We start from the raw sequence: 57,671 nt of genomic DNA on the forward strand, positions 1-57,671 counted from the left end.
TCTCCACGGCGCGTGCGGAGCCGGCGTGCGTCGCCTCCTGGATACGGCGCCGGAGATCCGCCAGCTTCCCGGCGGTCGTATGGATGTCGATCTCGTGACGCTCTTCCGGCTCGGACATCGGGATGCGGCTCCCTGCCTGCTCAAAAAAGGGGGGACGGTTGCTGATCCGCAGCGTAGTCGCGGCCCTATCGGTCGACAGTGCGGTGTTTACCACACCTAGGGTGGCTTGCATGACGCCGCGAGATCCAGCAGACGCGAACGACGACCGGTGGTCCGACCTGGACCGCCCGCCCCTCAACGGCACGGCGCTGCGGCGCGGGCTGGTGCGCGAGGGCGGCCTGTGGACCGAGGTGGAGGTGGTGCGGCGCACCGGCTCCACCAACAACGACCTGGTGGCCCGGGCCGAGGCGGGCGACGTGCCGGAGGGCGCGGTGCTCGTCGCCGAGGAGCAGACCCAGGGGCGGGGCCGGCTGGACCGCCGCTGGACGGCGCCGGCCCGCTCCGGGCTCTTCTTCTCGGTGCTGCTGCGCCCCGCCGAGGTGCCGGTGTCCCGCTGGGGCTGGCTGCCGCTGCTCACGGGCGTCGCGGTGGCCACCGGGCTGGCCCGCGCCGCGGGCGTCGACACGGCGTTGAAATGGCCCAACGACCTGCTGGTCACCGTGCGCGGCGAGGAGCGCAAGGCCGGCGGCATCCTCGCGGAGCGGGCCGGGGCCGACGGCGTGGTCGTGGGCGTCGGCGTCAATGTCACCCTGCGCGCCGAGGAACTCCCCGTGCCGCAGGCCGGGTCGCTGGCGCTGGCCGGGGCCGTGAGCACGGACCGTGACCCGCTGCTGCGGGCGATGCTGCGTGCGCTGGAGGACTGGTACGGCCGCTGGCGCTCGGCCGGCGGCGATCCCTCCGTCAGCGGCCTTCAGGAGACCTACGCGGCGGGCTGCGCGACCCTGGGCCGCACCGTGCGGGCGGAGCTGCCGGGCGACCGGGCCGTCGTCGGCGAGGCCGTGGCGGTGGACGGCGACGGCCGCCTGGTGATCGCGACCCCGGAGGGCGTCCAACACCCGGTGGCAGCAGCCGACATCATCCACCTACGCCCCACCACCTGACCCCCCGCGCGCCCAGCCGGCCCCACGGCTGGACAGACGCTAGGCGGCGGGGGTCGGCTGTGTCGGCGGGGGGTGCGTGACAGGGGCGCGGGGAACTGCGCGATCGGCCACGGCGGGCCTGCGGCTGTGTACGGCGGGTGGGTGTTGCTGGGCGGTGGCGGGGTTTGGCTGTGTTGTGGGCGTTCACAGGGGTGTGCCCCGGTGGGGCGCGGGGAACTGCGTGATCGGCCACGGCGGGCCTGCGGCTGCGTACGGCGGCGAGGGGTTCCAGACTGGTTGCGGGGGTCGGGGGGCTGCAAGCCCCCGGGTGGGCGTCCGCCACAGCCAGGGGCACCCGTACCGACACCGACCCCCGCACCCTCGGCCGAACCTAACGGAGTGAGCTGGCGCACACCTGCCGTAGAGTTGAGGCCGGTCGATACGTGACCGCGGCAGATCGGAAGGGCAGCAGGCGTGACCGTCGACGACACGGGCTCCGGCGCGGACGCGGACGGCCGGGTGAACCCTCCCCCAGCCTCGGCTCCGTTCGACCAGGGGGACCCCCAAGCCGCCGACTCTGGCGAGGATCCGCTCACCCTGCGCCTGGAAACGCTCATCCTGGGCGCCGAGCGGCGCTACACCCCCTTTCAGGCGGCCCGCAGCGCCGGCGTCTCCATGGAATTGGCCTCACGCTTCTGGCGGGCCATGGGCTTCGCCGACATCGGCCAGGCCAAGGCCCTCACGGAGGCCGACGTACTCGCGCTGCGCCGTCTCGCCGGTCTCGTCGAGGCGGGCCTGCTGAGCGAGGCCATGGCCGTGCAGGTGGCCCGGTCCACCGGACAGACCACCGCCCGGCTGGCCGAGTGGCAGATCGACTCGTTCCTGGAGGGGCTGACCGAGCCGCCGGAGCCGGGCATGACCCGCACGGAAGTCACCTATCCGCTGATCGAACTGCTCCTGCCCGAGCTGGAGGAGTTCCTGGTCTACGTCTGGCGGCGCCAGTTGGCCGCGGCCACCGGCCGGGTCGTACAGGCCGGCGACGACGACGAGATGGTGGACCGGCGGCTGGCGGTCGCCTTCGCCGACCTCGTCGGGTTCACCCGGCTGACCCGTCGGATGGAGGAGGAGGAACTGGGCGAGCTGGTCGAGGCCTTCGAGACGACCGCCGCCGACCTGGTCGCCGCCCGCGGCGGCCGGCTCATCAAGACCCTCGGCGACGAGGTGCTGTACGCCGCCGACGACGCGGGCACCGCCGCCGAGATCGCGCTGCGCCTCATCGAGACGATGGCGCACGACGAGACGATGCCCGAACTGCGTGTCGGGATGGCGTTCGGCACCGTGACCACCCGGATGGGCGATGTCTTCGGTACGACCGTGAATCTCGCCTCCCGGCTGACGTCGATAGCGCCGCGTGACGCCGTGCTCGTGGACAGCGCGTTCGCCGAGGAGCTGATCCGCACCGGTGAGGCGCCCGCGTCCGAGGCGGAGGCGGCCGAGGCCGCGGCGGCCGCCGAGAAGGAGGGCGAGGAGCCGCCGACGTACCGCTTCGCGCTCCAGCCGATGTGGCAGCGTCCGGTCCGCGGGCTCGGCGTGGTCGAGCCCTGGCTGCTCACCCGGCGCGACGGCGCGTCCTGACGGGACCGGCCGGTCACGAACCGCCGGTCAGCGACAGGTCGATACACAGGCCGAGGATCGGCACGCACACGCCTCCCGGCCGGCTCGGCGTCGGGGACGGAGGCGGGGCGGGTGCCGGGGCGGCGGAGGTCCGGCCGGGTGCGGGGGTGGATGCGGGTGGTGGCGCGGCGCTCGCGGTGGCCGCCGGCGGCGCGGTGGCGCCGGGCACCGCCGGGACGGCCGTGGCGCCGGGCGCGTCCGCCCCTGGGGGCGTGGCGGTGGATGGGGAGCGTCCGGGATCGGGCGTGGCGGAGGGGTCCGAGGTATCGGTGCCCGGGACGCCGGTCCCGCTGCTCTGTGCGGGGGTCGCCGAGGGCGCGCCGGTCGGGGTGGTGCCGACCGTGGCGGCCGTGCGCGTCGACCGGTCGGCGGTGACGGCCGGGCCGGGCCTGGGTTCCGCCTCGGCGGTGCCGGGTCCCCCGACCTGCGACTCGGGGGAGACCCTGACGAGACTCAGCACGCCGACGGCCAGCACGAGGCCGACGGCGATCAGCAGCGCCCTGCGCGGCCGACGCCGACGATGCCGCCCCCGTCGCCCACGAGCCCCCACCCCCGCCGCCCCAGAGATGTCCACCGGGTCAGCTGAGCCCGGTGCCTCCGCCGACCCCACCGGGTCAGATACGTCCGCAATGCCTGCCGGGGTAGAAGCGGATGTGGCGGTAGAACTCGCTGCCTCCGCCGACCCTGATGGCTTTGGTGAGCCGCATGGCTCGCTGGACCGGTTCGAACCCCGTGCGTCCGTCGGGCGTGCTGGTTCAGCCGGGCCTGTCGACCCCGAGCTGCCCGACGCCGCCGACGCACCCGCCGTATCCACGGCTGCCGAAGCCGCCGAGCCCGGGGCGTCAGCCGTTCCCGGCGCATCTGCCGTTTCTGATGCGTCTGCCGTTCCCGACGTGTCTGCCGGAGCGACCGGTCCTGACGAGTCCGCCGCACCGGATGCGTCTGCCGCCCCTGACGCGCCTCCTGAGCCCGCCGCTCCAGAGGTGCCCCCCGAGCCCGCCGCTCCAGAGGTGCCTCCTGAGCCCGCCGCTCCAGAGGTGCCCCCCGAGCCCGCCGCTCCAGAGGTGCCCCCCGAGTCCGGCGTCCCAGGGGTAGCCGCCGGGCTTGCCGGTGCTGGTGGGTTTGTCGCGTCCTGTGGGCCGCTTGCGGTCCTGGTGGCTGAGGTGTCCTTTGTGTCTCGCGCGTCCGGTGTGTTCGGGCGCGCGCCCCTGTACGTCTGCGTCATCGCGATTCCTCCCCGCCCGCGCCCCCCGATGCGCCATGGCGCAGCGCACGCTATGCGTTCGCTCGGGTGCTCGACAGGGAGTCGGGGGATTGTCACTCGAACGTGGACTTCCGGGGCACCCCTTTCCCCGGCGGGACCCGGCTGCGATGATCGGGGCGTCGGTGAGTTAACCCGTGTTAACCGGAGGGTGTCATGAGCGAGGAGCGGTTCGGGGAGTTCGTACTGGTGCGGCGGCACGGCCATGTCGCGGAACTGGTGCTGGACCGGCCCAAGGCCATGAACGCCGTGTCGACGGACATGGCCCGCTCCATCGCGGCGGCCTGTGCCGGGCTCGCCGGCGACCGGGACGTGCGGGCGGTGGTGCTGACCTCGTCGCACGAGCGCGCGTTCTGTGTCGGGGCCGATCTCAAGGAGCGGAACTCCTTCAGCGACGCGGACCTGGTACGGCAGCGCCCCGTCGCGCGGGGCGCCTACACCGGTGTACTGGAGCTGCCCATGCCGACGATCGCCGCCGTGCACGGCTTCGCGCTGGGCGGCGGCTTCGAACTGGCGCTGTCCTGCGATCTGATCGTGGCCGACGGTACGGCCGTGGTCGGGCTGCCCGAGGTGTCCGTAGGGGTCATCCCGGGCGGGGGCGGCACCCAGTTGCTGCCCCGCCGGGTCGGTGCCGCGCGGGCGGCCGAGCTGATCTTCTCGGCGCGGCGGGTGGCGGCGGTCGAGGCGCGTGACCTGGGGCTGGTGGACCAGTTGGTGGACGAGGGCCGGGACCGTGAGGAGGCCCTGGCCCTGGCGGGCCGGATCGCCGGTCACTCGCCCGTCGGCCTGCGCGCGGCCAAGCGGGCGCTGCGGCTCGGGCACGGGCTGGACCTGAGGGCCGGACTGGAGGTCGAGGACGCGGCCTGGCGCTCGGTGGCGTTCTCCGGTGACCGGGCGGAGGGGGTCGCGGCGTTCAACGAAAAGCGGACGCCCCAGTGGCCGGGCGAGTGACCGAAGAGAACCACCCGGCCGCCGCCGTGCCTCTCCACCGGGGCACCACCGTTCCCGGAACCCATCTGCCGCTCCCGAGGAGCCCCGTCCGGCCTCGGGCGACATCCGCTGCCCTGCGGGTGACATCCGCTGGTCTGCGGGTGAGATCTGCCGGCCTCGGGTGAGATCCGCTGGTCTGCGGGTGAGATCTGCCGGCCTCGGGTGAGATCCGCTGGTCTGCGGGTGAGACCCGCTGGTGTCGGGACCCGCTGGTCTCGGGTGACATCTGCCGGTCCCCGGGGGCATCTGCCGGTCCCCGGGGGTGGGATGTGTTTCTCGGGGGTCTGTTGCCCCCGGGGGTGGGATCTGTCGGTCCCGGGGGTAGTCTGCCCGCCCCCGGAGACATCCGTCGCTCCCGGAGGCACCGTCCACCCCCCGAGGCATCCGTCGCTTCCCGGAGGTGTTCGTCGCCCATGGCAGGCGCCCGTCGCTCCCGGAGGCGCCCGTCGCCCATGGGAGACATCCGTCGCTCCTCCGAGGCACCTGTTCGGCATAACAATGTCCCCGTTCATACCAAACGTCCCTAACCTGGAGTGATGGGTGAGGACAAGCGGCTGGACGCCGTCGTGGCGCTGGCCCAGGGTATGGCGGCGGCCCACACGCCGGCGGAGTCCTGGCGGGCCGCGGCGAGCGGTGCCTGCCGGGCGCTGGACGGGAGCTTCGCCGCCCTGTCGGTGTGGGAGCGTGACCGGGGCCGGCTGCGGGTCCTCGTGAACGTGGGGGAGCGGGCCCCGGACGAGGAGGAGTTCCCGGAGAACGAGACCTACCCCGTGCACCAGTTCCCCGAGATCACCGAGTTCCTGCACGAGCGATGGGCGCTCGGCGGCGGCCCGCACGCCTGGGTGGAGACCGCCGAGGGGACCGCGGCCGGGCGCCCCGGCTACTTCCACCGGCGGGTCACCGCGCTGCGCCGCCGCGGGCGCGGCTGTTGCGTGGTCGCGCCCCTCGTGCTGCACGGCCGCGCCTGGGGCGAGCTGTATGTGGCCCGGGCCACGGGGGCGCCGGTCTTCGACCGGGCCGACGCCGGCTTCGCCACCGTGCTGGCGGCGGTCGTCGCCGCCGGGATCGCGCAGACCGAGCGGCTGGAGGAGGCCCGGCGGCTCGCGTTCACCGACGCGCTCACCGGGCTCGCCAACCGCCGGGCCGTCGACATGCGGCTCGACGAGGCCGTCGAGCGGCACCGCACGGAGGGTGTCGTGGTGAGCCTCGTGGTGTGCGATCTCAATGGGCTCAAGCGGGTCAACGACACCTGCGGGCACGCCGTCGGCGACCGTCTCCTCGAACGCTTCGGCTCGGTGCTCTCGCTCTGCGGGGCGATGGTGCCGGGCGCCCTGGTGGCCCGGCTGGGCGGCGACGAGTTCTGTCTGCTCGCGGTCGGGCCGCCCGCCGACGCTGTGGTGAAGGCCGCGGACGAACTGTGCCGTCGCGCCGCGGACTTGGAGCTGGGGGAGGGGGTGGCGTGCGGGGTTGCCTCGACCGCGGACGCCATCGGTCCGGTGCGTTCGGCGCGCCGGCTGTTCCGGCTCGCGGACGCGGCCCAGTACCGGGCCAAGGCGGAGCGCGCCGAGCGGCCGGTCGTCGCCGGGCGACAGGGCCCGGACGACCCGGTCGTGCGGCTCGCCGACGAGCCGTCGCCCGCGCGGGCCGAGCGGCGCCGCTTCCGCGGGCGCCGACCGTGAGGCGACGGCACCGACGGCTCCTCCGGAGGCCTCCCTCGCGGGTCCTCATGGGTAAGGGGCGAACCCGGTCCCCACTAGTGACAGTGTGACATTCAATGCGTACGCTCCTGAATATGGATATGCATACTGTGGTGGTGGGTACGTCCGGCGTCACCGCGTCCGACGTCCTCGCCGTGGCACGGGGCGACGCCCGGGTCGAGCTTGCGCCCCAGGCGGTGGCGGCCCTCGCGGCGGCCCGCGAGATCGTGGACGCGCTGGCGGCCGAGCCGGATCCGGTCTACGGCGTCAGCACCGGCTTCGGTGCCCTGGCGACCCGGCACATCGGCCCGCAACTCCGCGCCCGACTGCAGCGCAACATCGTCCGCTCGCACGCCGCCGGCATGGGCCCGCGGGTGGAGCGGGAGGTCGTACGGGCCCTGATGTTCCTGCGGCTGCGGACCCTGTGTTCGGGACACACGGGCGTGCGGCCCGAGGTGGCGCAGACCGTGGTCGACGTGCTGAACGCGCGGATCACCCCGGTCGTCCACGAGTACGGCTCGCTCGGCTGCTCCGGCGATCTGGCCCCGCTGTCGCACTGCGCGCTGACCCTCATGGGCGAGGGTGACGCCGAGGGACCCGACGGGACCGTACGGCCCGCGGGCGACCTGCTCGCCGAGCACGGCATCCGGCCCGTCGAACTGCGCGAGAAGGAGGGGCTCGCCCTTCTCAACGGCACCGACGGCATGCTCGGCATGCTGATCATGGCCCTCGCCGACCTCGACACCCTCTACAAGTCCGCCGATGTCACCGCGGCCCTGTCGCTGGAGGCCCTGCTCGGCACGGACAAGGTGCTCGCGCCCGAACTGCACGCCATCCGGCCGCACCCGGGCCAGGCCGCGAGCGCCGCCAACATGCTCGCCGTGCTCAAGGGCTCCCGGCTCACCGGTCTGCCCCGGGTGGCCGGCGCCGCCCACAGTGGGGCGACGGCCATCCCGTACGAGGAGCCCCGCGTCCAGGACGCCTACTCCGTGCGCTGCGCCCCGCAGGTCGCGGGCGCCGGGCGGGACACCGTCGCGCACGCGCGTCTCGTCGCCGAGCGGGAACTCGCCGCGGCCGTCGACAATCCGGTGGTGCTGCCCGACGGGCGCGTCGAGTCCAACGGCAACTTCCACGGCGCCCCGGTCGGCTACGTCCTCGACTTCCTCGCCATCGCCGCCGCCGACCTCGCGTCGATCGCCGAACGCCGCACCGACCGGCTGCTCGACAAGAACCGCAGCCACGGTCTGCCGCCGTTCCTCGCGGACGACGCCGGTCTCGACTCCGGGCTCATGATCGCCCAGTACACCCAGGCGGCTCTGGTCAGCGAGATGAAGCGGCTGGCCGCGCCCGCCTCGGCGGACTCCATCCCGTCCTCCGCCATGCAGGAGGACCATGTGTCCATGGGCTGGTCGGCCGCGCGCAAGCTGCGCACCGCCGTCGACAATCTGAGCCGGGTCATCGCCGTCGAACTGTACGCCGCGACAAGGGCCCTGGAGTTGCGCGAGGGAAGGGCACCGGCGCCCGCGTCGCAGGCGGCCGTCGAGGCGGTACGGGCGGCGGGGGTGCGCGGTCCCGGCCCTGACCGGTTCCTGGCGCCCGACCTGGCGGCGGCGGACGCGTTCGTACGCGGCGGGGGGCTCGTCGCCGCGGTGGAGGCGGTCACCGGGCCGCTGCGGTAGCGGGCCTGCGGGGGCCCGGCGGCCGTCCGGGCTCCCGGCGGCGGCCCGCGGCGCATCGGGCGCCGGTCGAGCAAGCGTCAAGCGCGCCTAGAAACCCAGCCGTTCACGGCGTACCGAGTAGCCCACGAAGCCGGCGCCGAGGGCGAGGAGCACGGTGCCGCCGACGACGTACGGCGTGGTGTCGAAGCTGCCGGTGTCGGCCAAGTCGACACCGTCCGCGGCGTCGTCCGCCGGGCCGTCCGCGGTCGGCGAGTCCGCCGGGTCCGTCGAGTCCGTCGAGTCCGCCGAGGACACGGTCCTGGCCTGCTGGGTGATCTGCGCCGCCGAGGACTGCGCTCTCGCCGGGGCGTCCGGTGTCGCCTTCGCGGACGGGACGAACCACAGGGCGCCCAGCAGGGTGCCCGCGGCGGTGGCGGTCAGCAGCGGACGGCGAGCGGATGACACGGAATATCGATCCCCTTGTGACGCTGGCGAATTGGCCGTGCGGAGCGATGTTAGTGAAAGTCGCGGGTCACAGGAAAGTCACAAGAGGGTTCGGCCGTACGCTCCCGCCATGAGCACTCCAGAGACATCACGTTTTGTACGCCTTCGGGTGGAGCTGGTCCTCGAAGTGGAGGACGCGGACGCCGTGACCAAGTCCGCCGTGCGCCGGGTCGCCGACGATCCGGAGATGCCGGAGGCGGAACGCGCGCACGCCGAGGGCGCTGTGACGGAAGACACCGCCGAGGCCCTTGCCTATCTGGTCGATCCGTTCGACCTGGTCAGCAAGGTGCCGGGGGTCGAACTCCAGCAGGCGTCCTGGTCGAGCGAGCGGATCGAGTACGACCCGGATTCGCCGGAGTGGGACCTCGGCGAGGATGATGGTGGGGGCGACGACGGGGACGACGAAGAAGACGACGGCATCGGCTGAGCGTTCCGGGGAATTCATGACCCCGGACGGCAACCGCCGTCCGGGGTTTTGTCGTCTCACAGGGCGCACGGACCGATGCTCGCACCACCCCGCTTCGGCGAACGTGGTGCGCCCCACACATCCGAAGGGTGTGGAACGGGACGAAACGGTCGTAGCGTTGAAGGCTCTTAACAGGGTTCTCGGGGTATTTGCGGATCGGCGACGATGGAGAAACGTGTGATTACGGACAGTAAGCGGCGCAAGGGTCTGCTGACCGCGTCCGCTCTGCTCGGTGGTGTGCTGGTGCTCACGGGGTGCTCCGGCGGCGATGCCAAGGCCGAGGGCGGCAAGGACACCTCGCAGGCGAAGGTCGACGAGGCGGCGGCCGAGAAGTCGTCCGTGGCCCAGATCACGATCACACCCAAGGACGGCTCGGACAACGCCTCCATCAACAACTCCGCCGCCGTCACGGTCGCCAAGGGCACCCTGACGAATGTGACGATGACCACGGCCGACGGCACGGACGTCCAGGGCAAGCTGTCCGCCGACCGGACGAGCTGGAAGCCCAGCGCCCAGCTGGAGCGCTCCACCACCTACAAGGTGGCCGCCGAGGCCAAGGACTCCGAGGGCCGCGTCGCCCATGAGAACGGGTCCTTCACCACGGTCTCCCCGGACAACAGCTTCATAGGCAGCTTCACTCCGGAGGACGGCTCCACCGTCGGCGTCGGCATGCCCGTGTCGATCAACTTCGACAAGGCGATCACCAACAAGGCCGCCGTCCAGAAGGGCATCACCGTCACCTCCAGCAGCGGCCAGGAGGTCGTCTGCCACTGGTTCAACGCCAACCGCATGGACTGCCGCCCGCAGGACTACTGGACCGAGAACTCCACCGTCACCCTGAAGCTCGCCCTCGACGGCGTCGAGGGCGCGAGCGGCGTCTACGGCGTGCAGCAGAAGACGGTCACCTTCCACATCGGCCGCAACCAGATCTCGTACGTCGACGCGCAGACCAAGCAGATGAAGGTCACGCAGGACGGCAAGACCGTCAAGACCATCCCGATCTCCGCCGGTTCGCCCGACAACAAGACCTACGAAGGCATCATGGTGATGTCCGAGAAGTTCAAGGAGACGCGCATGAACGGCGCGACCGTGGGCTTCACCGACGACGACGGCAAGGGCGAGTACGACATCAAGGACGTGCCGCACGCCATCCGCCTCACCAACTCCGGCACCTTCGTGCACGGCAACTACTGGGGTGCGAAGTCCATCTTCGGCGCGGTCAACACCAGCCACGGCTGCGTCGGCCTGTCCGACACCAAGGGAGCCAACGACCCGAACACGGCGGGCTCGTGGTTCTACAACAACTCGATCGTCGGTGACGTCGTGGTCGTCAAGAACACCGGTGACAAGACCGTCTCTCCGGACAACGGCCTCAACGGCTGGAACCTGGACTGGGCCCAGTGGAAGGCGGGTTCGGCCGTCTGAGCCGCAGCGCGCCGCCCCACCGCTCGACCGATGCCGCCCCCGGCCCCCGGGGGCGGCATCGCTCGTCCCCGGCCCCGGTCACGGCGCCGTCAGGACCCGCACAGCCTTCTCATGCGTCTCTTATCCGGGGCTTATGCAGTCATCAGGGTCCGTCCCTAGCTTGCGGCCATGTTCTTCACCTACCTGAGGCGCGAACTGCGCCGCCGCAGAAAGGCGGCCCTGGTCGTCGCCTCCGGACTCGCGCTGGGCATCGCGCTGGTCATCGTCGTCACCTCCGTGTCCAACGGCATGAGCAAGGCACAGGACAAGGTCCTCCAGTCGCTCTACGGCCTCGGCACGGACATGACCGTCACCAAGGCGTCGCAACCGAGCACCAGCAGCTCACAGCGCCCGCGCTTCCAGTTCGACGCCGGCGGCGACGACGACTCGACGCAGAGCAGCGACCGGGTCATGGTGCAGGGCTTCACCACGCTGGCCTCCTCGACCGTCTCCGAGGTCGCCGACCAGCAGGGCGTGTCGAGCGCCGTCGGCGGGCTCAGCCTCAGCGTGTTCAAGGTCAGCGGCCAGTTCACCCGCGGCCAGTTCCAGCAGAACCAGCAGGGCGGCGGCATGCCCGGCGGAGAGCAGGGCGGCGGCAGCGGCCAGCCGCAGGGCGAGGTCCGCGGCGGCGGCGCCGACTTCGACATCAACCAGTACACGGTCTACGGCACCGACGTCACCCGGACCGGGCTCGGCCCGCTGACCTCCTCGAAGATCACCAGCGGCCGCACCTTCAAGACCACCGAGACCGACGCCAAGGTGGCGGTGGCCGACTCCGCGTACGCCAAGGAGAAGAAGTACAAGGTCGGCAGCACCGTCACCGTCAAGGACGTCAAGTACAAGGTGATCGGCATCGCCACCGCCGACAGCGGTGACTCGGCGGCCAACCTGTACATCCCGCTCAAGCAGGCGCAGACGCTGGCGGACCAGAAGAACAAGGTCACCACCATCTACGTGAAGGCGACCGACTCGCAGCAGATCGACGCCGTCAAGAGCGTCATCCAGAAGAACGTCTCGGGCACCACCGTCACCACCTCCGCCGACCTGGCCAAGACCGTCTCCGGTTCGCTGTCCACCGCCTCCAGCCTCGCCACCAGCGTCGGCAAGTGGCTGTCGATCGCGGTGCTCGTGGCCGCGTTCCTGGTGGCCGGACTGCTCACCTCCTCCGCCGTCTCGCGGCGCGTGCGCGAGTTCGGCACGCTCAAGGCGCTGGGCTGGAAGTCGGGCCGGGTGACCCGGCAGGTGGTCGGCGAGGCCGTCGTCAACGGACTGGTCGGCGGCGCCCTCGGTATCGCGGTCGGCCTCGTGGGCGCCTACGTCGTCACCGCGATCAGCCCGACCCTTGAGGCGCAACTGGGCAGCGCCACCGGCCAGGGGGGCGGCCCGGGCGGCGGCGCTGCCGGCGGCGGGGCCCTCATGGGCGGTCCCGGCCGGCAGGCCGCGAAGTCCCTGGAGGTCGCGCTCACCGCGCCGGTCAGCGTCACCACCATCGCCGTTGCGGTCGCCCTGGCCGTCGCCGGCGGACTGATCGCGGGCGCGTTCGGCGGATGGCGGGCGTCGCGGCTGCGTCCCGCGGACGCGTTGCGGCGGGTCGAGTAGGCGCAGCGCCGGCCGGCGGCCCGGCCCATCGACCCAACCCTCACCCGTATTCCAGGAGTTGTCCCACCCATGTACGAACTCAGAGGCGTCACCAAGCGCTACACGCGCGGCAAGGACACCGTTCACGCCCTCGACGGCGTCGACTTGACCATCGGGGACGGTGACCGGCTGGTCATCCAGGGCCCCACCGGCGGCGGCAAGTCGACGCTGCTGCAGATGCTCGGCGGCCTGGACCGGCCCAGTTCCGGAGAGGTGGTCCTCGACGGCGTCGACCTGGCCAAGCTGCCCGAGGCGCGGCTGACCCGGGTACGCAGCGAGAACATAGGCTTCGTCTTCCAGTCCTTCAACCTGATCCCGACGCTCACCGCGCAGGAGAACGTCGAGACCGCGCTCGTCCCGCTCGGTGTGAAGACCGCGGACCGGCGCGAACGGGCCGCGCAGGCACTGAAGTCGGTCGGGCTCGGCGAGCGGCTCGGACATCTGCCGTCCGAGATGTCCGGAGGCCAGCAGCAGCGCGTCGCCATCGCCCGGGCGCTCGTCAAACAGCCGAAGGTGCTGCTCGCCGACGAGCCCACCGGCAACCTCGACGAGGGCATGCGCGACGAGATCATGGATGTGCTCGAACGCATGTGGAAGGAGCACGGGTTGACCTTCATCATGGTCACCCACGACTCCTCGATCGCACGCAAGGCCCCGCGTCTCGCGACCCTTCGCAAGGGAAAGATCACCGTGAAGGAGAACACCGGCGCCTGACCGGGCTCGCCCTCGCCTGCAGGCCGTATAGCACCGGGCCCAGGTGTTCAACCGCGCGGTTACGTAACGGTGTTCCGTCCGCGCCGTAACACTTTCCGGGCGCTCTTCTTACCCTTCTCTCATCTCTTGAGTCCGCTGAACTCCCCCCGGCATACTGCGTGTTCCGGGGGGTTGACGCGCATGCGTACGGGATATCCCCCGGCCGGGTGAACGGGGAATTCGCCCGGCACTCCATCTCCCAGGGGGAGTTTTGCGCAGACAAGTGAAAAGAGCGGCGGCGGCCACCGTGGCCACCGCCGCTGCCGTTGCCCTCGCCGCGGGAATGACCAGCCCGGCATCGGCGAAGCCCGAGCAGCAGCGCGCGGCCGGCGCCGCCTCCTCGCTCACGGCGAAGCACCGCGTCACCCTGATCACCGGCGACCGGGTCGCCGTGGACGCCAAGGGCCGTGTCGTCGGCCTGGACCATGCCAAGGGACGCGAGCACATACCCGTCGAGATCCGCAAGGCCGCCGGCCACACCCTGGTCATACCCGCCGACGCGGCCCGCCTGGTCGCCTCCGGCACGCTGGACCAGCGGCTGTTCGACGTCACCGAACTCAACAAGGCCGCCACCCGCAAGGCGCAGCGCAACGGCCTGAAGGTGATCGTCGGCTACCGCGGCACGGCCGCCGCCGCCAAGTCCGACGTCCGTGACGCGGGCACCCTGCGGCACAGCCTGAAGTCCCTCAACGCGGACGCGGTGCAGACCCCGGTCAAGGACACCCCGGCGCTGTGGGACGCCGTCACCAACGGCGACCGGTCCGCCTCCGGCATCGCGCACGTCTGGCTGGACGGCGTCCGCAAGGCCAGCCTCGACAAGTCCGTGCCGCAGATCGGCGCCCCCACCGCGTGGGCGGCCGGCTACACCGGCAAGGGCGTCAAGATCGCCGTCCTGGACACCGGCGTCGACGCGACCCACCAGGATCTGAAGAACCAGGTCGTCGAGTCCAAGAACTTCACCCCGGCCGCCGACGCCACCGACCACTTCGGCCACGGCACACACGTCGCCTCCATCGCGGCCGGCACCGGCGCCAAGTCGGGCGGCACCTACAAGGGCGTCGCCCCCGATGCGAAGATCCTCAACGGCAAGGTGCTGGACGACTCCGGCTCCGGCGACGACTCCGGCATCCTCGCCGGCATGGAGTGGGCGGCCCAGCAGGGCGCCGACGTCATCAACCTGAGCCTCGGCGGCTACGACACCCCGGAGATCGACCCGCTTGAGGCCGAGGTCAACAAGCTCTCCGCGGAGAAGGGCATCCTGTTCGCGATCGCCGCGGGCAACGAGGGCCCCGAGTCGGTCGGTTCGCCGGGCAGCGCGGACGCCGCGCTCACCGTCGGCGCCGTCGACGACAAGGACGCCCTGGCCGACTTCTCCTCCACCGGGCCGCGCAACGGGGACGGCGCCATCAAGCCCGATGTCACCGCGCCCGGCGTCGACATCACCGCCGCCGCGGCCCCGGGCAGCGTCATCGACGAGGAGGTCGGCGAGAAGCCGCCCGGCTATCTGACCATCTCGGGTACGTCGATGGCCACCCCGCACGTCGCGGGCGCCGCCGCGCTCCTCAAGCAGCAGCATCCTGACTGGGGTTACACCGAACTGAAGGGCGCCCTGACCGGCTCGACCAAGGGCGGCAAGTACACGCCGTTCCAGCAGGGTTCGGGCCGGATCCAGGTCGACAAGGCCATCAAGCAGTCCGTCATCGCCGAACCGGTGTCGGTGAGCTTCGGCACCCAGCAGTGGCCGCACACCGACGACCAGCCGGTCACCAAGCAGCTGACGTACCGCAACCTCGGCGACAAGGACGTCACGCTCGACCTGGCCGCCACCGCCACCAACCCCAAGGGCCAGGCGGCCCCGGCGGGCTTCTTCACGCTCGGCGCGACCAAGGTGACCGTCCCCGCGGGCGGCACGGCCTCCGTCGGCCTCACCGCCGACACCAGGCTGGGCGGCACCATCGACGGCGCCTACTCGGCGTATGTGACGGCCACCGGCGGCGGCCAGAGCGTGCGCACCGCCGCCGCGGTGCAGCGCGAGGTCGAGTCGTACGACATCACGCTGAAGTTCATCGGGCGCGACGGCAAGCCGGCCCCGAACTACAGCGCCGACCTGACCGGTGTCTCGGGCCTGGCCCAGGGCAAGTGGCTCACCCCGTACGACGCCTCCGGCACGGTGAAGGTGCACGCGCCCAAGGGCACGTACATCTTCAACTCCGGGATCTACGCCGATCCGGAGGACGTCGCCAAGGGTCTCGACTGGATCGCACAGCCGAAGCTGAACGTCACCAAGAACCAGACGGTCACGGTGGACGCGCGCAAGGCCAAGCCGGTGGACATCACCGTCCCCGCTGCCACCGCCAAGTCCGAGTTCGCCATGCCAGGGTTCGACGTTCAGGCGGGCGACGGCCTGTACGGCTATGCCTGGTTCCTGGACTCGTACCAGAACTTCCACACCGCCGGTCTCGGCCCGCAGCTCACCGACGGCTCGCTGTACCAGCAGTGGGACGGGCACTGGAGCAAGGGCGCCAAGGAGCAGTACGACATCACCCGCGGCGCCTCCGTCAAGCAGCTCGCCACGGGCTACACCAAGCACTACAAGGCGTCCGAACTGGCCACGGTGAAGGTCGCCATGGGCGCGGCGGCGAGCGGCAAGAAGGGCGTGATCGGCGCCTCCGGCTGGCTGCCGGGCAGCACCGGCGCCTCCTCCATCGGCCTCCCGCAGTCCGCCCCCGGCACCCGCACCCTGCACCTGTCCGCGCAGGGCGGTGTGCAGTGGCAGTTCGACTTCGAGCAGCAGGGCGGCCTGGACGAGGAGGGTTTCCCGGTCTCCGAGGCGTCCTACACGCTGGGCGCGGGGCAGACCTTCAAGGCCGGCAAGAGCTACTCGAAGACCGTCAACAAGGCGGTGTTCGGACCGCACCTCAGCACCGAGTTCGGCCTGTTCCGCGAAGGCAACCAGATCTACGGCTCGGTGCCGCTGTTCGCGGACGCCGCCAAGAACGCCGGCTCCTCGAAGTTCACCTCGGTGACCACGACCCTGTACCGGGGCAGCACCAAGGTGGGCTCCAACGACGACCCGCTGTTCGGCGAGAAGGCCTTCAAGGTTCCCTCCGGTGACGCCCAGTACAAGCTGACCACCTCGGTGAAGCGGAGCGTCAAGGTCGCCGCCGCCTCCACACGGATCGACGCGAGCTGGACCTTCCGCTCGAAGAAGCCGACCGGCAGCACGGTGGCCAAGCTCCCGGCGTCCACCGTCCGCTTCAACGCCAAGGCCGGCCTCGACAGCCGGGTCACGGCCGGCCAGAAGGCCACCTTCCCGGTCACCGTCGAGGGCGCGGCCGCGGGCCGCAACCTGAAGTCCCTCACGGTGTACGTGTCGTACGACTACGGCCAGACCTGGAAGAAGGTCGACGTCAAGCACGGCAAGATCACCGTGAAGAACCCGGCCAAGGGGAAGGCCATCTCCTTCCACGCCAAGATCGCCGACAAGAAGGGCAACAAGTCGACGATCTCCATCTACAACGCGTACTACGCCAAGTAGCCGCCGAGTAACCGCACCCGCCAGGGGCATGACGGACCCGGTCCGTCATGCCCCTGCGTGGTGTCACGGCGACGACGGCACGCGGGGCGGCGCCCGGCCCCCCCGGCCGGTCGGCAGACGCGGCCCGTCAGCCGACACGGAACCCGTCCGGCGGGGCCGGGTCCTCGCGGCGCAGCCCGGGCACCCGGTGGTGCCGGCCGGACTCCGGCGGCCCGACGTCCTGCGGCTTCGGCCGGGCCCGCCTGGTACGCAGGAACTCGTTCAGCTCGGCGACACGGAAGCCGTCCGGCTGGGCCGGGTCCTCGCGGCGCAGCCCGGGCACCCGGCGGTGCCGGCCGGAGTCCGGCAGCCCGACGTCCTGCGGCTTCGGCCGGGCCCGCCTGGTACGCAGGAACTCGCTCAGCTCGGCGCGCCGGTCCAGCGGACGGACTGCGGCTGGCGACCGACGGTTCGTGATCGACACCGGCACCATCTGACCGGCCCGGCCCGGGTACGGGAGGCAGCTCCGGTGCTAACTAAAGCAAGCCTTGCCTTGGTTGGTGCCGGGGTATGTTGGAGGTGAGGAGGTCCCTACGATGACCGTGAACTTGAACCACACCATCGTCGCCGCGCGGGACAAGCAGGCCTCGGCCAAGTTCCTCGCCGACATCCTGGGGCTCCGAGTCAGCCCGGACTTCGGTCCGTTCACGCCCGTCGAGATACCCAACGGCGTGACGCTGGACTTCATGGAGACCACCGACACCATCGCCCGGCAGCACTACGCCTTCCTCGTCTCCGAGGAGGACTTCGACGCGATATTCGCCCGCATCGAGGACGCAGGACTCACCTTCTGGGCCGACCCGGCGCACCATCGTCCCGGGCAGATCAACACCAACGACGGCGGCCGCGGGACGTATTTCGAGGACCCTAACGGCCACAACCTGGAGATCCTCACCCGGCCGTACGGCAGCGGAGGCTGAGCCCGGAGGAGAAAACCCGGGAGAGAGCCGGGAGAGAAACCAAGAAACCCGGGAGAGAAAACCGGGGAAGAGAAACCCGGGAAGAAAGGCAGGACGGCGCCGTCACGCCTTTCTTCCGACGCGGCCCGCATCAGGACGCGGGGCGCCGCGTCGTCGCCCCTGGCCCCGGACCTGGCGGGCCCGCGCCGCTACGACCCGGCCGCCCTGTCGCGCCCGTACCTCGACCTGCGCGGCAGGAGCCGACGCCCGACCCTGCCGGTCCGCATCCCGGGGAAGGGGGGCGCGCCCACCGGGCCGGCGCCAACCTCGCCCCGCAGGGCGCAGACCGGCAAGCGCATCTGGGAGGACTTCCCTCCTCGGGGTGCGGCTCGGACAGCGAAGTCGCCGTCGGCACATGGCGGTTGGAGCGGTGCGCCGGCAGGTCGTTGTCGTGGTCGCCGGGGTCGCCGCGTTCACCAGGGCCGTTCGCCCACAGCACCGGGACGATCGCCGCGCTCCACCGCAGACCGGTTCGGCGATTCCGGGCCCGGGGCGGTCAGTTCGCCAACGACGCCGGGCTGCCGCCGTTCGCCTCGAAGCCCGCCACCGCCAGCGCCCGGTAGACGGCGAACTCCGCGGCCGGATCGGCGGACAGCGTCCACGGCAGCGCGCCGACATGCCCGTCCACATGCACCAACTCGTTCATGGCCTCCGCCCAGCGCTCCGCGCGGACCAGGAAGAAGACCAGCAGATGGCGCACGTGGGCCAGTATCGGGTCGTCGGGGCGGGCCGCGTGCACCGCGTACAGCGCGCCGTGCATCGCCTTCGTGACGACCTCGCTCTGATAGAAGCTGCTGACCAGGTTCACCTCGGGAAGGTGCTCGAAGACCGCGAACAGGGGCATGGCGGCCAGCAGGGAGCCCTGCGGGGCACGGGCCGCGGCGGCCTCGGCGAAGGAGTACGCCAGCTCACGCGAGCCGTGCCACTTCTCGCACCAGTAGTGCAGGGCCGCGAGATGGGCGCCCATATGGGTCGGGGCGCGGTCCAGGATCTTCAGCCACAGCTGCTCGAACTCCTCCCGCGGATACGCCAGTCCGCGGGCCACCGACAGCTCGATGATGTACGGGATCGGGTCACCGGGCGCCAGCAGGGCCGCCTGCCCGCAGGCGTCCCTGGCCTCCTCCATGATGATCCGGAAGTCGTCCGTGCCCCGAGTGGACGTACGCCACGCCTGCTGCACCAGGAACTCCGCGTGCACCGCGGCGCCGCCCGCGTCCTTGGGCTGCTCGGCCCGCCACACCCGCAGCCACTGGCCGCCCGGCGTCTCGCTGACCCCGCCGGGCCGCCGCTGCAACTCCAGCGCCGCCGCGCCCGCGAAGGCCTGCACGCGCTGCCAGCGCAGCTCGCCCGCCGCCTCGGTGCCGGCCAGCAGCTGGGAGGCCGCCCGGTAGTCCTGGGTGCGCTGCACCAGGTCGAGGACGTCCAGGAGGTCCTGGTCGGGGCCGGGCATCCGGATGTCCAGGTCCTCCTCGCGCACGAAGCCGTAGTTCGCCGGGTCCGCCGCGTCCGGGTGGTCCGGGGAGACGCGCTCGATCACCCCACGCCTGCGCCGCAGGAGCGGAAGCACCACGAAGCTCAGCAAGAGCAGCGCCATCAGGACCCAGAGAATCGCCATGCCTCAAGCGAACCAGACCCTCCCGACAATTGGCCAACCCGCCCACACCACCTGTGGAAAACCCCGCCCCCCGCCTGCGCCCTACGGTTGCCGTCCGGGGCCTGACGACGTCCGCCCGCATCACGCGGGACCTGAAATCTGCGGCTCGCCACCTGCTGCTCCGACCGGCGGCCCGCGGTGCTCCGGACACCACCGCCGCCCACTGCCTGCCGCAGGGCGGCGCATCGCCCCGCCGCCTGTTGGCTGCCGTGGTCGGCCTGCGGCGTACGCTGCGGCGCGCAGTAGCCGACGGGCGGCTTGGCCGGGGGCCACGGTTGCCGCCTGGGGCTTGATGACCGGGGGTCTACGGTCTGCGGCCCGCCGTCTGCTGCCCCGGCTGGCGGCCCGCGGTTGCCGTCTGGGCTTGATGACATGGCCCGCGTCCCAAGGGCCTGCGGTTTTCCGACTGCCGCCCGCTGCCCCCGACTGGTGGCCCCCGGTGTCCCGGACACCGCCGCCCCCCGCGGCGCGCGGCCCGGTTACCTGCGCCTTGCCATCCGCGGTCCGCTGCCACTGGCCTGCCGCCTGCCGCCTGCCGCCTGCCGCCTGCCGCCTGCCGCCTGCCGCCTGCCGCCTGCCGTCTGCCGTCCGCTGGCTGCCGCTCGCGGTCCGCCGTTCGCCTGTTTGCGGTCACGGGTCTGTGGCACGCGGTTTGCCGGAGGTCGTCGTCCGTCGCTCGCGGCTCGTCGTTGGTGGCCGGTGGCCGGTGGCCGACGCCCGCCGCTCGCCACTTGCGACCGCAGCCCGGCCCGCGGCCCGCGCCTGCCACCTGCCGCTTGCCCGCCTACGGACTCGCGGCCTGCCGTCTGCGGCCGGTTGTCCGAGCCTTGCCGCCCGCCGTCCGCTGCCGCTGGCCTGCGGTTTGCCGACTGTCACGTGCCGTCCGCTGGCTGCCGCTCGCGGTCCGCCGTTCGTCTGTTTGCGGTCGGAGGGCTCTGGCTCGCGGTTCTGCCGGAGGTCGTCGTCGTCTGGGGTCCGTCGTCTGGATGCCGTCCTCGGCCGGTCGCCTGTGGTCCGTCGCCCGGGGCCCGCCACCGGTCACCCGCGGTCCGCGGCCCGCCTTGCCGTCTGCGTGCCGTAGGCGGTCGGGTGCTAGGGAAAACCCTTCTGTTCCGATGGGGGAGATGCCTGGGCCGGTGATGGGGGCGCGGGCGCACTACGCTCGGGAACCATGACCGACAGGCATATCAGTCAGCACTTCGAGACTCTCGCGATCCACGCGGGCAACACCGCCGACCCCCTGACCGGCGCGGTCGTCCCGCCGATCTACCAGGTCTCGACCTACAAGCAGGACGGCGTGGGCGGACTGCGCGGCGGCTACGAGTACAGCCGCAGCGCCAACCCCACCAGGACCGCCCTGGAGGAGAACCTCGCCGCGCTGGAGGGCGGTCGCCGCGGCCTCGCCTTCGCGTCCGGCCTGGCCGCCGAGGACGCCCTGCTGCGTACGCTGCTCACCCCCGGCGACCACGTGGTCATCCCCAACGACGCGTACGGCGGTACGTTCCGCCTCTTCGCGAAGGTCGTCGCCCGCTGGGGGGTGGAATGGTCCGTCGCCGACACCAGCGACCCGGCGGCCGTACGAGCCGCCCTCACCCCGAAGACCAAGGTCGTCTGGGCGGAGACCCCCTCCAACCCGCTGCTCGGCATCACCGACATCGCCGCCGTCGCCGAGGTCGCCCACGACGCGGGCGCGCGGCTCGTGGTGGACAACACCTTCGCCACGCCCTACCTCCAGCAGCCGCTCGGGCTCGGTGCCGACGTGGTGGTGCACTCGCTCACCAAGTACATGGGCGGCCACTCGGACGTCGTCGGCGGCGCGCTGATCGTGGCCGACCAGGGACTCGGCGAGGAACTCGCCTTCCACCAGAACGCGATGGGCGCGGTCGCCGGCCCCTTCGACTCCTGGCTGGTGCTGCGCGGCACCAAGACGCTCGCGGTGCGCATGGAGCGGCACAGCGAGAACGCCACGAGGATCGCCGACATGCTCGGCCGGCACGCGCGCGTGACGCGCGTCCTGTACCCCGGTCTGCCGGACCACCCCGGTCACGAGGTCGCCGCCAAGCAGATGAGGGCGTTCGGCGGCATGGTCTCCTTCCAGGTCGAGGGCGGCGAGGAGGCCGCCGTCGAGGTCTGCAACCGCGCCAAGGTGTTCACGCTCGGCGAGTCCCTGGGCGGCGTCGAGTCGCTGATCGAACACCCCGGCCGGATGACGCACGCCTCCGCGGCCGGCTCGGCCCTGGAGGTCCCGGCCGACCTGGTACGCCTGTCCGTGGGCATCGAGAACGTCGACGACCTCCTGGAAGACCTCCAGCAGGCCCTGGACCAGAACCCGCTCACCAGCCGGTGAGCGGGGGAGTCGTCTGGGACGGCGGCTCCACCCAGGGGCGCGCCGTCGCCGCCCAGACGGTGAAGGCGACGGCCGCAGCCAGCAGAACCAGCCACAGCAGGCGCCGGGCGGCGGTCCTGCGCCGCAGCATGCGGCTGCCGCGCCGTACGACCTCCGGGTGCAGGTCCGGCGGCACCGTGGGCGCCGGCATCCGCTCCATGATCCGCCGTGCGGCGGCCTCCCGCTCGGGCCGGTTCACCCGCGCCTCCTCACGCCCGCCCGCTTCATGACGGCGCCACCTTCGCGACGGCCGCCGCCGCGCCCTCCCGCGGCGGGTGCAGCAGCGTGGTCATGGCCCGTTCGCCGATCGCGCGGACCCGCTCAGCGGGCAGGCCGAGCAGGGCCGCCGCCTGTTCCTCGGCGACTCCCTCGTACAACCTCAGGACGAGGATCAGACGCTCCCGGGGGCCGAGCACGGCCACCGGGCTCGCGGGATGCGGTCGGGCCCGCCCGAAGCCGCCGTACCGGTGCCAGGCCGAGCGCGCGAACCGCGTGGCGAGCTGCTGGCGGGCACGGTCGTAGGGATCTTCGCCGCGCAGCCGGTCCCAGCACGCGTACGTGTGCGCAAGCGCCAGGGTCAGCAGGCGCTGCGCGCGTGGATTGTCGTCGGGCGCCTCGGCGGTGAGCAGCGTCGCGGCATGCAGCAACCGCCCTGCCGCGCCCGCGACGAACGCCTCGAACTCCCGGGCCCGGCGGGCGCCCTGGGACGCCTGCCGATCTCGCACCGTGCCTCCCCCTTGGCGGGGTCCCGTGCGGTACGCCGGGATTCGGCACCCGGTACGCCGCGGGACCCCGGTCTCATATGAGGACAGCGACGGCCCAAGGTCAAGACTCCGGCGTCAGGAGGTCTCCGAACCCTCCGGAGCCGGCACGCCGGACGTCGTCATCCGAGCGGACAGCGCACCGTTGAAGCGTGTCAGGAGCGCGCAGAACGTCTCGCGCTCCTCCGGCGCCCAGTCGTGTGTCAGCTCGGCCATCAACTGACGCCTCGACGAGCGCACCTCCTCCAGCCGGGACGCCCCGCGCGGCGACAGCTGGAGCACCACCGCCCGCCCGTCCTCGGGGTGCGAGGTCCGCTTGACGAGCCCGGTGTCGACCAGCGGAGCCACCTGCCGGGTCACCGTGGACGAGTCGATCCCCATGCTCGCGGCGAGCGCCTTGACGCCCATCGGACCTTCCTGGTAGAGGCGGTTGAGCAGCAGATACGCGGCGCGGTCCATGGAGTTGCGCACCTGCCCGACGCCGCCGAGGCGGGTCTGCTCCGCGCGGCGGGCGAACACCGCCACCTGGTGCTGGAGCGTGTCGAGAAGACCGGTGTCACCGACGGTCGTCATGTCCATCGACATTTCAGGTGTAGTGGGCATGGCCGGGGGCTCACTTCATGAGGGCTGCTGGGATGGGGGACAGAGTACGCGGCCGGGGGGCGGACCGTACCGGCCCTGCACAAACCGGTCTCGGAGCTTGGTCACACCGGCTTTGTGCGGCTGTGAACTGCGAGACTTGGGCCATGAACCACAGCACGGCCCACTCCCCGCGCCCCGTCACCCTCGACGACGTACGCGGTGCCCAGAAGATGCTCTCGGGTGTGGCGCGGGTGACCGCGATGGAGGGGAGCAGGCACCTGTCCCAGCTGGTGGGGGCGTCGGTGCAGCTCAAGTGCGAGAACCTGCAGCGGACGGGATCGTTCAAGCTGCGCGGCGCGTACGTGCGGATCGCCGGGCTGCTGCCGGAGGAGCGCGCCGCCGGTGTGGTGGCGGCGAGCGCGGGCAACCACGCCCAGGGCGTCGCGCTGGCCTCGTCGCTGCTCGGCGTGCACGCCACCGTGTTCATGCCGAAGGGCGCCCCGCTGCCGAAGATCAGCGCCACCCGGGAGTACGGGGCCGAGGTGCGCCTGCACGGCCAGGTGGTGGACGAGACGCTGGCCGCGGCGCAGGAGTACGCGGAGCGGACCGGCGCCGTGTTCATCCACCCCTTCGACCACCCCGACGTCATCGCGGGCCAGGGCACGGTCGGGCTGGAGATCCTGGAGCAGTGCCCCGAGGTGGGCACGATCGTCGTCGGCATGGGCGGCGGCGGGCTCGCGGCCGGTATCGCGGTCGCGGTCAAGGCGCTGCGGCCGCAGGTGCGGATCGTCGGGGTGCAGGCGGAGGGCTCGGCGGCGTATCCGCCCTCGCTCGCGGCCGGGCGGCCGGTGGCGATCCAGCACCCGGCGACGATGGCGGACGGCATCAAGGTGGGCCGGCCCGGGGACGTGCCGTTCCGCATCGTCGCCGAGTCGGTGGACGAGGTCCGCACGGTCACCGAGGACCAGCTGTCGGCGGCGCTGCTGCTGTGCCTGGAGCGGGCCAAGCTGGTTGTCGAGCCGGCCGGGGCGAGCCCGGTCGCCGCGCTGCTGGGCGAGCCCCACGCCTTCGCCGGGCCGGTCGTCGCCGTGCTGTCCGGGGGCAATGTCGACCCGGTGCTGCTCCAGCGGGTGCTGCGGCACGGCATGGCCGCACAGGGCCGCTACCTGGCCGTACGGCTGCGGCTGACGGACCGGCCGGGCGCCCTCGCGACGCTGCTGGGGGTGTTGTCAGTGGTCGACGCTAACGTGCTCGACGTGAGTCACGTACGGACCGATCCGCGGCTCGGGCTCACGGAGGCGGAGGTGGAGCTGCACCTGGAGACGATGGGGCCGGCGCACTGCGCCGAGGTCGCCCAGGCCCTGCGTGAGTCGGGTTACCCCGTCATCGCCTGAGGCGGCACCGACCGCGCGCCGGGACATAACGCCAGGTCAGAAACGTCCGTGTCACTCGTTCGGCGAAATCCCATTGAGAGACGCGATACATCGCGTTATGGTGTGTCGTACTTCTCGGCAACGCGCTCGCCACTCCCCTCACCCATCCTCCAGAACCCTTCAAGCAACTCCTACGACGACGTGGAGACTCACATGCCAGGCGCCATCTATGCCGAAGGTCTGGTCAAGACCTTCGGCGACGTACGTGCACTGGACGGCGTCGACCTCGATGTCCCCGAGGGCACGGTCCTCGGCCTGCTCGGGCCGAACGGCGCGGGCAAGACGACGAGCGTCCGCTGCCTGACGACTCTGCTGCGCCCCGACAGCGGCAAGGCCGTGGTCGCGGGCGTGGACGTCCTCAAGCACCCCGACACCGTGCGCCGCTCCATCGGCCTGTCCGGCCAGTTCGCGGCGGTCGACGAGTACCTCACCGGCCGCGAGAACCTGCAGATGGTCGGTCAGCTCTACCAGATGAGGGCGAAGGCCGCCAAGGCCCGCGCCGCCGACCTGCTGGAGCAGTTCCACCTCACCGAGGCCGCCGACCGGCCCACGAAGACCTACTCCGGAGGCATGCGCCGCCGGCTCGACCTCGCGGCGGCCCTCGTGGTGTCACCGCCCGTGATGTTCATGGACGAGCCGACGACCGGCCTCGACCCGCGCAACCGCCAGCAGCTGTGGGAGGTCATCAAACAGCTGGTCTCCGGCGGTACGACGCTGCTGCTCACCACCCAGTACCTCGAAGAGGCCGACCACCTCGCCCACGAGATCGCGGTCGTCGACCACGGCCGGGTCATCGCCAAGGGCACCTCCGACCAGCTCAAGGCCCGCACCGGCGGCGAGCGCGTCGAGGTCGTGGTGCACGAGCGGGAGCACATCACGACCGCCGCCGAGGTGCTGACCGGCTTCGGCAAGGGCGACACCACGATCGAGGAGCACACCCGCAAGCTCACCGTGCCCGTCACCGGCGGCGCCAAGCTGCTCGCCGAGGTGATCCGCGAACTGGACACCCGCGGCATCGAGATAGACGACATCGGTCTGCGCCGCCCCACCCTCGACGACGTCTTCCTGTCCCTGACGGGACACCTGGCCGAGACCACGGACGAGACGAACGCGGCGGCCCCCACGGACGGCGGCCGGACAGGCCGCAAGGACACCGGCAAGGAGACCACCAAGTGAGCGCCGCCACCGACACCACGCCGACCACGGCGCCCGGCAACCCCTTCGGCCAGTCCGTCCGCGACTCGCTGATCGTCGCCAGACGGAACCTGATCCGCATGACCAGGATTCCCGAGATGATTCTTTTCGGGCTGATCCAGCCGGTGATGTTCGTGGTCCTCTTCACATACGTCTTCGGCGGCTCGATGAAGATCGGCGACAGCACCGACCCGGACGTCTACAAGAACTTCCTCATGGCGGGCATCTTCGCCCAGACCGTCACGTTCGCCACCGCGGGTGCGGGTGCCGGCATCGCCGACGACATGCACAAGGGACTCATCGACCGGTTCCGCTCGCTGCCGATGGCGCGCGGTGCGGTGCTGACCGGTCGTACCGTCGCGGATCTCGTGCAGACCGCCCTGACGCTGGCCGTGCTGGCGATAGTGGCGCTGCTCGTGGGCTGGCGCCCCGGCTTCGCGGAGTCGACCAACGTCGCAAAGGTGCTGGGCGGCTTCGGCCTGCTGCTTCTTCTGGGATACGCCTTCACCTGGATCGGCGCGCTCATCGGACTGTCCGTGCGCACTCCGGAGGCGGCGACCTCGGGGGGCCTGATCTGGCTGTTCCCGGTGACGTTCATCTCGAACGCGTTCGTGGACTCCAGCCAGATGACGCCGTGGCTGCGGCACATCGCCGAGTGGAACCCGTTCAGCGCGATCGTCCAGGCATGCCGTCAGCTCTTCGGTGACCCCGGGGTGTCCGCGTCGAGCGCCTGGCCCATGCAGCACCCGGTCTGGGCGTCGCTGATCTACTCCATACTGATCATCGTCGTCTTCCGCACCCTCGCGGTGCGCAAGTACCGCTCGGCGACCGCCTGACGGTCGAGTGGCCGCACGGGGGTCGGCCACCGCCAGGCAGGGCGCGGCCCCCGGTGTCGAGGGGACGCCGGGGGCCGTGGCTGGGAACAGGCGGTCGGGATCAGCCCGAGTAGGGCTCGGCCTTGAGGATCTTCACCGAGGCCTTCTTGCCGTTGGGCAGCTCGTACTCCGCGTCCTCGCCCACCTTGTGGCCGATCACGCCGGAACCCAGCGGGGACTGCGGGGAGTACGTCTCGATGTCGGCGCTCGCGTACTCACGGGAGGCGAGCAGGAACGTCAGCGTGTCGTCCTCGTCGCCGTCGAAGGCGATCGTCACCACCATGCCGGGGGCGACCGCGCCGTCCGCCGATGCGGGAGCCTCGCCGACCTTGGCATTCTCCAGGAGCTGGGTCAGCTGGCGCACGCGGAGCTCCTGCTTGCCCTGCTCCTCCTTGGCCGCGTGATACCCGCCGTTCTCCCGCAGGTCGCCCTCCTCGCGCGCGGCCGCGATCTTGGCGGCGATCTCCGTGCGCGCAGGACCAGACAGGTACTCCAGCTCGGCCCTGAGCTGGTTGTACGCCTCCTGGGTCAGCCAGGTGACGTTCTCGCTGGTCTGGGTCACAGGTGCTCCTCGTCGGTACTGGGAATACAAAGCATCGCCCTACCCAGAAGAATGTTCCTTCACGGATGGGCGAAACCACGAGCCTAACAATTCAACGGCAGAAGGGGGAGGACATAAGCCGTCAGAATCGCGTCAGTGCAGGTCAGGGCCTATGTGGCACGGATGCGTCACTCGGCGTGGCAGCCCAGCAGCTCGGCCGTGCTGCCCCGGGAGGTCGTACGCAGCGTGACGACTTTGTCGATGCGGGTGGCCGAGCCGGCGAAGCGGAAGTCCGCCCGGCCCACCTCGGCGCCGTCGGCGGCCTGCGAGCGCACCGTGCAGTAGCCGTCGGTCCCGGCGTCCTTGTGGACCTCCAGATGCACCCTTACCGCGTCGTCCGCGGCCTCGAAGGTGATCACCTGGGCGCTGATCTCGCTCTGTGCGACGTAGTGGTAGGCGAAGTAGCCGACCAGCGCGAGCAGGGCCGCGCCGAGTGCCGCGCCGGCGATCTTGAGCTTGTGATCGGCGCGCTCGTCCGACGAACGCCCGTACCGGCCCTCGGGCAGCCGCGTGCTCGCCGTGCTCATGCTCGTCCTCTCGGCAGGAACGGGACAGGAGTCCCGACAGGGGCCCCGGACCGGACCGTGGAATTATTCGCCCCCCGATTCGGTCACTATAGAAGCCGCCCGCGTGCCACCGGACCGCAACCCCTCTGAGACGTCGCCGCGGCACGGCACTATTGGATTGCACCCGAAGACCCGGGCGCCGACCTACCGAGGATTGAGTCTTGACTGACCAGCTGCGACTGATGGCCGTTCACGCGCACCCCGACGACGAGTCGAGCAAGGGCGCGGCCACCATGGCGAAGTACGTGTCGGAGGGGGTGGACGTGCTGGTCGTGACCTGCACGGGCGGGGAGCGCGGCTCCATCCTTAATCCGAAGCTGCAGGGTGACACCTATATCGAGGAGCACATCCACGAGGTACGCAAGAAGGAGATGGACGAGGCCCGCGAGATCCTCGGCGTCAAGCAGGAGTGGCTCGGCTTCGTCGACTCGGGGCTGCCCGAGGGCGATCCGCTGCCGCCTCTGCCCGAGGGCTGCTTCGCCCTGGAGGACGTCGACAAGGCGGCCGGCGAGCTGGTGAAGCAGATCCGCTCCTTCCGCCCGCAGGTGATCACCACCTACGACGAGAACGGCGGCTACCCGCACCCCGACCACATCATGACCTACAAGATCTCGATGGTGGCCTTCGAGGGCGCGGCGGACGCCGAGAAGTACCCGGAGGCCGAGTTCGGGCCGGTCTTCCAGCCGGTCAAGCTCTACTACAACCAGGGCTTCAACCGGCCGCGTACCGAGGCGTTGCACCAGGCGATGCTGGACCGCGGCCTGGAGTCGCCGTACGGGGAGTGGCTCAAGCGCTGGTCGGAGATCCAGCGCGTCGAGCGCACGCTCACCACGCACATTCCGTGCGCCGACTTCTTCGAGATCCGCGACAAGGCGCTGATCGCCCACGCCACGCAGATCGATCCGGACGGCGGCTGGTTCCGGGTGCCGATGGAGCTGCAGAAGGAGGTCTGGCCGACGGAGGAGTACGAGCTGGCGAAGTCCCTCGTCGACACCTCCCTCCCCGAGGACGACCTCTTTGCGGGCATCCGCGACAATGCCTGACATGAGCTTGAGCCTGGCACTGACGCAGTTCGTCCCTCTCGCCAAAGAGGTCGACGAGAACAAGGTCACCCCCGGCGTCCTCGGCTTCATCGTCTTCGCGGTGATGGCCCTGGCGGTCTGGGGTCTGATGAAGTCGATGAGCAAGCGCATGCAGAAGGTGGACTTCGAGGAGGCCCCGGACCCCAAGGCCCAGTCCAAAGCACCACCGGCCACCCCGAACCCCCACCGCAACTGACCGCCCGGCCGGCACCATCGCCCACTCGCCACGACCGACAGGCCCTCACGCGCCGGCCGAGTCGGCCCGCGCTCACCAGGGCGGATTCGGCCCGGCGGTCGGCGCCACCGCGCGGTGGCCGGCGGCAGGCTCGGTGCTTGCCGCGCGGTCGGCACGGGCAGCCGGGAGCTCACCATGCGGTCGGCTCGCGCTCACCGCGGGGCGTGGTGCGGCCCGGGTCGGCGCTTGCGGCAAGGCCGGTGCCGTCCGGCCCGCGCTCACCGCGCGGTCGGTACCGGCCGGCGCCGTGCCACCGCAGGGTCGCCGACCGGCAGGCACGACGCTCACCGCAGGGGCCGGTTCCGCCTGGTCGGCGCCATCGCGCGGTCGGTACCGGCTGGCTCGGTGTCACCGGATGGTCGCCGACCGGCAGGGCCGACGCTCACCGCGGGGGCTGGTTTCGCCTGGTCGGTGCCATCGCGCGGGCGGTGTCGGCTGGCTCGGTGTCACCGGATGGTCGCCGACCGGCAGGGCCGACGCTCACCGCAGGGGCCGGTTTCGCCTGGTCGGTGCCATCGCGCGGGCGGTACCGGTCGGCTCGGTGCCGCCGCAGGGTCGCCGACCGGCAGGGCCGACGGTCACCGTAGGGGCCGGTTCCGTCCGCCCGGCGCCATTCGCGCGGTTGCTGCCGGTGGGGGTGGTGGTCAGCGTGGTGCTGGGGTTGGTACGCCCATGACCTCGCGGGCGTGGCGGGTGGGGGTCATGCCCAGGCGCCAGGCCTGCCAGCCTGCCTCCAGTTGCACGCCGCGCTCCAGCAGCAGCCCGTACGCCGCCAGATGACCGGCCAGCTTGGCGTCCCTGGTGGCATGCGGCGCACGGTCCAGCTGGGCGAGTTCCTCCTGGGCCACCGCCGTGCCGACCTCCACCCCACCGGGGGCGGCGTACGGGAGCAGGGTGCAGCGCAGGAAGCGGGCCCAGTCCTCGCCGCGCTGGTCGCCGTACGAGGTGAACAGGCCGATCGCCTCGTCGCACAGGGCCAGCGCCTGCTGGGTGCGGGCGTTGCCCGCGTCCACGACCGCCAGTTCCAGGCAGGTCCACGCCTCGCCATGGGCGACGCCGATGCGCTGGAAGTCGGCGCGGGCGTCCACCAGGAGCTGGCGGGCGAACCCGGAGTTGCGCAGCGAACCGGTCCGGGCGGCGCGCTGGTCCCGGGTGACGCGGGCCGAATGGTGGCGCGCACAGGCCAGCCCGTAGACGTCCCGCATCCGGGAGAACATCGTGCGCGACCGCTCCAGCTCGCGTACGGCGCGGTCCAGCTCGCCCGTCTCCTCCAGGGCCTGCCCGAGGTAGTAGACCGTCCATGCCTCGCCGCGCGCGTCCTCGTTGTCCCGGTGCCGGGCGGCGGCCCGCCGCAGCGCCTCGGTCGCCTGGGACGCGTCGCCGTCGACGAGCCGGGCCCGGGCCAGCTGGGTGAGGGCCCACGCCTCGCCGCGGGCGTCACGGGTGCGGCCGTAACGGTCGAGGGCCGCCTGCAACTCCCGCCCCGCACGCGGTACATCGCCCATCCGCAGCGCCAGCTGGCCGAGCTGGAAGTGCGCCCAGGCCTCGCCGTGCACCGAGCCGCCCTCGCGGTGCAGGTCCAGGGACCGTTCCAGCAGGTCCAGGGCCTCCGGCAGCCGGGCGCGGTCACGCTGGACCGCGGCCAGGGCGTGCATCGTCCAGGCCCGGTCGGTGGCCAGTTCGGGCGCCGCCTGGAGGTCCAGCGCCTCCTGGAGCTTGGCGGCGGCCTCCGTGAGGCTGCCCTGGTGGTGCAGCGTGATGCCCAGGGAGCACAGGGCGCGGGCGGCGCCCGCGTCGTGATGGGCGTCCAGGTAGAGGTCGACCACCGAGCTGAGCGTCGTACGGGCCTTGTCCAGCTCGCCCAGCTGGCGGGCGGCGATGCCGGTGCGCCACTGCACCGAACGGATCAGCAGGCCCTGGTCGACGGCCTGGGCCAGCTCGCTGATCTCGCCCAGACGGTACAGGTCGCCGCGCAGCAGGCAGTAGTCGCACAGCGCGCCGAGCAGGTTCAGCACGGCGGTCTGGTTCACGCCCTCCGCGTGACGCAGTGCCGCCGTGATGAAGCTGGACTCGTCGTCCAGCCAGCGCAGGGCCTCGTCCAGGGAGGTGAAGCCGTGCGGGCCGAAGCGGTCCGAGCGGGTCGACATGTTCCCGTCGACCAGACGGAGCACGGAGTCGGCCAGCTCGCCGTAGTTCTCGATCAGCCGCTCCTGCGCCGCCGTGCGCTGCGCCGGGTCCTCCTCGTCCAGGAGACGGGCGTGGGCGAAGGCGCGTACCAGGTCGTGCAGCCGGTAGCGGCGGCCCCGCACATGGTCGATCAGGCCCGCCCGGGCGAGCGCGCCCAGCCGGCGGGAAGCCTCCGCCTCGTCCGTGCCGAGCAGGGCGGCCGCCGCCGCGGCGCCGAGGGAGGCGCGGCCGGCCAGGGCGAGCCGGCGCAGCAGCCGGCGGTCCGTCTCCGACTGGTCGGTGTAGCGCAGCCACAGGACGCGCTCGACCGGATCCACCGGGCCGTACGCGTCGAGGTCCGTGGCCAGCCGGCGCGGTGAGCGCGGGCCGAGCGAGGAGCCTGCGATATGCAGGGCCAGCGGCAGACCGCCGCACAACTCCCGGACGCGGTCCGCGGATTCGGCGTCGTAGGGACCGGACGCGTCCTGTGCGGCGGCGCCCAGCAGTTCCTCCGCGCCCGCCGCGTCCAGCGGTTCGACCGGCAGGTGGTGCACCCAGGCCGGGAGGTCCGCGGACAGCTGGAGGGGCTCCTCGGCGGTGATCAGGACCAGGCTGTCGGAGCGCTCGGGGACGAGGGTGCGGATCTGCTCGGGGTCCGAGGCGTCGTCGAGGACGATCGTCACCGGCAGCCCGGTCAGATGCTGGTGGTACAGCTCGCTCAGCCGCTTCAGTTGCTGGTCGGGGGAGGAACGCTCACGGAACAGCAGCTGCTCGCGGGGTGCGCCGAGCCGGTTGAGCAGGTGCAGCAGGGCGTCGCGGGTCGGCAGCGGCGGCTCGTCCCGGCTGCCGCCGCGCAGATCGACCACGACCGCGCCGCGGAAGTGGTCCCGCAGGTCGTGTGTGGCACGGACCGCGAGTGTGGTGCGGCCCGAGCCCGGTCTGCCGTGCAGTACGACCACCGTCGGCCGGGTCTCCGTGCTCGCCCGGGACGCCTGCACCCACTGCCTGAGCCGTGCCATCTCCGGTCGGCGCCCGGCGAACGGGCCCTCCGGTTGGGGGAGTTGGCCGAAGGACTCCTTGAGTACGGTGCGTCTGCGGGCCGCCGCGCTCTTGTCCGAGCCGCGCAGTTGCGGGCCCCTCTTCTTCGGGCCCGTGGAGGCGCTGAGCACCCGCTGCTGATCGAGGAAGGGCCGGATGCCGCGTACCTCCAGTGCCGTCAGCCACTGCAGCCGCAGCTGTTCGGGCCCGCCGGGCTGGCCGGCTGCGCCCGCGCGGTGGTGGGCGGCCGGCAGATGGGAGCCGGCCACCTTCACCACGGTGGCGGCGGCGCCGACGACGCCCACGGCCACGCCCGCGCCGAGCGCCGTGCCCGCCCCGGTGCCCAGCGACAGGTCGGTCACGGTCGCGGCCACCGCGGCAACGCCCGCCACCAGCAGGGGAGTTCCGGCACCCTCCTTGGCATACCGCTGTCCGAAGGTCAGCCGGCCGGCCTCCGTCTCGTCGAGCGCGTGCGTGTACGCGGCGTACTCCTCGGCGGCCGTCTGCGCCATGGCGTCCAGCGAGCCGCGCGCCCGGGACAGCAGCACCCGCCCGTCGATGCGCCCGCCCGAGCGCCGCACCTCCTCCTCGACGGCCCGCACCACCAGCCGCTCGGCCTCGGCCCGATGGCTGTCCCGCATGTCCCGTCCCCCTTAGGCGGCAACTCCTTTGACTACGAGTGTCCTTCGCATGAGGCGCGAGCGCGAGGGGCGCGGGCGATCACGGAGGAACTGAGACGTGCCGTACTGCGGCAGGCGTGGGAGGCCGCCGGCATGGGTGACAAGCGCATGCTGCTGAAATGTGCTCTCGGGAAGGCTGCTGAAATGTGCTCTCGGGAAGAAGGGCGTCGCGATCAAGCCCGCGGTCCGGCAGGGAGATTCCACGCCGATTCTTGAGCGGCTTGAGTTCGACTGGCTCTAGGCGCATTGATCACGGCGGCGGGACGCGAGGGCTGGGCGAATCGGGGTCATCCCGTCCTGCGCGTTCCGTGGCGCACGAGCAGGGTGCCCGTGAAGTGCGCGAGGATGGAGGCATGGCCAACCGACTCGCGCACGCCACGTCCCCGTATCTGCTCCAGCACGCGGACAACCCCGTGGACTGGTGGGGCTGGGAGACCGCCGCCTTCGAGGAAGCCAGGCAGCGCGACGTCCCCGTTTTTCTGAGCGTCGGGTACAGCGCGTGCCACTGGTGTCATGTCATGGCGCACGAGTCGTTCGAGGACGAGGCGACAGCCGCGTACATGAACGAGCACTTCGTCAGCGTCAAGGTGGACCGCGAGGAGCGGCCCGATGTGGACGCGGTCTACATGGAGGCCGTGCAGGCGGCCACCGGGCAGGGCGGGTGGCCGATGACCGTGTTCCTCACGCCGGATGCCGAGCCCTTCTACTTCGGCACCTATTTCCCGCCGGTGCCCCGGCACGGCATGCCCTCGTTCCGGCAGGTGCTCGAAGGGGTCCGGCAGGCCTGGACGGAGCGGCAGGACGAGGTCACCGAGGTCGCCGGGAAGATCGTGCGCGATCTGGCCGGGCGGGAGATCGACTACGGGGGCGCGCGACCGCCCGGCGAGCAGGAGCAGGCGCAGGCCCTGCTCGGGCTCACCCGCGAGTACGACCCGCAGCGCGGCGGATTCGGCGGCGCGCCGAAGTTTCCGCCGTCCATGGTCATCGAGTTCCTGCTCCGGCACCACGCCCGCACCGGTTCCGAGGGCGCTCTGCAGATGGCCCAGGACACCTGCGAGCGGATGGCGCGGGGCGGGATCTACGACCAGCTCGGCGGCGGGTTCGCCCGGTACTCCGTCGACCGGGACTGGACCGTGCCGCACTTCGAGAAGATGCTCTATGACAACGCCCTGTTGTGCCGGGTCTATGCGCATCTGTGGCGTTCCACCGGTTCCGGGCAGGCCAGTCGGGTCGCTCTGGAGACCGCCGACTTCATGGTCCGCGAACTGCGCACCGCCGAGGGCGGGTTCGCCTCCGCGCTCGACGCCGACAGCGACGACGGCAGCGGGCGGCACGTCGAGGGCGCGTACTACGTGTGGACGCCCGAGCAGCTGCGTGACGTGCTCGGGGACGACGCCCCGCTCGCCGCCCAGCACTTCGGGGTCACCGAGGAGGGCACCTTCGAACACGGCCGTTCCGTTCTCCGACTCCCGCAGGGCGAGGGCGTGGCGGACGCGGAGCGGATCGCCTCGGTACGGGAGCGGCTGTTCCGGGCGCGGCAGGACCGCCCGGCCCCGGGCCGCGACGACAAGGTCGTCGCCGCCTGGAACGGTCTCGCGGTCGCCGCGCTGGCCGAGACCGGCGCCTATTTCGACCGGCCCGACCTGGTCGAGGCCGCGGTCGCCGCCGCCGACCTGCTCGTCCGGCTGCATCTGGACGACCGCGGCCGGCTGGTCCGCACCAGCCGGGGCGGCCGGTCCGGCGGCAACGCGGGCGTGCTGGAGGACTACGCCGATGTCGCCGAGGGCTTCCTGGCGCTCGCGTCCGTCACCGGTGAGGGGGTCTGGCTGGACTTCGCCGGGCTGCTCCTCGACCAGGTGCTCGCCCGCTTCACCGACCCGGACGGCGGCGTCCTCTACGACACCGCGGCCGACGCCGAACGGCTCATCCGCCGCCCGCAGGACCCCACCGACAACGCCACCCCGGCCGGCCGGACCGCCGCCGCGGGCGCCCTGCTGAGCTATGCCGCCCACACCGGTTCCGAGCCCCATCGGATCGCCGCGGAGCGGGCGTCGGGGGTGGTGGCCGCCCTCGGGCCGCGGGTGCCGCGCTTCATCGGCTGGGGGCTCGCCGTCGCGGAGGCCCTGCTCGACGGCCCGCGGGAGATCGCGGTCGTCGGCCCGGACCTGTCCGACGAGGCGACGGGAACCCTGCACCGTACGGCACTTCTGGGTGCGGCCCCCGGCGCGGTCGTGGCCGCCGGGGTCCCGGACGGTGACGAGTTCCCGCTCCTCGCCGATCGGCCCCTCGTGGGCGGCGCGCCCGCCGCCTATGTCTGCCGGAACTTCACCTGTGACGCCCCGACGACCGATCCGGAACGGTTGCGCACCGCGCTGAGCGGCTGAAACGGCATGTCCCCAGCGGCCGGTAGGCGAGAGGGCGGGCGAATCGCCAAGGTCAACGGTGGGGGCGACCCGCGGTGAACTCGTCGAGGGCGCGCTCCACGATGGCTTCCAGCTGTTCGTGGTGCGCGCCCTTCCAGTAGGCGCGCCCGCACGCCCGGCACTGCGCGAAGACGTCGTACGAGCGGTGGGTGCCGCCCTTGAGCTGGTCGGCCACCTCGTCCTTGGTGGCCGTTCGCAGCAGGCCGTTGCAGGCGGTGCAGCGGGTCCAGGGCCGCAGTTCGGGCGCGAACCGGTCCAGGACGTCGCGGAGTTGGTCGTCGGGGCGGGTGCTGTAGACGAAGGCGCCCACCCACAGTTCGCGGCGGCGCAGCAGTCCGCGGTCGCGGCTGAGCATGACCCGCCTCTCGGCCGCGGAGCGGGCGGCCAGCGCCGGGTCGCCGATGTCCGTCGACTCGTAGGCCGCGTCCACGCCGAGCAGCCGCAGCCGTCGGGCGAGGGTGCCCAGGTGCACGTCGAGCAGGAAACGCAGCGGGGCGCCCGGGATCCGCTGGGGCCGTTCCACCGCCCGCACCAGTACCGTCTCGCCCGCCGCCGGGATGTGTGACACGGGCACCGTCCGGCCGTCCACCACCAGGGCGCCGACCTCGGTGAGCGGGACGCCCAGGGACTCGATGACATGGCCGAGGGTGGAGACGCCGTCGGTGGTGAGTGCGCCGGCGCCGCGGCGCCGGGCGGGCGGGACGAACAGCCTCAGCGCGGGAGCGACTTCCACCTGGATCTCGGGACCGTTCACCCGGCCAGGATGTCATGGGCCGGGCCGTGGGCCTCAGGGCTTTTCGGTGGGCAGGCCGTGCTCAAGGACGTCCAGGGCGCGGTCTACGAGGTCGATGAGGTCGTCCCGGTGTTCGTTCTCGGCCCAGTAGAGGGAGACCTCCACCAGGCCGCCGACCAGGGACATCGCCCAGATCCGCACCTCCAGGGAGTCGGGGTCCCGGCCGGTCCGCTCACCGATGGCCCGGCACAGCAGGCGGCCGGTGACCGACATGGTCTCCATCGTCCGCGAGCGCACCGCGGGCACCTCGACCATCAGCTTCGAGCGCAGTCGGGTCAGCTCGGGCCCGTCGCTGAGGCCCAGGGCCACGGCCCGGTGCATGACGTAGCGCAGGGACTGCGGCCACGGCTCGTCGGCGGGCCGGGCGCGCAGCTCCTCCAGGATGATCGGGTCCCACTCGTCGGTGAGGACGATGTCCTCCTTCGTGGGGAAATAGCGGAAGACCGTGGACGGCGACACCTCGGCGCGCTCCGCGATCTGCTCGACCGTGGTGGCGTCGTACCCCTGTTCCGAGACCAGCCGGTAGGTCGCGGCGCGGATCGCCTCCCGCGTCTTGATCTTCTTCCGTTCCCGCAGGCTGAGCCGGGGACGGTCGGCGGGGGCGCAGGTGGCACCGTCCCGGTCGGGCGGCGGGGAGAGCTTGGGGGAGCGTGCGGCCGTCATGGAGGTCATTGTCGGACATCGGCCGGGGGTGTGACCACGGCCGGGGTCCCGTCGTCCGCCGCCCCCCGGGCCTCCGCGGTGCCCGGCAGGAACGCGGCGGCCGGCAGGGCGGCGGCCAGGGAGGCGATGCCGCACACCACCAGGACCAGGCCCATGGCGTGGGCGTACGCGCTGTTCGCGCAGGCCGTCAGCTGGGTCGCGCCCGACCGTTCGGCGAGCAGACGGGCGGCGACCACGGACTCCCGGGCGGAGTGGGCCGTCGGCCCGGTCAGCCCGGTGACGTCGAGCCGGTCGCGGAAGGCGCCCGCGAGCAGGCTGCCGAGCAGGGCGATGCCGATTGCCGCGCCGACCTGGCGCAGGGTCATCAGCAGTCCGGAACCTCCCCCACTGCCCCAAGGGCGTGGGGGGACCCCAGCCGGCGCGTTCGGCGGGCAGCGCGCCGAGGGCGCTGTCCATCGCCGGGACCATCGCGAAGCCGAAGCCGAAGCCGAAGCCGAAGCCGAGACCGGTGGCCGACAGCCACAGCGCGGTGAGCCCGTAGCCGGAGTCGACGGTGGTGCGGCTGCCGAGGAACGCCGCGAAGGCGAGGACGACGAGCCCGGCGCTGACCACGGCCCGTGCGCCGAACCGGGTGACGACCGCCTCGGCGCCCCGGGCGGCGATCAGCAGGCCGCCCATCGTCGGCAGCAGGCGCACCCCGGTGCCGAGGGCGTCGTTGCCGAGGACGGCCTGGAGGGAGGGGGCAGCACGAACAGCGGACCGGACAGAACGAACGTCACGAGGGTCGCGGCGACGGAGTTGACCAGGAAGCCGCGGTGGCCGAGCAGGGACATGTCGAGCAGGGGACGGGCCGCCCGGCGCTCGCGCACCACCAGCGCGGTGAGCAGGGCGACGGCGGCGGCGAGGCCGAGCACCAGGGCGTCGCCCCAGCCGCGGTCCGGTGCCTCGATGATCGCGTGGATGAGGGCGCCGAGGCCCGTGGCGGTGAGCGCTGTGGAGACGGCGTCGACCTTGGGGGAGGCGGGGATGGGGGCACCCTGTTCGAGCGGAGTCGAGACCTTGGGGGAGGCGGGGATGGGGGCACCCTGTTCGAGCGGAGTCGAGACCTTGGGGGACGGTCTCGGGCAGCAGGAAGAGGCAGGCGGCGATGCCGATGGCGACCATGGGGACGTTGATCAGGAAGACGGAGCCCCACCAGAAGTGGTTGTGCAGCCGGCCGCCGATGATCGGGCCGAGCGGCGAGCGCCGAGGCGGCCGAGATGATGCCGACGGCCTTGCCGCGCTCCCCGGGTCCGAACAGCGACGGCAGCACGGACAGGGCGAGCGGCATGACGGGGGCGCCGCCGACGCCCCTCACGGCGCGGGCCGCGATCACCGCGTTCGCATCGCCGGCCAGGCTGCCGACGACCGAGCCCGCGAGGAACACGGCGAGCCCGGTGATCAGCATCAGCCGGCCGCCGAACCGGTCGCCGAGCAGTCCGGCCGGGAGCATCAGCGCGGCGAAGACGACGATGTAGGCGTCCGCCATCCTCCCCCAGTGCTAACCGCCTGGGGGGACCCCCAGCTGCTCACCCGTGGTGGCGCCGAGCTGTTCGGCCATGGTGGGCAGCGCCACGTTGAGGATCGTCATGTCGAAGCCGAGCACCAGCATGCTCGCGACCAGGGCGCCGAGGGCCCACCAACGGCGCGGGTCAGGGGCGGCGCCTTGGATGACACTAGCCATGAAATGGGAGTAGCTGTCAAAGGCGAGGTTGTGTCGACATGGGGCGACTTCCGACGCACACGAAAAAGGCCACGGCTCGCAAGCCGTGGCCTTGTCGACGCGGGTACGGGTCTATGCGTGCTGGTACGCCACCAGGGAGATGCCGACGTAGTGCACGACGAAGGCGGCGAGGGTGAGCGAGTGGAACACCTCGTGGAAGCCGAACCAGCGCGGTGACGGGTTCGGCCGCTTGATGCCGTAGATCACGCCGCCCGCGCTGTACAGGAGCCCGCCCGCGACCACCAGGACCAGGACCGCGATGCCGCCGGTGCGCAGGAAGTCCGGCAGGAAGAAGACCGCCGCCCAGCCCATGGCGATGTAGCAGGGCGTGTAGAGCCAGCGCGGTGCGCCGACCCAGAAGACGCGGAAGACGATGCCCGCCGCGGCGGCGGCCCAGATCCCCCACAGCAGCCACTGCCCCTTGGTGTCCGGCAGGAGCAGCAGCGTCAGCGGTGTGTAGGTGCCCGCGATGATCAGGAAGATGTTGGCGTGGTCGAGGCGGCGCAGGATGCCGTCTATGCGCGGGCTCCAGTTGCCCCGGTGGTACAGCGCGCTCACGCCGAACAGCAGGCAGGCGGTCAGTACGTAGATGCCGCAGGCGATCCGGCCCCGGCTGGAGTCGGCGAGCGCGGTGAGGATCAGGCCCGCGACGAGGACGGCCGGGAACATGCCGAGATGCAGCCAGCCGCGCAGCTTGGGCTTGATCGGATGCGGCAGAGAGAGCGCGGCGGAAGCGCGGCCGGCGGCCGGCGGGTCCAGGGGCGCGTCGGGGGCGGGCGCAGTCATGCCCGGCATCGTACCTACGGAACCGTAAGTTGCGTATCAGCGGAGGCTGATGAGCACTTGATAGTGGTCATCCTCTCATGGGCCCGTACGGCCCGGACGCAAAGAGACCACCAGGCGAACGCTACGTGCACGTAAAGAAACGGGCCGGAACCCGCTGATCGTGGCGTTCCTCACGCCGCTCACCTGTGCGGCCCTCTGGACAGATGCGCGGTGGCGTCGGATGATCAAATGAGTGCGGTCGGCACCGGATGAGCGGCTACGAAGCATCCGGGCCGCAGCCCCCATGGGGCCAAAAGAAAAAAATCCCTCATTTAGGAGCGATCGTGGCGCGCGACATCGCGGCTCCCACCGTCATCCCCACCAACCATCAGGAACTGATCTCGTGGGTGAACGAGATCGCCGAACTGACCCAGCCGGACAATGTGGTCTGGTGTGACGGATCCGAGGCCGAGTACGAGCGACTGTGCGGGGAGCTCGTCAGCAGGGGCACATTCAAGAAACTCGACCCGGTCAAGCGCCCCCACTCCTACTACGCGGCCTCCGACCCGACCGACGTCGCCCGGGTCGAGGACCGGACGTTCATCTGCTCCGAGAAGGAGGAGGACGCCGGTCCGACCAACCACTGGATGGCCCCCGAGCGGATGCGGGACGTCTTCACCGGCGAGAAGGGCCTGTTCCGCGGCGCGATGCGGGGCCGCACCATGTACGTGGTGCCCTTCTGCATGGGGCCGCTCGGATCGAAGCTCTCCGCGCTCGGCGTGGAGATCACCGACTCCGCGTACGTCGCCGTCTCGATGCGCACCATGACGCGCATGGGCCGGGCCGTCCTCGACGAACTCGGCTCCGACGGGTTCTTCGTGAAGGCCGTGCACTCCGTCGGCGCCCCGCTGGGCGAAGGCCGGCAGGACGTCCCCTGGCCGTGCAACCAGACCAAGTACATCTCGCACTTCCCGGAGGACCGCGAGATCTGGTCCTACGGCTCCGGGTACGGCGGCAACGCGCTGCTCGGCAAGAAGTGCTACGCGTTGCGCATCGCCTCCGTCATGGCCCGCGACGAGGGCTGGCTGGCCGAGCACATGCTGATCCTCAAGCTCACCCCGCCCACCGGTGAGTCCAAGTACGTCGCCGCGGCCTTCCCCAGCGCCTGCGGCAAGACGAACCTCGCCATGCTGGAGCCCACGGTCTCCGGCTGGACGGTGGAGACCATCGGCGACGACATCGCGTGGATGCGGTTCGGCGAGGACGGCCGGCTGTACGCGATCAACCCCGAGGCCGGCTTCTTCGGAGTGGCGCCGGGCACCGGCGAGCACACCAACGCCAACGCGATGAAGACGCTGTGGGGCAACGCGGTCTTCACCAACGTCGCGCTCACCGACGACGGCGACATCTGGTGGGAGGGCATGACGGAGCAGGCCCCGGCCCATCTGACCGACTGGAAGGGCAACGACTGGACGCCCGAGTCGCCGACCCCGGCGGCCCACCCCAACGCCCGCTTCACCGTTCCCGCCGCGCAGTGCCCGATCATCGCGCCGGAGTGGGAGGACCCGAAGGGCGTGCCGATCTCCGCGATCCTGTTCGGCGGGCGCCGGGCCACCGCGGTGCCGCTGGTGACCGAGTCCTTCGACTGGAACCACGGCGTCTTCCTCGGCGCGAACGTGGCCTCCGAGAAGACGGCCGCCGCCGAGGGCAAGGTCGGCGAGCTGCGCCGCGACCCGTTCGCGATGCTGCCCTTCTGCGGCTACAACATGGGCGACTACATGGCCCACTGGATCGACGTGGCCAAGGACAAGGACCAGTCGAAGCTGCCGAAGATCTACTACGTCAACTGGTTCCGCAAGGACGGCGACGGGCGTTTCGTGTGGCCGGGCTTCGGCGAGAACAGCCGCGTCCTGAAGTGGATCGTGGAGCGCCTTGACGGCAAGGCAGAGGGCGTCGAGACGCCCATCGGCATCCTGCCGTCGAAGGCGGCGCTGGACACCGCCGGCCTCGAACTGTCCGACGCCCAGCTGGACTTCCTGCTCACCGTCGATGCGGAGGTCTGGCGCGAGGAGGCCGCGCTGGTGCCCGAGCACCTCAACACCTTCGGCGACCACACCCCGCAGGAACTCTGGGACGAGTACCGGGCCCTGGTACGGCGCCTGGGCTGACCCCCGAGGAAACAAGACTCCGCGGCCGGTCTGGGGAGTGCCCTGACCAGCGATCGTCACGGCCGGCCGCGGTGCCCGGACCGGCGAGGCCCCGTACAACGGCGTACGGGGCCCACGGCCTGCCGGCCCCCTCCCGTCCGCCCCGACGGAAGCAACCCGGCAGGCCTTCGCCCCCGGCCCCTGTCCACCCGGGGAGTCCGTCCCCGGCGGGAGGGGCCCGAGGTGAGGGGCGGCAGGGCTTTGACCCTGGCTGTCCCGTTCAGCTGGAGCGGTCTTCCAGGTAGCGGGTGTGGGATTCCTGGCGGCGGGATTCTGTCTCGCGGAGGGTGGACGCCAGGCGTTCGGCCTCGTCGTGGAGCAGGGTCAGCTGGCGTTCCAGGTGGCGCTCCGGCGGCTCGGTGCCCGGCGTCAGCCGCGTCCACCACCGGGTGCGTACGAAGGCGTCGACCGCCTCGGGGATGTCCTGCCGCACGGCCCGCGACAGCGTGTGCATGCCCTCCGGGTCCTGTGCCAGCACCTCGGTGACCCACCCCGGATCCAGCAGGGCGGTCAGCAGCTCGATGAGTTCGGTCAGCCGTCCGGCCGCCGCCGGCGGCAGGTCGACATCCGCGAGATAACCGCGCAGGGTCTCGAAGTCGCCGCGCAACTCGTCGAGTTGGGCGGTCGGGTCCGGGAAGTCCGGCAGCGCGGGCCGCTCCGGCGGGGCGATCAGCGCGCCCGCCCCGTACAGCCCGGCCACCACGACGGGCCAGTACGGCCCCGCCACCCCGGTGAAGGTCAGCGCGAGCCCCGCGAGGCCGCCCACACCGCCCGCGATGTTCTTGCGGGACTCCAGATAGCCGAGGAACCTACTGGTAGCCACGGATCTCCTCGAAGGCTCCGTCGAGCGAACCCTTGCGGGCGTCGAACAGACGGCCGCCGGTCAGGTCGGCGATGTGCTGCAACTCCGCCCGGTCGGAGTCGCCGAAGAGGATGGGGAAGACCGGGGTCTCGCGTTGGGCCTGGGTGAGACCGCGGTAGAACGCGTCGAACTCCGATGCCTTGGCACCCGTGGTGTTCTCGCCGTCCGTCATCAGCACGATCGAGGTGAAGGTCTCGCCGACGCCGCCCAGGTGCTCGTACGCCTTCTCCAGCGAGGTGTAGACGGCGGTGGCCCCCTGCGCGGACAGGGCGTCGGTGTCCTTGCGGATGGCGTCCAGACCGCTCTCGGGGTCGGACGGGCTGACGACATGGGTGCGCACGTTCTTCACGTCCGAACCGAACGGCATCAGGGTGACCTCCTCGCGCTGCCGGAAGTCCCCGGTGAGACCGGTGAGCGCCTTCTTCAGCCGGTCCAGCCGGTCACCCCGCATCGAGCCCGAGGTGTCGAGCACGTACACCGTGCGCGAGGGGCGGCGCAGTTCGTTCTCGTACGAGTCGAGCAGCCCGTCGGCGACCGACCGGCTGCCGGGGAACGGCAGTTCGCGCCGTCTGCTGGTGTCGAGGCCCGCGGCCGGCTTGACCGACGGGACGACCGGGCGGCGGTGGGTGCGCTCGGTGATCAGCCGCTGCGCGGAGTCGCCGCGCAGCGCTTCGGCGAGCCGGCGCACGTCCTGGCGGGCGTCGGAGCCGGCGGAGGCGAGCGAGGAGAGCGGGTAGTCGGCGGTGATCACGCCGTCGGTGGGCCGGATCACGGTGAGACCCGGGACGCCCTTGAGGACGGACTCGTAGTTGAGCAGGGCGTCGACGTTGCCGCGCCGCTCGTACGCCGACGCCAGCCAGCCCGAGGACCCGGAGGTCAGCTGCTGGCCCTTGAAGAACTCCTTGAGCCTCGGCGTCGCCTTCGCCACGTCCGCGTCGGTCAGCGCGGACTGGGCGCCGGACAGCGCGGAGGCGACCGAGACGAGCGTGGAGAAACCGGAGTTGGAGCGGGCCGGGTCGGTCATGCCGTAGGTCAACCGACCGTCCTGCACGGCCTGTTCGATCTGCCCCCAGGTGACCTGCGCCGGCTTCCAGTGCAGCCGGGTCAGTGCCTCCTGCCGGACGCCGATCGCGACCGGACTCGACATGATCGGTGTCTCGGAGACGACCTTCTTCGCGGCGTCCGGGCGCAGCCGCAGATAGTCGTTGGACGACAGCCACAGCGCGTCGTACGCCCCGTCGGCCCTGCCTTTCGCCACCAGGTCGATCGCGTCGAGGGTGCCCAGGTAGGTGGGGCGGACCGTGATGCCGGTGTCCTTGCGTATCCGCTCCAGCACCGGCGTCATGTCCGTGAGTTCGCTGGAGGCGAGGACGCGCAGGGTGCCGGGCCGGGGCGCGTTGCCGTCGTCCGAGGAGTCCTTGTGCTCCTGGGAGGTGCAGGCGGTCAGGAGGGCGGCGGCGGCCGCGAGGGCGGCGAGTCGTCGTCTCACGAGAGCCCTCCGTCCAGCGCGCCCTGCGTACGGCTGCGCTCCAAGTAGGTGCTCGCCTGCTGGAGTTCGGCGGTGAGGCTTTCGACGGTCGTCGCCATCGCCTCGGTGGCCTGCACCTTGTAGGTGTCGATCGCGTCCAGGGTGCGGTAGATCTGCTGGAAGGCGGAGCGCAGGGTCTCGGCGCCGACGGCCGGGTCGGCGGCGATGCGCTGGATCTCCCCGCTCTGTGTGCTCAGCATCTCGGCGTTGCCGCGGATCAGGTCCTCGGTCGTCCCGCGCAGGGCGTTGACCTGCTCGATGACCTTCTTCTGGTTGTCCAGCGCGGAGGCCAGCATCACGGAGATGCGCAGCGCCGAGACGGTCGTGGTGGCCGCGCGTTCGACGCCCTTGATCAGCTCCTCGTTGTTACGGCGTACGACGTCCATGGCGAGGTAGCCCTGCGCGCACACCGCGAGCTGGGTGAGCAGGTCCTGGTGCTTCTGCCGGACCGGGAAGAGCACGTCCGCGCGCAGGCCGTCGGCCCGCTCCGGGTCGCTCACCGCCACCCCGTCGATATGCCCCTCGACGGCGCCGTCGAGGGCCTCGGTGAGCACGACGTACTCCTGGAGCTTGCCCATGGTCTCCCACAGCCGCACCCGCTCGGTCTGCAACGCGGCGTTGTCGCGGCGCAGTTCGTCCTGGCCTCCGCGCAGCGAGCCGACGATCTTGTTCAGGGTGCCCTGCGCGGAGGCGTACTTGGCGACGTGGTCGCGCAGCTTGTTGCCGCCGGGCAGCCGGGACAGGAACTTGCGGCCCTTGCTCGCGGACAGATCGCGCGGGTCGAGGTCGTCGACGACCCGGCGGAGTTCCACGAGCGACCCGGCCACCTGGGCCTGGGCGTCGCCGCCCTTGCTGGGCAGGCTGCGGACGGCGCGTTCCAGCATGCGGTTGGACTGGGCGGCGGCGCTGCGCATCTCACCGGCGCCGAGGGCCGTGATCTCGCCGACCTTGCCCGCGAACTCGGGCGAGCGGGAGTCGAGGGCGGCCAGCCCCTCGATGTACGCGGCGGCCTTGCGGGACATGTCCTCGCGGACGCCCGCCTCGACGGGCACCAGACCGCCGGCCTTCTCCCGGGGCACGGGCGCCACGGCTTCGGGCGGGGTGAGCGTGAGGACGTCGTCGCCGCTGAGCGTCGGCTCATGGCCGCTCGGGCTGATGTGGTTGAAGCTGCTCATAGGTATCCCCCGGATCAGCCGCGTGCCCGGCGGGCCATCTCGTGCAGCACCTCGGAGGTGGGCACGGGCGCCTGCCGGACACCGGTCAGCTTCTGGTTGAGGTAGGCGGCACGGTCGGCCGTGGCCGCGATGAACTCGGCGGTGTCGCCCTGCGGGCGGAAGCCGTGCCGGACGGCGAGCTTGCGCAGCGTCGGGTCGGTGCTGAGGAGTTCCCCGAGCGCGCGGCCCTCGTCGGTGAGCGGCACGACGGTGTGGTCGCTGTTGACGGTGGTGTCGGGGTAGAGGACGACCAGGTCGTCGACCGACTTCTGCTCGCTGAGGAGCGTGGCGACCTGCGACTCGTACACCAGCACCAGTGGGTTGCCGGCGCCGCTGATGAAGTCCCGGAACGGACCGTCCGAGCTGGACTGCTGGGCGCCCTGGACGGAGATCAGCTTGCGCAGCAGCGGCGCGGTGCGGTCGACGTCGGCCGTGCTCGCGGCGACCTTGCCGCCGCCCGCGACATAGGAGGCGGCGGCCAGGTAGAGGGCGCCGGAGTTGGAGGACTCCGGGTCGGTGCTGGCGATGTAGAGGGTGCCGGTCAGTTCGCCGTGCCGGTCGGCGCCCTTGAGCTGCTGCCAGGTCCGGTCGTGGCGGGCGGCGTCGAGGTAGGCGGCCATCTTCAGGGTGCCGCGGCTCTTGCCGTCGAGCGTGGCCAGCCCGTTGGCGGCGAGCACATCGGCCGCGCTGCGGTGCGCCACCACGACGAGCGGTGAGTAGAAGGGGCGCGGCAGGGGCTCATGCACCCCGTACTTCTTGGCCAGTTGGTCGGCCGGTGCCTGGCTGGACGGGAAGGCGAAGTCGTACCCCTTGAGGTCGAGTCCTTCCATCGCCCAGGACCCCGATGACTCGGTCTTCACGGTGAAGCCCTTGTCGGCGAGGGCCTTCACCACGTCGGGATCGGCGAAGAACTCGGCCTTCTCCGATCCGATCACTCCTTGCACGGTCTTCGTTGCCGTGCCCTTGTCCTCGCCCTGTCGGCCTGCTATGACGGCGGCCACCACGCCGCCGATCAGCAGCACCGCGAGGACTATTCCCGCGATACGTCTCACGCGAGGCAGACTGCTCCCGGAATTCAACGTTCCGTAGGGGGTGTGGTGAACGGAGGGTGTCGGGCCGATCCCGTTATGCAACAGGAACAAGCCATTCCGCTCAGCGGGGTGAAGCGGAGTGAAGCAGCGTGAACGGGGTGGGGCGGGGCGAACGGGGTGGGGCAGGGTGAACGGGGTGGGGCAGGGTGAACGGGGCGGGACGGCGTGAAGAGGGCTGAGGGCGCCCGGTCTGCGCGTCGCTGCGGGTGCGCGCGGACCGGGGCCGTCCGGGGACCCGGGCCGCGGGGATCAGTGGGCCGCGCTGAGTTCCGGCAGGTCGCTCAGTGCGGCGGCGTGCGCGTCCATGCGCTCGGCGGACAGGATCGCCGCCGTGGTGTCGGCGCGGGACGCCGCGACGACCAGGGCGCGGCCGGCCAGCGCGTGCGCCCGGTGGTGCAGGGCGGCCGGGCGGGGGTCGGTCGCGGTGCCGGACGCGGGGGCCGGCGCGTGGCCGCCCCGCAGCCGGGTCACCTGGTCGGCGAGCCGTGCGGACGCCGCGTCCAGCTCGCCGGAGGGCGCGAGGGTGCGCAGTTCGTCGGTGACGGCGAGCAGCGCCGCGAGGTGTCCGGCGAGCTGGATGTCCAGCTCCTCCTCGCGCGACCGGTGGGGGAAGTCGGAGGGGGTGCCGGCCATCGGGTTGCCGTGCGGGGACCGGGGGGACGGTCCGGTGCGGGTCGGTTCGTACATGGGAGATGGCCTCCTGTGCTCTGACAGGAAGCTATCCTAGCTTAGAACTCGTCTAAAGTTGACCCTGATCGCGCAAGCGGGTCGGGCGGCTACCCGGGGTGAGGTGCGGTGGTCCGGCTACGGCTGTGCGTAGCCGTCCAGGAACGAGCCGATCCGGGTCACCGCGTCCCTCAGGTCCCCCGCCGACGGCAGCGTCACCACACGGAAGTGGTCCGGTTCCGGCCAGTTGAAGCCCGAGCCCTGGACCACCATGATCTTCTCGCGGCGCAGCAGATCGAGGACCATCTGCCGGTCGTCCTTGATCTTGAAGACATTCGGGTCCAGGCGCGGGAAGAGGTACAGCGCGCCCTTGGGGCGCACACAGGTGACCCCCGGGATCTGCGTCAGCAGCTCGTAGGCGACGTCCAGCTGCTCCTTCAGCCGCCCGCCCGGCAGCACCAGTTCGTTGATCGTCTGGCGCCCGCTCAGCGCGGCCACGACGCCGTGCTGGCCCGGCATGTTCGCGCACAGCCGCATGTTCGCCAGGATCGTCAGGCCCTCGATATAGGAGTCGGCGTGCGCCCGCGGGCCGGAGATCGACATCCAGCCCACCCGGTAGCCCGCCACCCGGTACGCCTTGGACATGCCGTTGAACGTCAGCGTCAGCAGGTCCGGGGCGACCGCGGCCGTCGGGGTGTGCGTGGCGCCGTCGTAGAGGATCTTGTCGTAGATCTCGTCCGAGCAGACCAGCAGATTGTGCCGGCGGGCGATGTCCGTCAGGCCCTTCAGCACCGCCGGGTCGTACACCGCGCCCGTCGGGTTGTTCGGGTTGATGATGACGAGCGCCTTGGTGCGGTCGGTGACCTTGCGCTCCACGTCGGCGAGGTCGGGCATCCAGTCGGACTGCTCGTCGCAGCGGTAGTGGACCGCGGTGCCGCCGGAGAGCGAGACGGCGGCCGTCCACAGCGGGTAGTCGGGGGCCGGCACCAGGACCTCGTCCCCGTCGTCGAGGAGCCCCTGCATCGCCATCACGATCAGCTCGGAGACGCCGTTGCCGATGTAGACGTGCTCGACGTCCGTCTCGATGCCGATGGTCTGGTTGTGCATCACGACCGCGCGGCGCGCCGCGAGCAGGCCCTTGGCGTCGCCGTAGCCGTGCGCCGACGACACATTGCGGAGGATGTCCTCCAGGATCTCGGGCGGGCACTCGAAGCCGAACGCCGCCGGGTTGCCGGTGTTCAGCTTGAGGATCCGGTGTCCGGCCGCCTCCAGCCGCATCGCCTCCTCAAGCACCGGGCCCCGGATCTCGTAACAGACGTTGGCGAGCTTGGTCGACTGGATCACCTGCATGTCCGCGAGCTTACGACCCGGTAACGGCCCGTGGATGGTGTTATCCGCCACGTGAGACACCCGACCGCCGACCGAGAGGCCCGCGGGACCCGCGAAACAGCCCACCCCCTCACACGGTCGGCCGACACCCCACATCCACCAGGACGAGTGACACCCCACGACCCGGGCCGACCGAAACGCCGGCGCGCCCCCGCCCCGCGACACGGGACCGCCCCCGCATCGCTGCGCGGCGGCCGTACGCGACCTCCGACGGGAACCCGGCGCCCCGCATCCGTCGGGACGGGTGCCCCGTGTGCCTCGTCGACGGCTGTGGGGTGAGGGCCGGGCGCGCGGAACTGATGTGGGTCGGGGTGCTCGGGCGGGTCGTCGGCTGGCTCGGCGCCGGGAGCGCTGTCCGGTGGGACGGGGCGGTGCGGAGTCGAGTTCGCTGGGTGAGGTACCTGGGGGTCGATGTGGGCGCGGAAGTCGTGGCGGGGGGCGAGTCGGTGGCTGGTCGGATGCCCGGCGTGGGGTCGCGCCTTTGGCCGCTGGGCGGTGGTGTGTGGACGTGGCCGTGGACGGCCTTCCGGCGGCCCTGCGACGGGAACCCGGCGCCCCGCATCCGTCGGGACGGGTGACGCCCCGCGGTCACCGTTGGTGACTCCCCGCCACCCGGACCGGAATGCACGACGGCACGGGGAGCGACCGGAATGCCGGGGCAGGGGGCGATTCGGTGGCCGGCCCGATGCCCGGTGTGGGGGTCGCGCCTGGGCCGCTGGGTGGTGGGCGTGTGGGTTTCGGCCGGTGGGGTGGGTGTGCGGATGTCGGCCTGTGTGGCCTTCGACGGTCCCGCGGAGCGAATCGGCTCCGCGTGGCTGCCGGGATGAGTGGCCTGTGCGTCTCGCCGCGTGCGGTGCGTGGGGGCGGGGCGGGCGGTAGCCCGGTGGTGCAGGGGGCCGTTCCCTCGTGTCTGTGCGCGGCCGGGTGCGGGGGCAACTGGGGGTGGGTTTGGGGGAGTCGGGGATCCGGGTGGGGTGTGTACCGCTTCTTGCTGTTGACCTTTGCCGGCTTCAGAATGTGCATGACAAGACTGCGGGCGGCCGGAAGATCTCCGGTCGCTTACGTCTGCAGAGGGGACCCCCCACATGAAGAAGCCTCTCCTTGCCGCGCTCGCGACCCTGGCGATCACCGGGGCCGGCACGGCGCCGGTGGCCGCGGCGACGGACACCACCGGCACGGCGGCGCAGGCCACGGCCACCCGGACCGCCGCCCCCGACGCCGCCCCCGCGAAGGCCGCCGCGCCCGCGATCCAGGCCGTCGACTTCGCCGGCACCGTCGCGCTCAGCAACTGCTCCGGCTCCGTCATCCGCTTCCCGGACTCCGCCGACACCGACCCGGCCCTCGTGCTCACCAACGGCCACTGCCTGGAGACCGGCTTCCCGGCCGCCGGCCAGGTCATCGTCGACCAGGCGTCCAGCCGCACCTTCGGCCTGCTCAACGCCTCGGCCACCCAGGTCGGCACGCTGCACGCCAGCAAGGTCGCGTACGCGACGATGACCGACACGGACGTCACGATCTACCAACTGACCACCACATACGCGCAGATCAGGAGCGCGTACGGGATCAACGCCCTGACCGTGCAGAACACACACCCGACCGCCGGCACCGCCATCACGGTCGTCTCCGGCTACTGGAAGCGGACCTACGCCTGTAGCGTCGACGGCTTCGTCCACCGCCTGAAGGAGGGCGACTGGACCTGGAAGGACTCCCTCCGCTACACCTCGGCCTGCGACACCATCGGCGGCACCTCGGGCTCCCCGGTGATCGACAACGCCACCGGCAAGGTCGTCGCCGTCAACAACACCGGCAACGAGGACGGCGCCCGCTGCACCGTGAACAACCCCTGTGAGGTCGACGAGGCCGGCACCGTCACCGTCCGCCAGGGCATCAACTACGCCCAGGAGACCTACCAGATCCCGGCCTGCTTCACGACCGGCAACAAGCTGAATCTGAGCGCGAGCGGCTGCGCCCTGCCCAAGCCGTAGCGCTCCGCTGGGAGGGCCGTGATGCGTCGTGTCGTTGGTCGGCTGCGGATGCGTTGTGGCTGATCGCGCCCGCGCGGCGGAGCCGCATGTCGACACGGCCCCGCGCCCCTTCGGGGCGCGTCAGGCCGGGGTTCGGCGGACCGATCGGCCGGGCAGGGCGTCCGTGCGGTGTGCGTCCTCGATCACGAACCGCCCGTCGACCAGGACGTACGGAACGCCCGTGGGCAGCGCGCGCGGCCGCTCGAAGGTGGACCCCGCCGCGACCGTCCGGGGATCGAACAGCACCAGGTCGGCGCGGTACCCCTCGCGGACCAGCCCGCGGTCCGGCAGACGCAGCCGGGCCGCGGGGCGCGAGGTGAGATGCGCGACGCACTCCTCCAGCGACAGCACCCCCAACTCCCGTACGTAATGGCCAAGATAGTGCGGAAAGGTGCCGTAGGCCCGCGGATGCGGCTTCGCGCCCCGCAGGATGCCGTCCGAACCACCGGTGTGCGCGCCGTGCCGCATGATCGCGCGGACGTTCTCCTCGTGGCCCACGTGCTGGAGGATCGTCGGCCCCAGCCGGTCCTCGACCAGCAGCCTGCGGGCCGTCGTCCAGGGCGGCTCGCCGCGCCGCCGCGCCGACTCCAGGACCGTACGGCCGACGTGGTCGGCGAGGGCCGGGGCGGTCACCCCGGAGATCTCGACGGTGTCCCACTCCACCGGCACGCCGTGGCAGCCGTCGGAGCCGACGACCTCCAGATGGTGCCGGATCCGCTCGGCGGTCGCCTCGTCGGTGAGCCGCCCCAGGATCGCCTCCGGGCCGCCCTCGCTGGCCCAGCCGGGCAGCAGCGCCGCGAGCGTCGTACAGCCCGGGGTGTAGGGGTAGGTGTCGAGGCTGATGTCGGCGCCGCCGGCGATCGCGTCGTCCAGGAGGGCCAACAGCTCGGCCGCACGGCCCTTGTTCACGCCGAAGTTCATGGTGGCGTGCGCGAGATGCAGGGCGCAGCCCGCCGCACCGGTCAGCTCCACCATCTCCGCGTACGCCGCCAGCGCGCCCGCGCCGTAGGAGCGGTGGTGCGGGCAGTAGTAGCCGCCGTACCGGGCCACCACCCGGCACAGCTCGGTGAGTTCCGCGTCCTCGGCGTACATGCCGGGTGTGTAGGTGAGCCCCGACGACATGCCGACCGCGCCCTGCTCCATGCCCTCGGCGACCAGCTGTCGCATCCGGTCCAGCTCGGCGGGCGTGGCCGGGCGGTCCTCCCAGCCGACGGCGAGCGCGCGCACCGTGCCCTGCGGGATCAGATAGGCGGCGTTGACGGCGATGCCCCCGTCCAGCCGGTCCAGGTACTCGCCGACGGACCGCCAGTCGAAGTCGATGTCGTCGCCGTACCCGTTCCAGCCGGTGATCGCGTGGCGCACCGCGTCGAGCGTGCGGTCGTCGACCGGGGCGTACGACAGCCCGTCCTGCCCGATGACCTCCAGGGTCACGCCCTGCGCGGCCTTCGCGCTGTGGTCGGGGTCGCGCAGCAGGGCGAGGTCGCTGTGGGCGTGCATGTCGATGAAACCGGGGGCGAGCACCAGCCCCTCGGCGTCCAGCTCCCGGCGGGCCCTGGGCCGTTGGCAGCCCGCCTGGGCGGCCTCCTGGACGATGGAGACGATCCGTCCGCCGTCCACCACCACATCGGCGCGGTACGACGGCGCCCCGCTGCCGTCCACGACGTCCGCGTCCCTGATGACCAGCTCCTCCACCGGCTGCCTCCTAGAAGAACGTGCGGATGTAGTCGACGACCGTGCCGTCCGCCTCGGCCAGCGGGATCAGCTGCCACTTGTCGAACGACGTGCACGGGTGGGACAGGCCGAGCCCGATCCAGTCGCCGACCTCCAGGTCCGCCTCCGGTTCGGTGCGCAGCCAGGCGTGCTGGTCGGACAGGCCGGTCACCGCGACGCCTCTCGCCGGCCGTGGTGTGCCGTTCCTGCGTACCACCTGGGCGAAGGGCAGGTCGAGGTCGTGGGCCGCGTCCCGCTTGCCCGCGTTGGCGAAGGCCTGCCCGGCGCTCGGGCGGGAGACGATCTGCGCCCACAACCGGAAGGCGGGCTCCAGGGCGCCCTCCTCGGGGACCCGGTTGAACGGGGTCACCGTGCGGTAGTGACCGTCGTCGTGCGAGACGTAGGCGCCGGAGCGGAGCAGCTTCAGGACGGGCCGGGACAGTGCGGGGACGTCGGCGAGCACGTCGGCCACCGCGTCGAACCAGGCGCTGCCGCCCGCGCTGACGACGATCTCCCCGGCGTCCGCGAACCGGCCCGCCCGGTCGAATTCCACGGCGAGTGCGACCAGTCGGCCAAGCCACGCGTGTACCCGCTCCGGGTCGGCCCGCGGCACCTCGCCCTCGTACCCGGCGACACCGACCAGCCGCAGCGTCCCCGCGGCGGCCACCGCGTCCGCGACCGCCGCGCACTCCGCCTCCGTCCGCACGCCGGTGCGGGCGTCCTCACCGGCGGCCAGCTCGACCACGACGTCCACGGGGCGGGCGGCCCCGCGCAGCGCCGCGTCCATCAGCTCCACGCCGCGCACCGAGTCGACGTAGCAGACGAAGCGGAAGGACGGGTCAGCGGCGAGTTCGGCGGCGATCCAGCGCAGGGCCGCCGCGTCCACCAGCTCGTTGGCGAGGAAGACCCGCTCGACGCCGAACGCCCGTGCCACCCGCACCTGGTGCGGCACCGCCAGCGTGATGCCCCAGGCGCCGTGCGCGAGCTGGCGGTTAAAGAGCTGCGGGGCCATGGAGGTCTTGCCGTGCGGGGCGAAGGCCAGGCCGTGCCGGGCCGCGTACGTCTCCATGAGCTTCAGGTTGTGTTCCAGGCGCTCGGCGGACAGCGTGAGCACGGGGGTGGTGAAGCCGTCGGTGAACAGGTTGCGGCGCTGTGCGGCCAGCTCGCCGACGGTCAGCCCCGCGGCGTCCGGCGGGAGCCCCTTGAAGCGGTGGTCGACGCGTTCCCCGGCCAGACGTGCCAGCGCCTCGGTGCTCATGGAACCTCCCTGATCAGGTGTGTTGCCCATGTTGCAACGACCGTTGCGTATATCGCTCACCGCTGTCTAACATCTCGGCCAACGCGGGGTCAACGGAGCCGCCATGACCCGCGTACGCACCGAGGAGCCGCGACGATCGTGACCGACACCGGAACCCGCACGAACCCCGACGTCGTGGACGTCGTCGCGCTCGGCGAGTCCATGGTCACGTTCCTGCCCACCCGCACCGGCCGCCTCGCCGACGTGCCCTCCTTCGACCGCGCCATCGGCGGCGCCGAGTCCAACGTGGCCTGCGTCCTCGCCGCGGCCGGACACTCCACGCGCTGGGTCAGCCGGGTCGGCGCCGACGGCTTCGGCGACCATCTCGTCCGGGCCATCGGGGCCTACGGCGTCGACGTCGACTCGGTGCGGCGGGATCCGGCGCGGCCCACCGGGATCTACTTCCGCACCGCCGGCGACCGGGCGGGCGACGACCACGAAGTCGCCTACTACCGGGCCGGTTCGGCGGCCTCCGCGATGTCCGTCGACACCGTGGACCCGGCGGCGCTGCGGGCCGCGCGCATCCTGCACCTGTCCGGGATCACGGCCGCGCTCTCCGCGGGCTGCCTCGACCTGCTGCGCGCACTGACCGCGCCCCGGCCCGGCCGCCGGCCCCTCGTCTCCTTCGACGTGAACTTCCGCCCGGGACTGTGGCGCGAGGCCGCCGCGCCCCGCGTGCTGCTGGACCTCGCCCGCGGCTGCGACCTGGTCTTCGTCGGCACCGACGAGGCGGAGGCGGCCTGGGGCGTCACACCGGACCCGGACGCGATCCGCGCCCTCCTCCCGGAGCCCAGGACCCTCGTGGTGAAACAGGGCGCACACGGGGCGACGGTCTTCGAGCGGGCGGACGTGGCCGACACGGACCGGGTGTACGGCGTGGGCGGTGCGGGTGGCGTCGCTCGTACGGACCCGCTCGACGCGGTTCGGGCGGCCGGCCCGAGCGGGGCGAACGACGCCGTCGACGTGGAGGTGCTGGGCAGTGCGGACGGCGTCGGCGGTGTGGGCGGCGCGCACGGTGCCGGGGGCACGCGCGGTGCCGACCCCGTGGGCGATCCGGGCCGCTCGGGCGACGTAGGCCGTGCCGGGAACACCCGGTCGGAGCGGACCGGTTCCGGCCCCGGCCCCGGCTCTGGTCCCGGCCGCACTGCCTCCGAGCCGGGCCGGGCCACACGGCCCGCGACCACTCCTGACTCGCCTGGCTCCGTCCCCGCCGCGGACACGCGTACCTTCGTGCCCGCGTTGTATGTCGATGTCGTCGCGCCCGTCGGGGCCGGGGACGCCTTCGCCGCCGGGTTTCTGTCGGCGACGCTGCGCGGACGGTCCGTGCGGGAGCGGATCAGGTCCGGGCATCTCATGGCCGCCGCCGCGCTCACCGTCCCCGGCGACCTAGCCGTGCCCCCCTCCAGGGACCACGCCGACCGGCTGATCGCCCTGGACGACGCGGCCTGGAGGAGACTTCGACTCGGCCCCGGCTGGACACACGCCGAGGGCCGGGCCGATCAGGAGGTACCCACGCCATGAGCCAGACCGTCGACCGCGCGCTGAGCATCCTGCCGCTGCTCGCCGAGGGCCCCGCCGACCTCGGCCAGGTCGCCGACCGGCTCGACGTGCACAAGTCCACCGCGCTGCGCCTGCTGCGCACCCTGCACGAACACGGCCTCGTCTACCGCCAGGCCGACCAGCGCTACCGGCTCGGCGCCCGCCTCTTCGCCCTCGCCCAGGAGGCGATGGAGAACCTGGACATCCGCGAGATCGCCCACCCCCACCTGGTCCGCCTCAACGAAGCCTGCGGACACACCGTGCACCTCGCCGTGTACGAGGAGCACGAGGTGCTGTACATCGACAAGGTGGAGAGCCGCTACCCGGTGCGCATGTACTCGCGGATCGGCAAGCCCGTCGCCATCACCGTCGCCGCCGTCGCCAAACTGCTCCTCGCCGACCTGCCCGACGCCGAGCGCCGCGCCCTCGCGGAACAGCTCGACTACCCCATGTACACGCCCCGTTCCACCCCCAACGCCCCCGCGTTCCTGCGGGAGTTGGACAAGGTCAGGGAACAGGGCTGGGCCACCGACCTCGGCGGCCACGAGGAGTCCATCAACTGCGTCGCCGCCCCCATCCGCGGCGCCGGCGGCCGGGTGGTCGCCGCGATGTCCGTCTCCGCGCCGAACGTCGTCGTCACCGCCGACGAACTCCTCACCCTGCTCCCGCAGGTGCGCCGCACCGCCGACGCCATCAGCGGCGAGTACTCCGGCAGAACTCCAGGGAAGGAAACCCCCGCATGACCGAGAAGACCGCGCTCACCCCCGCGACCCACACCACCCCGCCCGCGAAGTTCTCGCACGGGGTCAAGAAGGGCAACATCCTCCAGGTCGCCGGTCAGGTCGGATTCCTCCCCGCCGAGCCGGGCAAGCCGCCCACGCCGGCCGGCCCCACCCTGCGCGAGCAGACCCTCCAGACCCTCGCCAACGTCAAGGCGATCCTGGAGGAGGGCGGCGCGAGCTGGGACGACGTGATGATGATCCGCGTCTACCTCACCGACGTAGCGCACTTCGCCGAGATGAACGACATCTACAACGCCTACTTCGAGGAGCAGGGCCTCACCCAGCCGCCCGCCGCGCGCACCACCGTCTACGTCGGCCTGCCCGCGGGACTCCTCATCGAGATCGACGCGCTCGCCGTACTCGGCTGACCGCCCCCGCACCCCGCGTCCGTACCCCGTCGCACGGCGCCTCCCCACCGGGGCGCCGCGCCGCGATCCCCCCTGCCCGAAAGCACCGTGTACGCCCCCAGAGGACCCCCACATGCCCCCCATATCCCTGCCCCCAGCCGCCGCCGCGCCCGCCGCGCCACCCCACACCGGAGGGCTGCTCCTCCTGGTCGACGGCACCGCGGGACTGCTCGTCGTCGCCGCCATCGGCATCGCCCTGCTGCTCTTCCTGATCATCAAGGCGCGGCTGCAGCCCTTCGTCGCCCTCCTCGCCGTCTCCATCGCCGTCGGCCTGCTCGCAGGACTGTCGGTCACCGAACTCTTCGGCACCGTCCAGCGTTCCGACGCCGTCTCCACCATCGAATCCGGCATGGGCGGCATCCTCGGCCACGTCGCGATCATCATCGGCCTCGGTACGATGCTCGGCGCGATCCTCGAAGTCAGCGGCGGGGCCGAGGTGTTGGCGTCCCGGCTGCTGGGCCTGTTCGGCGAGCGGCGGGCACCCCTCGCGATGGGTCTGACGGGCCTGATCTTCGGCATCCCCGTCTTCTTCGACGTCGGCATCTTCGTGCTCGCGCCGATCGTGTACGCCGCCGCCAAGCGGTCCGGCAGGTCCATCCTGCTGTACTGCCTGCCGCTGCTCGCCGGCCTGTCCATGACCCATGCCTTCCTGCCGCCGCACCCCGGCCCGGTGGCCGCCGCCGGGCTGCTGCACGTCCAGCTCGGCTGGATCATCCTCATGGGCATCGTCTGCGGCATCCCCGCCGTGCTCGCCGCCTGGGCCTTCTCCGCCTGGATCGGCCGGCGGATCTTCGTGGCCGTATCGCAGGACATGGTCGAGGCCGCCGAGGAGGCACGGCGGGCGGTGGTCGAGGAACAGCGGGCGACCGGTACCCGGCCGCAGGAGAAGCCGGTCCCGCTGGGCACGGTCCTCACCATCATCGGCACCCCGCTGGTGCTGATCCTCGCCGCCACCTTCTCCTCGATCGCCCTTGATCCTTCCACCACCCGTTCGGTGATCGAGTTCTTCGGCAACCCGTTCGTGGCGCTGACCATCGCGCTGCTGCTCGCGTACTACCTGCTGGGTCTGCGCCGTGGCTGGTCCCGCAGGTCCCTGGAGACCGTGTCGACGTCCTCGCTGAAGCCGGTCGGCAACATCCTCCTGGTGGTCGGCGCGGGCGGTGTCTTCGGTGCCGTGCTCAAGGCGAGCGGTGTCGCGCAGGCCCTGTCGGACACCTTCCACGACGTCGGCCTGCCGGTGCTCGTGCTCGCCTACCTCATCTCGGTCGTGCTGCGGGTGGCCCAGGGTTCGGCGACCGTCGCGATCGTCACCACGGCCGGCATCGTCGCCCCCCTCCTCGCCGAGGGCGACCACTCCCAGGCGTTCGTCGCGCTCGTCATCATGGCGATCTCGGCAGGCTCCATCTTCGCCTCGCACGTCAACGACGGCGGCTTCTGGATGGTCGCCAAGTACTTCGGCATCAGTGAACGCGACACCCTGAAGACATGGACCGTTCTGGAGTCGGTCCTGTCGCTCGCGGGCTTCGCGGTCGCCGCCGTACTGAGCTTGTTCGTCAGGTGAGTTGAGCGGCCCCGA

The 57,671-nt window shown here is 71.8% G+C and carries 44 protein-coding genes and 2 pseudogenes; 24 read left to right on the top strand and 22 right to left on the bottom strand.

The features are described from left to right. The first annotated feature begins 230 nt into the window (after positions 1 to 230). Together ABT245_RS35755 and ABT245_RS35760 are read left to right on the top strand one after the other, a co-directional pair. A complete protein-coding gene (locus tag ABT245_RS35755) occupies positions 231 to 1,100 on the top strand; it encodes a biotin--[acetyl-CoA-carboxylase] ligase (RefSeq protein WP_351742127.1) in 870 nt (289 codons plus the stop codon). A 453-nt stretch (positions 1,101 to 1,553) separates the two neighbouring features. After that, the gene (locus ABT245_RS35760; protein ID WP_351742130.1) at positions 1,554 to 2,714 is read left to right on the top strand and encodes an adenylate/guanylate cyclase domain-containing protein; all 1,161 of its coding nucleotides are present in this window, start codon (positions 1,554 to 1,556) and stop codon (positions 2,712 to 2,714) included. Between the two features lie 13 nt (positions 2,715 to 2,727). Here the strand turns inward: ABT245_RS35760 and ABT245_RS35765 are convergent, their stop codons facing one another. Continuing rightward, positions 2,728 to 3,327, bottom strand: a complete 600-nt coding sequence (locus ABT245_RS35765) for a hypothetical protein (RefSeq protein ID WP_351742132.1) — start codon at positions 3,325 to 3,327, stop codon at positions 2,728 to 2,730. 843 nt (positions 3,328 to 4,170) lie between these two features. On the opposite strand from ABT245_RS35765, the gene ABT245_RS35770 reads away from it, so the two are divergent. From ABT245_RS35770 to hutH, 3 genes are all read left to right on the top strand, one after another. Continuing rightward, positions 4,171 to 4,965 carry an enoyl-CoA hydratase/isomerase family protein gene (locus tag ABT245_RS35770; RefSeq protein ID WP_351742135.1) on the top strand — a complete coding sequence of 265 codons (795 nt, stop codon included), beginning with the start codon at positions 4,171 to 4,173 and terminating at the stop codon, positions 4,963 to 4,965. 575 nt (positions 4,966 to 5,540) lie between these two features. After that, entirely contained in the window at positions 5,541 to 6,683 is a 1,143-nt protein-coding gene (locus tag ABT245_RS35775) for a GGDEF domain-containing protein (RefSeq protein ID WP_351742137.1), read from the top strand. A gap of 119 nt (positions 6,684 to 6,802) precedes the next feature. Beyond that, on the top strand, positions 6,803 to 8,380 hold the full coding sequence (hutH, locus tag ABT245_RS35780) for a histidine ammonia-lyase (RefSeq protein ID WP_351742249.1): 1,578 nt from the start codon (positions 6,803 to 6,805) through the stop codon (positions 8,378 to 8,380). Positions 8,381 to 8,467: 87 nt separating this feature from the next. Here hutH and ABT245_RS35785 read toward each other — a convergent pair whose 3' ends face one another. Further along, positions 8,468 to 8,824 carry an LAETG motif-containing sortase-dependent surface protein gene (locus ABT245_RS35785; RefSeq protein ID WP_351742139.1) on the bottom strand — a complete coding sequence of 119 codons (357 nt, stop codon included), beginning with the start codon at positions 8,822 to 8,824 and terminating at the stop codon, positions 8,468 to 8,470. Between the two features lie 109 nt (positions 8,825 to 8,933). Here ABT245_RS35785 and ABT245_RS35790 point away from each other — a divergent pair, with 109 nt between their 5' ends. The 5 genes from ABT245_RS35790 to ABT245_RS35810 all read left to right on the top strand — a co-directional run bounded on the left by ABT245_RS35790 (position 8,934) and on the right by ABT245_RS35810 (position 16,722). After that, positions 8,934 to 9,290, top strand: coding sequence for a hypothetical protein (locus tag ABT245_RS35790; protein WP_351742142.1), 357 nt, complete (start codon positions 8,934 to 8,936; stop codon positions 9,288 to 9,290). Between the two features lie 204 nt (positions 9,291 to 9,494). Beyond that, a complete protein-coding gene (locus ABT245_RS35795) occupies positions 9,495 to 10,754 on the top strand; it encodes a L,D-transpeptidase (RefSeq protein ID WP_351742145.1) in 1,260 nt (419 codons plus the stop codon). Positions 10,755 to 10,922: 168 nt separating this feature from the next. Continuing rightward, on the top strand, positions 10,923 to 12,392 hold the full coding sequence (locus tag ABT245_RS35800) for an ABC transporter permease (RefSeq protein ID WP_351742148.1): 1,470 nt from the start codon (positions 10,923 to 10,925) through the stop codon (positions 12,390 to 12,392). 69 nt (positions 12,393 to 12,461) lie between these two features. After that, on the top strand, positions 12,462 to 13,145 hold the full coding sequence (locus ABT245_RS35805) for an ABC transporter ATP-binding protein (protein WP_351742151.1): 684 nt from the start codon (positions 12,462 to 12,464) through the stop codon (positions 13,143 to 13,145). A gap of 262 nt (positions 13,146 to 13,407) precedes the next feature. Further along, positions 13,408 to 16,722 (top strand): S8 family peptidase, encoded by a 3,315-nt coding sequence (locus ABT245_RS35810; protein WP_351742154.1) that lies wholly within the window; start codon positions 13,408 to 13,410, stop codon positions 16,720 to 16,722. A gap of 268 nt (positions 16,723 to 16,990) precedes the next feature. On the opposite strand, the pseudogene ABT245_RS46310 reads toward ABT245_RS35810, so the two are convergent. Continuing rightward, positions 16,991 to 17,194 (bottom strand): annotated as a pseudogene (locus ABT245_RS46310) (transcriptional regulator); the annotation flags it as partial. A gap of 103 nt (positions 17,195 to 17,297) precedes the next feature. Between ABT245_RS46310 and ABT245_RS35820 the strand changes: the two are divergent. Beyond that, positions 17,298 to 17,681 carry a VOC family protein gene (locus tag ABT245_RS35820; protein WP_351742157.1) on the top strand — a complete coding sequence of 128 codons (384 nt, stop codon included), beginning with the start codon at positions 17,298 to 17,300 and terminating at the stop codon, positions 17,679 to 17,681. A 535-nt stretch (positions 17,682 to 18,216) separates the two neighbouring features. Here the strand turns inward: ABT245_RS35820 and ABT245_RS35825 are convergent. Beyond that, the gene (locus ABT245_RS35825; protein WP_351742160.1) at positions 18,217 to 19,335 is read right to left on the bottom strand and encodes a hypothetical protein; all 1,119 of its coding nucleotides are present in this window, start codon (positions 19,333 to 19,335) and stop codon (positions 18,217 to 18,219) included. Between the two features lie 1,210 nt (positions 19,336 to 20,545). Here ABT245_RS35825 and ABT245_RS35830 point away from each other — a divergent pair. Further along, a complete protein-coding gene (locus tag ABT245_RS35830) occupies positions 20,546 to 21,721 on the top strand; it encodes a cystathionine gamma-synthase (RefSeq protein WP_351742163.1) in 1,176 nt (391 codons plus the stop codon). Here ABT245_RS35830 and ABT245_RS35835 read toward each other — a convergent pair. The 3 genes from ABT245_RS35835 to ABT245_RS35845 all read right to left on the bottom strand — a co-directional run bounded on the left by ABT245_RS35835 (position 21,708) and on the right by ABT245_RS35845 (position 23,106). Further along, the gene (locus tag ABT245_RS35835) at positions 21,708 to 21,959 is read right to left on the bottom strand and encodes a hypothetical protein (protein WP_351742166.1); all 252 of its coding nucleotides are present in this window, start codon (positions 21,957 to 21,959) and stop codon (positions 21,708 to 21,710) included. The two genes, ABT245_RS35830 and ABT245_RS35835, sit on opposite strands and share 14 nt — an antisense overlap. 25 nt (positions 21,960 to 21,984) lie before the next feature. Next, the gene (locus tag ABT245_RS35840; protein WP_351742168.1) at positions 21,985 to 22,485 is read right to left on the bottom strand and encodes a sigma factor-like helix-turn-helix DNA-binding protein; all 501 of its coding nucleotides are present in this window, start codon (positions 22,483 to 22,485) and stop codon (positions 21,985 to 21,987) included. Positions 22,486 to 22,599: 114 nt separating this feature from the next. Continuing rightward, positions 22,600 to 23,106, bottom strand: a complete 507-nt coding sequence (locus tag ABT245_RS35845) for a MarR family winged helix-turn-helix transcriptional regulator (RefSeq protein ID WP_351742252.1) — start codon at positions 23,104 to 23,106, stop codon at positions 22,600 to 22,602. 161 nt (positions 23,107 to 23,267) lie between these two features. Between ABT245_RS35845 and ilvA the strand changes: the two genes are divergently transcribed. The 3 genes from ilvA (at position 23,268) to ABT245_RS35860 (ending at position 26,566) form a co-directional block, all read left to right on the top strand. Continuing rightward, the gene (gene ilvA / locus ABT245_RS35850) at positions 23,268 to 24,497 is read left to right on the top strand and encodes a threonine ammonia-lyase (protein ID WP_351742170.1); all 1,230 of its coding nucleotides are present in this window, start codon (positions 23,268 to 23,270) and stop codon (positions 24,495 to 24,497) included. A 192-nt stretch (positions 24,498 to 24,689) separates the two neighbouring features. Further along, on the top strand, positions 24,690 to 25,712 hold the full coding sequence (locus tag ABT245_RS35855; protein WP_351742173.1) for an ATP-binding cassette domain-containing protein: 1,023 nt from the start codon (positions 24,690 to 24,692) through the stop codon (positions 25,710 to 25,712). Continuing rightward, a complete protein-coding gene (locus ABT245_RS35860; protein WP_351742176.1) occupies positions 25,709 to 26,566 on the top strand; it encodes an ABC transporter permease in 858 nt (285 codons plus the stop codon). The genes ABT245_RS35855 and ABT245_RS35860 overlap by 4 nt, the downstream gene beginning before the upstream one ends. Positions 26,567 to 26,666: 100 nt before the next feature. Here ABT245_RS35860 and greA read toward each other — a convergent pair whose 3' ends face one another. Both greA and ABT245_RS35870 read right to left on the bottom strand, forming a co-directional pair. Continuing rightward, on the bottom strand, positions 26,667 to 27,167 hold the full coding sequence (greA, locus tag ABT245_RS35865) for a transcription elongation factor GreA (protein ID WP_351742178.1): 501 nt from the start codon (positions 27,165 to 27,167) through the stop codon (positions 26,667 to 26,669). A gap of 167 nt (positions 27,168 to 27,334) precedes the next feature. Further along, a complete protein-coding gene (locus ABT245_RS35870) occupies positions 27,335 to 27,733 on the bottom strand; it encodes a DUF4307 domain-containing protein (RefSeq protein WP_351742181.1) in 399 nt (132 codons plus the stop codon). 200 nt (positions 27,734 to 27,933) lie between these two features. On the opposite strand from ABT245_RS35870, the gene mca reads away from it, so the two are divergent. Next, positions 27,934 to 28,815, top strand: coding sequence for a mycothiol conjugate amidase Mca (gene mca, locus ABT245_RS35875; RefSeq protein WP_351742183.1), 882 nt, complete (start codon positions 27,934 to 27,936; stop codon positions 28,813 to 28,815). A 1-nt stretch (position 28,816) separates the two neighbouring features. Continuing rightward, the gene (locus ABT245_RS35880; RefSeq protein WP_351742185.1) at positions 28,817 to 29,050 is read left to right on the top strand and encodes a hypothetical protein; all 234 of its coding nucleotides are present in this window, start codon (positions 28,817 to 28,819) and stop codon (positions 29,048 to 29,050) included. Positions 29,051 to 29,733: 683 nt separating this feature from the next. Here ABT245_RS35880 and ABT245_RS35885 read toward each other — a convergent pair. Beyond that, entirely contained in the window at positions 29,734 to 32,934 is a 3,201-nt protein-coding gene (locus ABT245_RS35885; RefSeq protein ID WP_351742188.1) for a tetratricopeptide repeat protein, read from the bottom strand. 392 nt (positions 32,935 to 33,326) lie between these two features. Here ABT245_RS35885 and ABT245_RS35890 point away from each other — a divergent pair, with 392 nt between their 5' ends. Then, positions 33,327 to 35,357: a thioredoxin domain-containing protein gene (locus tag ABT245_RS35890; RefSeq protein ID WP_351742190.1), complete on the top strand. Its 2,031-nt coding sequence runs from the start codon at positions 33,327 to 33,329 to the stop codon at positions 35,355 to 35,357. Positions 35,358 to 35,409: 52 nt separating this feature from the next. On the opposite strand, the gene ABT245_RS35895 is transcribed toward ABT245_RS35890, so the two are convergent. The 4 genes and pseudogenes from ABT245_RS35895 to trhA all read right to left on the bottom strand — a co-directional run bounded on the left by ABT245_RS35895 (position 35,410) and on the right by trhA (position 39,400). After that, positions 35,410 to 36,150 (bottom strand): Mut7-C RNAse domain-containing protein, encoded by a 741-nt coding sequence (locus tag ABT245_RS35895; protein WP_351742193.1) that lies wholly within the window; start codon positions 36,148 to 36,150, stop codon positions 35,410 to 35,412. 33 nt (positions 36,151 to 36,183) lie between these two features. Further along, a complete protein-coding gene (locus ABT245_RS35900; protein WP_351742195.1) occupies positions 36,184 to 36,852 on the bottom strand; it encodes a TetR/AcrR family transcriptional regulator in 669 nt (222 codons plus the stop codon). A gap of 5 nt (positions 36,853 to 36,857) precedes the next feature. Then, positions 36,858 to 38,575: pseudogene (locus ABT245_RS35905) on the bottom strand (MFS transporter). 111 nt (positions 38,576 to 38,686) lie between these two features. After that, complete coding sequence (gene trhA / locus ABT245_RS35910; protein WP_351742198.1) at positions 38,687 to 39,400, bottom strand: PAQR family membrane homeostasis protein TrhA; 714 nt, start codon at positions 39,398 to 39,400, stop codon at positions 38,687 to 38,689. A gap of 323 nt (positions 39,401 to 39,723) precedes the next feature. On the opposite strand from trhA, the gene ABT245_RS35915 reads away from it, so the two are divergent. Further along, positions 39,724 to 41,547, top strand: coding sequence for a phosphoenolpyruvate carboxykinase (GTP) (locus ABT245_RS35915; protein WP_351742201.1), 1,824 nt, complete (start codon positions 39,724 to 39,726; stop codon positions 41,545 to 41,547). Positions 41,548 to 41,806: 259 nt separating this feature from the next. Here the strand turns inward: ABT245_RS35915 and ABT245_RS35920 are convergent, their stop codons facing one another. From ABT245_RS35920 to ABT245_RS35945, 6 genes are all read right to left on the bottom strand, one after another. Next, positions 41,807 to 42,409, bottom strand: coding sequence for a hypothetical protein (locus ABT245_RS35920; protein ID WP_351742203.1), 603 nt, complete (start codon positions 42,407 to 42,409; stop codon positions 41,807 to 41,809). Next, complete coding sequence (locus ABT245_RS35925) at positions 42,396 to 43,937, bottom strand: substrate-binding and vWA domain-containing protein (protein ID WP_351742206.1); 1,542 nt, start codon at positions 43,935 to 43,937, stop codon at positions 42,396 to 42,398. Before ABT245_RS35925 ends, ABT245_RS35920 begins: the two co-directional genes overlap by 14 nt. Further along, positions 43,934 to 45,151, bottom strand: coding sequence for a toxic anion resistance protein (locus ABT245_RS35930; RefSeq protein WP_351742208.1), 1,218 nt, complete (start codon positions 45,149 to 45,151; stop codon positions 43,934 to 43,936). The genes ABT245_RS35925 and ABT245_RS35930 overlap by 4 nt, the downstream gene beginning before the upstream one ends. Before the next feature lie 14 nt (positions 45,152 to 45,165). After that, the gene (locus tag ABT245_RS35935; RefSeq protein WP_351742211.1) at positions 45,166 to 46,242 is read right to left on the bottom strand and encodes a substrate-binding domain-containing protein; all 1,077 of its coding nucleotides are present in this window, start codon (positions 46,240 to 46,242) and stop codon (positions 45,166 to 45,168) included. A gap of 288 nt (positions 46,243 to 46,530) precedes the next feature. Beyond that, positions 46,531 to 46,968: an SCO4983 family protein gene (locus ABT245_RS35940; protein WP_351742213.1), complete on the bottom strand. Its 438-nt coding sequence runs from the start codon at positions 46,966 to 46,968 to the stop codon at positions 46,531 to 46,533. Positions 46,969 to 47,085: 117 nt separating this feature from the next. Continuing rightward, positions 47,086 to 48,297, bottom strand: a complete 1,212-nt coding sequence (locus ABT245_RS35945) for a pyridoxal phosphate-dependent aminotransferase (RefSeq protein ID WP_351742216.1) — start codon at positions 48,295 to 48,297, stop codon at positions 47,086 to 47,088. A 1,124-nt stretch (positions 48,298 to 49,421) separates the two neighbouring features. On the opposite strand from ABT245_RS35945, the gene ABT245_RS35950 reads away from it, so the two are divergent. Then, complete coding sequence (locus ABT245_RS35950) at positions 49,422 to 50,321, top strand: trypsin-like serine peptidase (RefSeq protein WP_351742218.1); 900 nt, start codon at positions 49,422 to 49,424, stop codon at positions 50,319 to 50,321. 120 nt (positions 50,322 to 50,441) lie between these two features. On the opposite strand, the gene ABT245_RS35955 is transcribed toward ABT245_RS35950, so the two are convergent. Next, positions 50,442 to 52,052, bottom strand: a complete 1,611-nt coding sequence (locus tag ABT245_RS35955; protein ID WP_351742220.1) for an N-acyl-D-amino-acid deacylase family protein — start codon at positions 52,050 to 52,052, stop codon at positions 50,442 to 50,444. 10 nt (positions 52,053 to 52,062) lie between these two features. Next, the gene (locus tag ABT245_RS35960) at positions 52,063 to 53,328 is read right to left on the bottom strand and encodes an amino acid deaminase (RefSeq protein ID WP_351742223.1); all 1,266 of its coding nucleotides are present in this window, start codon (positions 53,326 to 53,328) and stop codon (positions 52,063 to 52,065) included. A gap of 138 nt (positions 53,329 to 53,466) precedes the next feature. Between ABT245_RS35960 and ABT245_RS35965 the strand changes: the two genes are divergently transcribed. From ABT245_RS35965 to ABT245_RS35980, 4 genes are all read left to right on the top strand, one after another. Next, positions 53,467 to 54,888, top strand: coding sequence for a sugar kinase (locus ABT245_RS35965; RefSeq protein WP_351742225.1), 1,422 nt, complete (start codon positions 53,467 to 53,469; stop codon positions 54,886 to 54,888). Continuing rightward, positions 54,885 to 55,649, top strand: a complete 765-nt coding sequence (locus ABT245_RS35970) for an IclR family transcriptional regulator (protein ID WP_351742227.1) — start codon at positions 54,885 to 54,887, stop codon at positions 55,647 to 55,649. The genes ABT245_RS35965 and ABT245_RS35970 overlap by 4 nt, the downstream gene beginning before the upstream one ends. Next, the gene (locus ABT245_RS35975; RefSeq protein WP_351742230.1) at positions 55,646 to 56,056 is read left to right on the top strand and encodes a RidA family protein; all 411 of its coding nucleotides are present in this window, start codon (positions 55,646 to 55,648) and stop codon (positions 56,054 to 56,056) included. Before ABT245_RS35970 ends, ABT245_RS35975 begins: the two co-directional genes overlap by 4 nt. A gap of 121 nt (positions 56,057 to 56,177) precedes the next feature. Beyond that, positions 56,178 to 57,656: a GntP family permease gene (locus tag ABT245_RS35980; RefSeq protein WP_502982259.1), complete on the top strand. Its 1,479-nt coding sequence runs from the start codon at positions 56,178 to 56,180 to the stop codon at positions 57,654 to 57,656. Positions 57,657 to 57,671: the final 15 nt, after the last annotated feature.

Source organism: Streptomyces sp. NPDC001508 (genome assembly GCF_040298665.1).
In the GTDB taxonomy this organism is placed as follows: Bacteria; Actinomycetota; Actinomycetes; order Streptomycetales; family Streptomycetaceae; genus Streptomyces.

What these genes read in the sequence shown, in the direction of transcription:
- ABT245_RS35755 (WP_351742127.1), top strand. Translation starts at nt 231, where the DNA reads ATGACGCCGCGAGATCCAGCAGACGCGAACGACGACCGGTGGTCCGAC.
- ABT245_RS35770 (WP_351742135.1), top strand. Translation starts at nt 4,171, where the DNA reads ATGAGCGAGGAGCGGTTCGGGGAGTTCGTACTGGTGCGGCGGCACGGC.
- ABT245_RS35775 (WP_351742137.1), top strand. Translation starts at nt 5,541, where the DNA reads ATGGGTGAGGACAAGCGGCTGGACGCCGTCGTGGCGCTGGCCCAGGGT.
- hutH (WP_351742249.1), top strand. Translation starts at nt 6,803, where the DNA reads ATGCATACTGTGGTGGTGGGTACGTCCGGCGTCACCGCGTCCGACGTC.
- ABT245_RS35790 (WP_351742142.1), top strand. Translation starts at nt 8,934, where the DNA reads ATGAGCACTCCAGAGACATCACGTTTTGTACGCCTTCGGGTGGAGCTG.
- ABT245_RS35795 (WP_351742145.1), top strand. Translation starts at nt 9,495, where the DNA reads ATGGAGAAACGTGTGATTACGGACAGTAAGCGGCGCAAGGGTCTGCTG.
- ABT245_RS35800 (WP_351742148.1), top strand. Translation starts at nt 10,923, where the DNA reads ATGTTCTTCACCTACCTGAGGCGCGAACTGCGCCGCCGCAGAAAGGCG.
- ABT245_RS35805 (WP_351742151.1), top strand. Translation starts at nt 12,462, where the DNA reads ATGTACGAACTCAGAGGCGTCACCAAGCGCTACACGCGCGGCAAGGAC.
- ABT245_RS35820 (WP_351742157.1), top strand. Translation starts at nt 17,298, where the DNA reads ATGACCGTGAACTTGAACCACACCATCGTCGCCGCGCGGGACAAGCAG.
- ABT245_RS35825 (WP_351742160.1), bottom strand. Translation starts at nt 19,335, where the DNA reads ATGGCGATTCTCTGGGTCCTGATGGCGCTGCTCTTGCTGAGCTTCGTG.
- ABT245_RS35830 (WP_351742163.1), top strand. Translation starts at nt 20,546, where the DNA reads ATGACCGACAGGCATATCAGTCAGCACTTCGAGACTCTCGCGATCCAC.
- ABT245_RS35845 (WP_351742252.1), bottom strand. Translation starts at nt 23,106, where the DNA reads ATGTCGATGGACATGACGACCGTCGGTGACACCGGTCTTCTCGACACG.
- ilvA (WP_351742170.1), top strand. Translation starts at nt 23,268, where the DNA reads ATGAACCACAGCACGGCCCACTCCCCGCGCCCCGTCACCCTCGACGAC.
- ABT245_RS35855 (WP_351742173.1), top strand. Translation starts at nt 24,690, where the DNA reads ATGCCAGGCGCCATCTATGCCGAAGGTCTGGTCAAGACCTTCGGCGAC.
- ABT245_RS35870 (WP_351742181.1), bottom strand. Translation starts at nt 27,733, where the DNA reads ATGAGCACGGCGAGCACGCGGCTGCCCGAGGGCCGGTACGGGCGTTCG.
- ABT245_RS35880 (WP_351742185.1), top strand. Translation starts at nt 28,817, where the DNA reads ATGAGCTTGAGCCTGGCACTGACGCAGTTCGTCCCTCTCGCCAAAGAG.
- ABT245_RS35885 (WP_351742188.1), bottom strand. Translation starts at nt 32,934, where the DNA reads ATGCGGGACAGCCATCGGGCCGAGGCCGAGCGGCTGGTGGTGCGGGCC.
- ABT245_RS35890 (WP_351742190.1), top strand. Translation starts at nt 33,327, where the DNA reads ATGGCCAACCGACTCGCGCACGCCACGTCCCCGTATCTGCTCCAGCAC.
- ABT245_RS35900 (WP_351742195.1), bottom strand. Translation starts at nt 36,852, where the DNA reads ATGACGGCCGCACGCTCCCCCAAGCTCTCCCCGCCGCCCGACCGGGAC.
- trhA (WP_351742198.1), bottom strand. Translation starts at nt 39,400, where the DNA reads ATGACTGCGCCCGCCCCCGACGCGCCCCTGGACCCGCCGGCCGCCGGC.
- ABT245_RS35930 (WP_351742208.1), bottom strand. Translation starts at nt 45,151, where the DNA reads ATGAGCAGCTTCAACCACATCAGCCCGAGCGGCCATGAGCCGACGCTC.
- ABT245_RS35940 (WP_351742213.1), bottom strand. Translation starts at nt 46,968, where the DNA reads ATGTACGAACCGACCCGCACCGGACCGTCCCCCCGGTCCCCGCACGGC.
- ABT245_RS35945 (WP_351742216.1), bottom strand. Translation starts at nt 48,297, where the DNA reads ATGCAGGTGATCCAGTCGACCAAGCTCGCCAACGTCTGTTACGAGATC.
- ABT245_RS35950 (WP_351742218.1), top strand. Translation starts at nt 49,422, where the DNA reads ATGAAGAAGCCTCTCCTTGCCGCGCTCGCGACCCTGGCGATCACCGGG.
- ABT245_RS35960 (WP_351742223.1), bottom strand. Translation starts at nt 53,328, where the DNA reads ATGAGCACCGAGGCGCTGGCACGTCTGGCCGGGGAACGCGTCGACCAC.
- ABT245_RS35970 (WP_351742227.1), top strand. Translation starts at nt 54,885, where the DNA reads ATGAGCCAGACCGTCGACCGCGCGCTGAGCATCCTGCCGCTGCTCGCC.
- ABT245_RS35975 (WP_351742230.1), top strand. Translation starts at nt 55,646, where the DNA reads ATGACCGAGAAGACCGCGCTCACCCCCGCGACCCACACCACCCCGCCC.